Below are 55,999 nucleotides of genomic sequence, written 5' to 3' on the forward strand. Positions count from 1 at the left end.
CTTGCCAGCCCGCTCAGAGATGTGTATAAGAGACAGGGACGAGCGAATCACGCAGAACTGGAACCCGATAGCCGCCGAGTACCGGCGCTACGGCACCTTCACGTCCCTGCTGTACGACCGGCTCGCGCTGATCGACGACGGAGAGGTGGTCCCGTGGCTCGCCGCCGACTGGGAGCGGGTCGGCGGCTCGGAGATCGAGATCTCGCTGCGAGAGGCCGACTGGCACGACGGGGAGCCCGTGACGGCCGAGGACGTCGCGTTCACCTACGAGTTCCTCCGAGACACCGCGATGGGAACGACCGACTCGCCGGTGCCGACGCCGGTGTTCCGCGGCCGCGTCTCGGCCGTCGAGGCGGCGACCGCGGTCGACGGGAACACGGTCCGACTGACGCTCGACGGCGTCAACGACGCGGTCGGCGTGCGCGCCCTCCAAGTGCCGATCCTCCCGAAACACGTCTGGGAGGAGCGGACCGGCATGGCGACGATCGCCGGCCTCGAGTTCGACGCGGAGACGACCGAGGCCGTGGTGACGAACAACGAGGACCCGATCGGGAGCGGGCCGGTGCGGTTCGTCGAGGCCGCCCCCGAGGAGTCGGTCGCCTTCGAGCGCAACCCGGACCACTTCCTCGCGCGCGGGTCGGAGAGCGACGGATCGACCGACGACACGGACGGCGACGAGGCGGACCCGCTCGCGGCGATCCCCGAGCGGTTCCGCGGGAAGCCGGCGTTCGACCGACTGGAGATCGAGGTGATGGGGTCGGACGTGGCGGCGGTGCAGACGGTCGGCGACGGGCGCGCTGACGCGACGGTCTCGAATCTCGGGCCGGACTCCGTCCCGCGGATCGGACGCGAGGCCGACGCGAGACTCGTCACGGGGCGGTCCGGCGGGTTCTACCACGTCGGGTACAACACCCGGCGGGCGCCGCTGTCGAACCCCCGGTTCCGCGGGGTCCTCGCGTCGCTGATCGACAAGCGGACCCTCGTCGACACCGCGTTCGACGGGTACGCCGAGGCCGCCGCCTCGCCGCTCGCCGCCACCCCGGAGTGGGTCCCCTCGGAGCTCCTGTGGGAGGACCGCGAGGCGGACCCCGTCCACCCGTTCGTCGGCGAGTCCGGGTCGCTCGACGCGGAGACGGCGCGCGATCGGCTCCGCGACGCGGGGTACCGGTTCGACGAAGAGGGACAGCTGCTCGCGCCGAACACATGAGCCCGCTCCTGTCCGTCGTGAGTTCACTCGCGTTGTGGGTTGGCTCGGCCCTGCTCGTCGCGAGCGTCGTCATCATCCGTCCGCGACGGCTGTACGCGCTCTGGAACGGCCTCCGCGACCGGCTGTGGGAGATCCGGAGGGCGCTCGCCGGGCTCGTGGTGGTGCTGATCGCGAGCGCGATCGGGCGGGGCTCGCTCCAGACGGTCTCCGAGCTGTTCGGGCTCCAGCTGACGTGGGCCATCTACGCGTTGGAGGGGAACTTCGTCGCGTGGATCCAGGCGACGTTCGGCTCGCCCCAGCTGACGATGTACTTCGCGTCGGTGTACGTGTACGGGTACGTGTTCCTGCTCTCGTTCCCGTTCCTCGCGTACCTGGCCCTCCCGCGGACGACGACGGTGGAACGGCTCGTCGTCGCGTACGCGCTCAACTACGCGATCGGGCTCGCGTTGTACACCGTCGTGTTCGCGTACGGGCCGCGCAACGTCATGCCCGATCTGGTGACGTCGCTGCTGTTCACCCACAATCCGGAGTTCATGGCGCTGACGGGCGAGATAAACGAGCCCACGAACGTCTTCCCCTCGCTGCACACGTCGCTGTCGGTGACCGTGGGGACGTTCGCGGTCCTGACCCGGCGGGAGTACCCGCTCTGGACGCCGATCGCCGCGTGGCTCGCGACGAGCGTGGTGATCGCGACGATGTACCTCGGGATCCACTGGCTCACGGACGTGGTCGCCGGGACCGCGCTCGCGCTCGGCGCCGTGTACCTGTCGTGCCGGCTGGTCGAGGAAGGAGAGACGGCGGGGGAGGTCGAAAACGGCGCCGGCGAGGAGTGAGCCGGCCCGCGGAGGAAAGCGGCTGTTACGCGCCTTCGACGAGCCGTTCGAGCTGTTCCGGCGGCACCGCCCCCCGAGCGGCGTGGCCGTCGTACGCGAACGTCGGGACGCCGGTGACCCCGCGCTCCCGCGCCGCGGTGAACAGGTCGGTGACGCGGTCGCGGAGGTCGTCGTCCCCGAGCGCCTCGTCGACGACGGCGGGGTCGAGCCCGTCCACGCGCTCCGCGATGTCGACGAGCACTTCTCGGTCGCCGATGTCCCGTCCGTCCCGCCACAGCGCGGCGAAGACCGCCTCGTCGAACGCGAGCCACGAGTCGGGCTCGGTCTCTCGGACGTGTACCGAGACGATCTGCGCCGGGAGCGAGTCCACGTCGGTCCGGAGCTCCTGGGCCATCTCGGCGTCGTACTCCTCTTGGAGGCGGCGGACGTTCTCGCGGGCCTGCGCGTAGTACTCCTCGTCTTTCCCGTCGTCGACCTCGTCGTCGATCTCGCCGTCCGGGCCGCGCTTGCCCGCTCGGAGGTCGAACGGGTGCCAGTCGATGTCGAGCGGCTCCTCGCGCGTCTCCTGATACCGCGCGAGCGACTGCCGCCCGAGGTAACAGAACGGGCAGACGTAGTCGGAGTAGACCGTGATCGACTCGGTCGCGTCGGGGGCCGGTGCGTCCGCGGCGTCGGTGTTCGACATACCGGCAGTTCGGCCGCGAGGGGCAAAGGCCGTTCGGCGGCGGCGATCGCCATAATTTAAAATAAGCCAGTGGTACCATTCGAGTATGACACCCGCGCGCGAGCCCGTTTCGCCGCCCGTCGCGCTCTCGATCGCCGGAAGCGACTCCGGGGGTGGGGCGGGGATACAGGCCGATTTAAAAGCGATGACCGCGCACGGCGTCTTCGGCACGTCGGTCGTGACGGCGACGACCGCCCAGAACACGCGGGGGGTCCGCGACGTGCACGCGGTGCCGTCGGGGCACGTCGCGAGCCAGTGCGACGCCGTCTTCGACGACTTCGACGTGAGCGCGGTCAAGACCGGGATGTTGGCCACGGCCGAGACGGTCGAGACGGTGACCGGACTGGTCGCGGCGGTCGAGGCTCCGATCGTCGTCGACCCGGTGATGGTCGCGGCGAGCGGCGACCGCCTGCTGTCGCCCGAGGCGGAGACCGCCTACGAGGGGCTGATCGAGGCGGCGACGCTCGTCACGCCCAACGCCGACGAGGCCGAGGTGCTGGTCGACGCCCCTGTCGAGGCGCCGGCCGACGCCGAGCGCGCCGGGCGAGAGCTGGTCGCGGTCGGCGCCGACGCAGCGCTTATAAAAGGCGGCCACCTCGGCGACGGGGAGCGCGTGACCGACACGCTCGTTGTTGGAGGCGAGGAGGGAGAGGCAACCGCGCTTCGGTTCGAGAACCCGCGCGTCGCGACCGAGGCGACCCACGGCTCCGGCTGCGCGCTGTCGAGCGCGGTCGCCGCCCGGCTGGCGCGCGGCGAGCCCCTCCGCGAGGCGGTCGCCGCCGCGGTCGACGGGATGGGACCCGCGATCCGGCGCGGCTACGACGTGGGCGAGGGACCCGGCGCGGTGAACCCGACGGCGTTCGACGGGGGCGCGTAGGGGCTCGTCTCCGGTCAGACGAAGTTGAGCGGGACCATCAACAGGACGCCGAGCCCGATCCCGCCGGCGAGCACCGGCTTGCCGCCGCCGGGCAGGTCCCTCCCGGTTTCGAGCGCCTCGGGGATGAACTCGGAGAGGACGAGGTAGATCATCGCGCCGGCGGCGAAGCCGAAGCCGTACGGGAGGAACTCGCGGGCGTAGCGGACGAACGCGAACGCGACGACCGCGCCGATCGGCTGGGGCAGGCTGGAGAACACCGACCACCACACCATCTTCCACTTCGAGACGCCCATCGACCGCAGCGGGATGGAGATGGCGGTCCCCTCGGGCACGTTGTGGATCGAGATCGCGAGGGTCATGAACACCGCCAGAAGCGGGACCGTGAACCCGAACAGCTGGGTGCCGCCCTCCAGCCCGAGGTCCGCGAAGGAGACGCCGACCGCGATCCCCTCCGGGAAGCTGTGAACGGTCAGCACGCCGAGGATCAGGACGAGCTTCTTGAAGTCGGCCTCCTCGTACTCCTGCGGGTCGATCTCGGCGTCCATCAGCACGTCGTGCGCGAGGACGACGAGGACCACGCCGGCGAGCATCCCGATCCCGATCTCCGCGGGCGTCCCCTCGGCGAGCCCCTCGTTGACGAGTCCGAACAGCGACGCCGCCACCATGATCCCGGACGCGAACCCCCACAGCGCCACGTTACCGCGGTCGCTGATCGAGTCGAAAAAGAAGAACGGGAGCGCGCCGACGCCGGTCGCGAGGGCCGTGATCAGCCCCGCGACGAAGACGAACGCGAACGCGTCGAGTGCGACCATACGTTCGGCGGTTCGATCGGCCGACACTTAACGATCGTGGAGGGGTCACGCAAGTCCGCGGACGATCCCGAAGATCAGGCGAACAGAAGCAGCGCGGCCGACAGCAGCAGCACCGCCAGTTTCGCCCCGAGCGGAGGGCGACGAGCCCGCGACCGAACCGGAGGCGCCGTCCGAATCGGTTTCGGGCGAAGCGGCTTCGGGCGAAGCGTTCTGGGCTCGGATGCGCCGTCGTCGGCGGTCGGTTCCGCGACCGAGCCGTCGCGATCGAGGACGCCGCTAGCCGGGACCCACGCCGCGAGCGCGCCGAGCAGGAGCGTCGACGCGAGGGCGGGGTCGGTCGAGGCGATGTCGTCGGTTGGGGCGAGGTCGTCGGTTGGGGTGGGGTCATCGTCCGAGTCGCTCGGCGGTTCCTCGGCCGCCGCGGTCACCGCCCCCCGTTCGTCCCGGTCGCGGACGATCGACCAGACCTCCGTGACGGCGAGCAGGCCGAACGGGAGCAGCACCAGCGCGACGAATCCGGCCTGCGTGCCCGCGAACCGGATCACGTACCCGATGTACGGGACCGTCAACGCCACTGCGCCGACGAGGTTCGCCGCGGGGACGAGCCCGGGGTCCGGTCCCTCGTTGGCGTCGCCCCGCGTCTCGAAGGCGAGGCCGCCGCTCTCGTCGACGACGTCGATCACGCGGTGCGTCACCGGCACGTCGCTCGTGCCGCGAGCGAACGTGAGCACTCGCAGGGACGACCGCACACCCGTAGGGTTTTACCCGCCGACGGCGGGAGTACGGGTATATGCCAACGGGGATCGTCGGGGAGTTCCTCGATCTCAAGGCGGAGACCGACGCGGACGTTCTCGCCATGCAGTGCGGCGACTTCTACGAGTTCTTCGCGGACGACGCCGAACTGGTCGCCGACGAGCTGGACCTGACCGTCTCACAGAAGTCCTCGCACGGCTCGTCGTACCCGATGGCGGGCGTGCCCCTCTCCGAGCTGACACCGTACATGAAGGCGCTCGTCGAGCGCGGCTACCGGGTCGCGGTCGCCGACCAGTACGAGACGGACGACGGCCACGCCCGCGAGATCACTCGGGTCGTCACGCCCGGTACCCTCCTCGAAACCGCCGACGACGACGCGCGGTACCTCGCGGCGGTCGTCCGCGAGGGGAACGACCGCGGGCGGTCCGCGGGCGCGTCGGCGACCGACGGCGACGCCGGCGGCCCCTACGGGCTCGCGCTCGCCGACGTGACCACGGGTCGGTTCCTCGTCACCGAAGTCGAGACCGCCGGCGACCTCCGCGCGGAGCTGTACCGCTTCGACCCCGCGGAGGTCCTCCCGGGGCCGCGCGTCCGCAACGACGACGAACTGCTCGGGGCAGTCCGCGAGGACCTGTCGGGGTCCGTCTCCGTCTTCGACGCCGAGTCGTTCGCGCCGGGGCGCGCGACGCACGCGGTCCGCGAGCAGTTCGGCCGAGAGACGGCCGACAGCGTCGGGATCGACTCCGAGCTTGCGATGCGCGCGGCGGGCGCGGTCCTCGGCTACGTCGAGGAGACCGGCGCCGGCGTGCTGGCGTCGATCACCCGGCTCACCGCCTACGGCGACGACGACCACGTCGCCGTCGACGCCACGACCCAGCGCAACCTCGAGCTCACCGAGACGATGCGCGGCGAGAGCGAGGGCTCGCTGTTCGAGACGGTCGACCGCACCGTCACCGCCGCGGGGGGGCGACTCCTTCGAGAGTGGCTCACCCGACCGCGGCGAGACGGCGCGGAGCTGACCCGCCGGCTCGACGCGGTGGAGGCGCTCGCGTCGGCGGCGCTCGCGCGCGACCGCCTGCGCGAGACGCTCGGCGACGCGTACGACCTCGAGCGGCTGGCCGCGCGGGCGACGAGCGGGAGCGCGGGCGCCCGGGAGCTGCTCTCGGTGCGGGACTCGCTCGCGTTAGTGCCCGCGCTCGCCGACGCCGTGTCCGGGACCGCGCTCGCCGACTCCCCGGTCGCGGCGGTCCTCGACCGGATCGACCGCGAGCGCGCCGCGACCCTCCACGACGAGCTCGCGGCCGCGCTCGCGGAGGACCCGCCGAAGGCGAAGACGCAGGGCGGGCTGCTCCGCGAGGGGTACGACGACGAGCTCGACGAGCTGATCGCGAGCCACGAGGAGGCGGCCGAGTGGCTCGACACGCTCGCGGAGCGCGAGAAGCGGCAGTACGGGCTGAGCCACGTCACCGTCGACCGCAACAAGACGGACGGCTACTACATTCAGGTCGGCAAGTCGGTCGCAGACCAGGTGCCCGAACACTACCGCGAGATCAAGACGCTGAAGAACTCGAAGCGGTTCGTCACCGACGAGTTGGAAGAGCGGGAGCGCGAGGTGCTCCGGCTGGAGGAGGCGCGCGGCGAGCTGGAGTACGAGCTGTTCGAGGCGCTCCGCGAGCGGGTCGCCGCCGACGCCGAGCTGCTGCAGGACGTGGGGCGCGCGGTCGCCGAGATCGACGCGCTCGCGTCGCTGGCGACCCACGCCGCCGGCAACGACTGGACGCGTCCCGAGCTCACCGACGAGCGCCGGCTCGACGTGGAGGCCGGGCGCCACCCCGTCGTCGAGCGGACGACCGACTTCGTGCCGAACGACCTCCGGCTCGACGGGGAGCGCGGCTTCCTGATCGTCACCGGGCCGAACATGAGCGGGAAGTCGACGTACATGCGGCAGGCGGCGCTGATCCAACTGCTCGCGCAGGCGGGGTCGTTCGTCCCCGCACGGTCGGCCACCGTCGGGCTCGTCGACGGGATCTACACCCGCGTCGGCGCGCTCGACGAGCTGGCGCAGGGTCGGTCGACGTTCATGGTCGAGATGCAGGAGCTGTCGAACATCCTCCACTCGGCGACCGAGGAGTCGCTCGTCATCCTCGACGAGGTCGGGCGCGGCACCGCCACCTACGACGGGATCTCGATCGCGTGGGCCGCGACGGAATATTTGCATAACGAGGTGCGCGCGCGCACCCTCTTCGCCACCCACTACCACGAGCTGACGACGCTGGCCGACCACCTCCCCCGCGTCGCCAACGTCCACGTCGCCGTCGACGAGCGCGACGGGGAGGTGACGTTCCTCCGGACCGTCCGCGACGGCCCGACGAACCGGTCGTACGGCGTCCACGTCGCAGACCTCGCGGGCGTCCCGGAGCCGGTCGTCTCCCGCGCCGACACGGTCCTTGACCGGCTCCGCGAGGAGAAGGCGATCGAGGCGAAGGGCGGGGGGCGGGACGACGGAGCGGCCGCCGGGAGAGACGCAGCCGACGGCGACACGAGACAGGTCGTCTTCGACCTCTCGTCCGGGTCGTTCGCGGGCGAGGGCCGAAAAGCATCAGAGACCCGGAGCGATGTCGAAACCGCGACGAACGGTGCTCGATCGACGGAGTCCGAGGCGGTCGGAGCGAAGCAGAGTGAGCCGGAGGCGACCGAACCGAGCGGTCTCGATCCGGAGACCGAGGCCGTGCTCGCGGAGCTGGCCGACGTCGACGTCGCGGCGACCGCGCCGGTGGAGTTGCTGTCGCGGGTCCAAGAGTGGCAAGAGCGGCTCGACGGGAACCGCTGACGACCGGCGAGAGGGGGACTACCGACGACGGGCACGACGGAGCGTCTGACGTAAGAACTAATGTCCGACCTCGTCGTTTACTGCGTATGGGTATTATGAGCAAGATCCTCGGCGGCGGCGGAAATCGCTCCGTCGACGACTACGTCGAGCTCGACCTCGACGACTTCGCCGAGGCGCACGCCGACACGGGGATGCAGGTACACATCGCGGAGATCGGCGACCAGGGCGACGTGATCCCGATCAAAGACGCCGTCTACGACGGCGACTTCGTCATCGCGGACATCACCAGGCACTCCACGTCGGACCGCACGGTCGAACACATCATCGACGAGCTGCGACAGGTCGCCCAGGAGGTCGACGGCGACATCGTTCAGAAGGGCGACGACCAGATCGTCATCACGCCGACCGGCGTGGGCATCTCGCGCGAGAAACTGTAGGATATCCGGCCTCCCGCCGAATCGCGACCGAACCGTGGCATATATGCCCGTCTCGCGCCCACGTACGACCGAATGGACGAGCCGGTCTTGCTGACGGGCGCCGGCGGACGGGTGGGGCAGGCCATCCTCCGCGGCATCGGCGACGACTACGAGTGGCGACTCCTCGACAGGGAGCCGCTCCCGGCGGCGAAGGTTCCGAACGGGGTTCCCGACGCCGACCGGTACGTCGCCGACATCACCGACGCGGACGCCGTCCGGGAGGCGATGGCGGGCGTCGGCGCCGTGATCCACCTCGCCGGCGACCCGCGGAAGACGGCGCCGTGGGACTCGGTGATCCGGAACAACATCGACGGGACGCAGGTCGTGATGCGCGCGGCCGTCGACGCGGGCGTCGAGCGGTTCGCGTTCGCCTCATCCAACCACGCCGTCGGCGGCTACGAGACCGAGGACCGCACGCCGGACCTGTACCGCCCCGACGACGGCTACCGCCTCGACGGGACCGAGCTCCCCCGCCCCGGGAACCTCTACGGCGTCTCGAAGGCGACCGGCGAGGCGCTCGGGCGCTTCTACCACGACGAGTTCGACATGAGCGTCGTCTGCGTCCGGATCGGGAACCTCACGAAGGACCACCCGCCGCGGGAGTACGAGCGCGGGCAGGCGATGTGGCTCTCGCACCGCGACTGCGCGCACCTGTTCGACCGGTGTCTGCAGGCCGACTACGGCTACGAGATCGTGTACGGCATCTCGAACAACGACCGACGCTACTACTCGATCGAGCGCGCCCGCGAGGCGCTCGGCTACGACCCCGCCGACAACTCCGCGGAGTACACGTTCGAGGGGAGACCGAAGGGCGACGCCGGCGAGGGAGACGGGGCGGGCGAAGGGAACGGGCCGGGCGAAGGGAACGGGCCCGCCGATGAGGACACTGACGCCGATCCCGACGACGGTCCGGCCGATCCCAACTTCCCGACGGACCCCGACACGCCGACCGACGGCGCCTGACGGGAGCGGAGTTTTCAGAACAAGTCGTCGACGTCTCGCCGCCTCCGTTCCGCCAGTTCGACATGGTCCGCGAGCCGTGCGGCCACCTGCGGCCGGGCGTCGGGCGTGCGGAGGAACGCGAACAGCAGCTCCGCGAACCGCGTCCGGCCGGTGCCGCGCTCCTCTCGCGCGAGCCTCGTCGCGGTCTGGAAGGTCTCCTCGTCGCCGGGCGCGAGCGCGTCGGCCAGCGCGGGCGCCGCGAGCAGCGCCGCCTCTAGGTCGAGGTCGCCGAACCGCGGCGCCGCGTCCCCGATCCGGACCGTCGGCGGAACCGCGCGCTCGATCGTTTCGGGATCGGCCGCGAGCCGGCGGCACCAGTCCCGAACGGGCTCGATGTCGACCCTCCGGGTCGCCGGTCCGACTCCGCCGAGGTACTCGACCGCGTTGCCCGCGCAGCCGGTCGCACCGGACCAGTTGCGTGTACCGGCGTGATGGGTGGCCGCGGCGGCCGCGATCAGCCCGTGGAGCAGGCGCTCGTCGGTCCCCGCCGCGAGCGGGAGCCACGCCGCCTCCCACGGATCGTGCGCCGCGAGGACGTGCCCCTCGTTGAAGAGGGCGGCGCCGGCGCGGAGCGCGGCGGGGACGGAGGGTTCGGCGTCGACGGCGTCGGAGCCGAGGTCGCGATCGGGCATGTCGACCCGTCGGAGACTCCAACGGATAAACCGTGAGGCCGCCCGCGGTGACCGCCGGAAGCGAAAAAAGGGATGAAACAGAGAGAGGACGGAAACAGAGAGGGCGAAGCGTCGGCGAGGGGAAAGGAGAGAGCGAAGCGTCGGCGGGGAGTCGGTGACTCGATGCGGTCAGCCGTCGGCCGCGCCGGCCGGCTCGTCGGCGGGCGCCGAGAGCGCGCGGCCGAAGGCGCGGTCGAACGCGTCCGGGTACCGACGGTGGAGGGCCGCGCCGGCGATCGCGCCGACGAGGGAGGCCGCGGCGAACGCTGACGCGGTCGGGAACGCGGCGACCGCGAGCGTCAGGGCCGGCAGCGCGGCGAACGTCAGTGTCGCACGCCACGAGGGCGCGCGGTCGGACGGGGCCGGACCGGCGTAGAGGTCGGGGTGTCTCGTGCGTCTGGAGGGGGAATCTCGTTGCATCGTGGTGTTGTGGGTTGAGTGGCGCGAGTCCTCGCGCCGCGGTCGGAGTCGGTGCGTCAGTCGGGGACCGCGTGGACCGGGAGCGCCCGGCGGCGTCCGCTACCGGGGACGCGCCTCGTGGACCCCAACGATATCGGTGAGGTCGTCGACCTCGGTGTCCGGCGCGAGCCGGAGCGAGGCGTCGACCTCGACGGTGAGGTCGTTGAGGCGCGGCCGGAGGGCGACGACGTCGACGTGTTCGACGTCGACGCCGTCGCGGCCGGCGAGCTTGGTGCGGACCCCGGCGTGGAGGTCGCCCGCGGCGTCGCGGGAGACCGCCAGCCGGAGCGCGACATCGGTCGCGCGGTGGCAGGAGTGGACTGCCATACGGACCCGGGAGGGAGTCGATTCCTCACCCCGAGGCTCTGCCGCTTGAGCTACCGGGTCCAACTGTCGGAAATGGGGGAGAGAAGGCGGCGCTCGCTCCGACGGGCGAAGCCGGCCGCCCCCGCGTCGGGGTTACGCGGCGATGGCGTCGAAGCGAGCGACGACCGTTCCGCGACCCCGCTTCCCGACGCTCCAGAGGGGGGCGAGCATCGGGATGGTGTCGCGGACGGTCATGGGTGGGGCGCCCGGCGGGGGAGTCCGCTCGGGCGTATTCTCATTGACAGGAGGAACCGAGTTAATAGTTGCCCGTGTGTGCGAATCAATAGCGTGATTCGTTTTCGCGAAAAAATACCCGTGAGTTATTCCTCGCGGGGAACAGAGGATCTCCGGTCCAAGACACCAGTACACTAAGGAGGACGGCGGCCATACGATCGGTAGACGTGTCCAGCCTGTTGCCGGTCATCGCGGCGATCCTCGTGTCGGGACTCGTCGTCCAACTGGTCGCTCACCGCCTGAAAGTACCGAGCGTCATCTTCTACCTCCTCATCGGTGTCGTGTTGGGACCGGAGGTGTTGGGGCTCGTAACGCTCGAAACGTTCGGGAGCGGGCTCGAGATAATCGTCGGGATCAGCGTCGCGATCATCGTCTTCGAGGGGGCGTTCGCCCTGCGGATCGAGCGGATCCGAGGCGCGTCCACGGTGTCCCTCCGGCTGGTGACGATCAGCGCCCTCGTGATGTTCGTCGGAACGTCGGTCGCGGTTCGGTTCCTCGAGGGCGCCAACTGGGAGATCTCGCTGCTCATCGGCGCGCTACTGGTGGCGACCGGACCGACCGTGATCACGCCGATACTCAACGTCGTTCGCGTCAGAGACCACGTCGCGACGGCGCTGGAGACCGAGGGGATCGTCAACGACGTGACCGCCGCGATCGTCGCCGTGGTGATCTTCGAGACGCTGCTGCTCGACGACCTCGGGGTTCCGGCGACCGTCTTCTCGTTCGTCGAGCGGCTCGGGGTCGGGGTGCTCGCGGGGGTGCTCGCGACGGTAGTGATCTACTACCTGTTGAACAGCGACCTGGTCCCCGAACGCGACGTGCAGGCGTCGCAGTTCCTCGTGTTGGCGGCCGCGGTCGGGGCGTTCGCGGCCGCCGAGGCCGTCGCCGCCGAAGCGGGCATCGCGGCGGCCGCGACGAGCGGGATGCTTCTCGGGAACCTCGACATCACCAACAGAGAGGAGATCGAGGAGTTCGTGGGGAACACGACGCTCGTCGTCCTCTCGTTCGTGTTCATCTCGCTGGCCGCGCTGATCAACGTCGAGGCGATCGCGGCGCTCGGCCTCGGTGCGGTCGGCCTCGTGCTCGTGATCATGCTCGTGCTCCGGCCGCTCGGGGCGCTGATCGCCACCGCGGGCGTCGAGCGGTTCACGTGGCCGGAGCGACTGTTCCTCGCGGGCGTGGGCCCGCGTGGGATCATCCCGGCGAGCGTGGCCACGCTGTTCGCGATCGAACTGGAGCTCGCGGGGAACGTGGCGGCCGGCGAGCTGCTGGTCGGGACGGTGTTCGCCGTCATCTTCGCGACGGTCGCGGTCGAGGCCGGACTCGCGCGACAGATCGGCGACGTTCTCGGAGTGTCACCAATGCGCACAATAATCATCGGCGGCGGTCGGGTCGGCCGGGCGCTCGCCACACGACTGGAGCGGCGGGGCGAGTACGTCGTCATCGTCGAGATCGACGACGAAGAGATCGAGCGGGCGCGCTCGGAAGGGTTCACCGTGTACGACGGCGACGGCAGCGACGCGGAGACGCTGCGCGGCGCGGGCATCGGCGACGCCAAGCGGCTGATCACGGTGACCGGCGACGACGACATCAACCTCCTCGCGTGCCAGCTCGCGATCACGAAGTTCGACGTCAAAACGGTGTACTCGCGCGTGAACGAGCCCGACAACGTCGACGCCTTCGACAGCATCGGCGTGAAGGCGATCGACTCGCCGACGGCCACCGCCGTCGCCATCGACGACGAGATCGAACGGCCGGCGATCACCCACTGGATGAACGAGCTGGGCGACAGCCACGACGTCCAGGAGGTCGAGGTGACCGCGGAGAATCTCGCCGGAAAAAGCATCCGCGACCTCAACGCGCAGATCCCCGACGGCACCTTCGTCGCCGTCGTCAGCCGCGACGGCGAGAACCACGTGCCGTCGGCCGACAGCGTGCTGGAGTACGGCGACCACGTCACCTTCATCGGCGACTCCGACGCGGTCAGGCAGGCGATGGACCGGTTCCATCCGCACGATTAAGACGCCGACCGGGAGGCTCCGTCCGTCCGCGGATCGAGGGCGATGAGCGTCAGACCGGCGCCCGGTTGTGTATCAGCAGTTTCCAGCGGGAGATCGTTCCTCGCCCTCTTCCCCACGTATAAATGGTCGGCGTCGGTACGGTGAAGAGCTCCGAAGCCCGGACCGCTCGACACCGCCAGAAGACGCTCGCCTCGCTTCGTGGCCGGTCTTCGCCCAACTGCCTGCGAAACCGACGGTCTCGCAACGCTCAGCGCTGCGACTCCCGTGCGCCCGCTCGCTACGCTCGCGGGACCGCACCTCGCGCCTCCCCAACCTCGTCGGAGCGGTGCTTATAAATGCCGGCGACCGCGCGCGCTCCTCGTGGCCGCTGCTGGCGGCCACTCGAAGGCACACACCACCGCAATAGCATTTATAAATCGAAAACGAATACAGCGTACAGCGCAGAGTGCACGCACGGCTCGCTGTGCTCGCCGTTCAGTGTGTCGGGAAACGTCCTGACGGAGTCCTGCGCGAGTGAAACGAGCGCAGGGCACGTCAGGACCGAACGCCGCGGCTGCCGAACGAAGTGAGGCAGCCGCAAAGTGAGCGTCCTGACGGAGATTTGAACTCCGGTCCCTGGCTCCGCAAGCCAAGAGGATAGTCCACTACCCTACCAGGACTCAAATGAACGTACCGCGCTAGTACTTAAGACGGTTACGGTCCGTAGAGCGCGTGGCGAACGATCGCACACGGCGCGGTCCGGCCGACGTGATCGCGCCGGGATTGCACACCTTTTGTATCGACGGGACCGATGAACCGGTATGACGACGCCCCGACCCGCGACGGCGACGCCGCGGACACCGCGAAACGAACGCGCCGATGCGACCGCGAAACCCCCGCAAGGACAACGCTTATGCGCGGACTCGATAACCGAGGAGGTACGCGTATGGGAGTGATAGAGGACGTCTACGAGGATCTCGACACCGACGTCGAGTTCGAGAAGTTCGAGGCGGCCGTCGAGGACAAGGTCGAGCAGATGGGCGGGCTCGCCGACGAGGAGACCGCCGCGATGCTCATCGCCCACGAGCTGCGCGACGAGGAGGCCGACACGATCGCCGACATCGAGCCCGGCATGAACGACGTGAAGTTCCTCGGGAAGGTGACCTCCATCGGCGAGATCAAGACGTTCGAGCGCGACGAGGAGGACGCCGAGGAGGGGCGCGTCTGCAACGTCGACGTGGCGGACGCCTCCGGCTCCGTCCGCGTCGCGCTGTGGGACGAGATGGCCGCGGCCGCCGAAGAGCAGCTGGAGGTCGGGCAGGTGCTCCGGGTCAAAGGGCGTCCGAAGGAGGGGTACAGCGGGCTCGAAGTGAGCGCGGACAAGGTCGAACGGGACGAGGACGCCGAGGTCGACGTGCAGGTGCTCGACACCTACCGGGTCGAGGACCTCTCGCTCGGCGCGTCCGACGTCGACCTCGTCGGGCAGGTGCTCGACACGGACTCGATCCGCACGTTCGACCGCGACGACGGCTCCGAGGGACGGGTCGCCAACCTCACCGTCGGCGACGAGACCGGTCGCGTGCGCGTGACGCTGTGGGACGACAAGGCCGACCTCGCCGACGAGTTCGAGCCCGCCGAGGTCGTCGAGGTCGGCGACGGCTACGTCCGCGAGCGCGACGGCGACTTGGAGCTCCACGTCGGCGACCGCGGCACCGTCGAGCGCGTCGAGGAGGACGTGGAGTACGTCCCGGAGACGACCGACATCGCCGAGTTGGAGATCGGCGAGACCGTCGATATCGGCGGCGGCGTGATCGAGACGGACCCGGTGCGCACGTTCGACCGCGACGACGGCTCCGAGGGACAGGTCCGAAACGTCCGCGTCAAAGACGACACCGGCGAGATCCGCGTCGCGCTGTGGGGGGACAAGGCCGACCGCGAGATCGAGCTGGCCGACCGCGTCGTCTTCACCGACGTGGAGATCCAGGACGGCTGGCAGGACGACCTGGAGGCGTCCGCGAACTGGCGCTCGACAGTCACCGTCCTCGACGAGCGAAGCGACGCGGCCGGCGGGGCGGCGGACGGCGCGTCCGGACCCGGCGCCGGCACCGCGGGCGACGACCGCGGCGCGAGCGAAACCGGGCTCGGTGCCTTCGCCGAGGACGGACAGAAGGCGGCCGCCGAGGCCGTCGCGGGCGAGACCACGGGAGACGACGGGAGCGACGCGGACAGCGGCGGGAACGCCGGATCCGGTGGCGCAACGGCCGCGACGGCGGAGCGGTCGGCCGAGGACATCGAGTTCACCGGGACGGTCGTCCAGACCGGCGATCCCGTGGTGTTGGACGACGGCCAGCGGACGAAGAGCGTCGAGACCGACGCGAGCCTGCGACTCGGCGAGGAGGTCACGGTGCGCGGGACGGAGCGCGGCGGGACGATCGACGCCGACGACGTGTTCTGATCGGGCAGGGACGGCAACGGGACCGCCGGTCGACGACGCGAGCACCGGCGAGGACGGGATCGACGACGCGAGTAGCGGCGACGCAGCCGCTCGGCGGCGGAGAGCGGGTAACGGAAACGTTTTACGGTGCACGGACGCGACTGTGTGTATGAGTGTCGAGTTGCCGTTCGCGCCGGTCGACGGGATCATCCGGCGGAACGCCGGGGACCTCCGCGTGAGCGCGGACGCCGCCGAGGAGTTGGCTCGCCGGATCCAAGCGCACGGCGCGGAGCTGGCGATCGACGCGGCCGAACGGGCAACCGAGGACGGACGGAAGACGCTGATGGCGTCCGATTTCGGCGTCGAACAGGTGATCGCCCGCGAGGATCTCGCCCTTCCCGTCGCGCCCATCGACCGCATCGCCCGGCTCCGGATCGACGACCGATACCGGGTTGGCGTCGACGCGCGCATCGCGTTGGCCGACATCCTGGAGGACTACGCCGACAACGTCGCGAGCGCGGCCGCGACGCTCGCGCGACACGCCGACAGACGGACCGTACAGGCCGAGGACATCGAGACGTACTTCGCGTTGTTCGAGTAGATGCACTTCGGCTACAGCGAGCGGTGTCTCGAACACGACACCGGCGAACGACACCCGGAAAACCCGGACCGACTGCGCGCGATCCGCCGCGGGCTGGCGAAGCGGCACGGCGTCGAGTACGTGGAGGCCGACCCCGCGACGCGCGAGGAGGTCGTCGCGGTCCACGACGCGGAGTACGTCGACGAGCTGGAAGCGTTCGTCGCCGACGGCGGCGGGAGCTGGGACCCAGACACCGTCGCGAGCGACGGGACGTGGGACGCCGCGCTCGCCTCGGCCGGCCTCTCGCAGTGGGCGGCTCGGTCCGCGCTCGACGGCGCCGACGGCCGGGACACTCCCTTCGCGCTCGGGCGGCCGCCGGGCCACCACGCGGTCCCCGACGACGCCATGGGCTTCTGCTTCTTCAATAACGCCGCCGTCGCGGCCCAGACCGTCCTCGACGACGGGGCCGCCGATCGAGTCGCGATCTTCGACTGGGACGTACACCACGGGAACGGCACCCAAGACGTGTTCTACGAGCGCGGCGACGTGTTCTACGCGTCGATACACGAGGAGGGACTCTACCCGGACACCGGCGCGCTCGACGAGACCGGTCGCGACGAGGGCGAGGGGACGACGGTGAATCTCCCGCTCTCTGCCGGTGCGGGCGACGCCGACTACCTCTACGCCATCGACGAGGCGGTCGCCCCCGCGCTCGAGCGGTTCGACCCCGACCTCGTGATCGTCTCGGCCGGGTTCGACGCCCACCGGCACGACCCCATCTCGCGGATGCGCGTCTCCTCGGAGGGGTACGCGCTGATGACTGATCAGATTCGATCGGTCACCGACGATATCGGGGCCGCGACCGCCTACGTCCTCGAAGGCGGGTACGGCCTCGACACGCTGGCCGACGGCGTCTCGATGGTCCACGAGACGTTCGACGAGCGCACGCCGGTCGGCAACGACGACGATCCCGACGAGAAGACGGAGTCGCTGGTGGCCGAGCTTCGGGAGCTGCTCGAGTTGTAGCGGGACGGGCCAGTCGTCGTTCGCGGAGCCGATTTTCGAAAGGTGTTCGTTGACGTCGATGACGAGTCGCTCCGCTCGCCGATCGGCGGCGACAGAATACGCCCGGAGCGGGATTTGAACCTGAATCAGACGTGCTCGCTCCCGTCGGTCGCTGCGCGCGACTGATAGGGTTCAAATCCCCACGAAACGATTCGTCGCCGCCGGTATCGACTCGCTTCGCTCGTCGATTGGCGGCGACAGAATACGCCCGGAGCGGGATTTGAACCCGCGTCACGACCGTGACAGGGTCGTATGATGGGCCACTACACCATCCGGGCAAACAGCGACAGACCCCGAAGCGTGGGGACGCCCGGAGCGGGATTTGAACCCGCGTCACGACCGTGACAGGGTCGTATGATGGGCCACTACACCATCCGGGCTTGTCGCAGTCATTCGTACCCTTGTCTGGCAAATAAGGCTTGTCATCGCCGACGACGGTGGGGACGGGTGACAGGGGGAACGACGACTCGCGGCGCCGGCGATCGCGGCGGTACCCTTTTGTGTGATACCCGCATGAGTAGGAGTATCGCACGCCCCCGTCGTCGTGAGCCGCGCACGGCGGAGGCGGTTGACAAGTCTTATGCCGCTGGCCCATATAGCGATCTGTAGTATCTCGTGATAGCTTCTTTCAATAACCACCACCCATGGTAGACGTAAGCCAACACGAACTCGTCCCGGACCACGTTCTCCTCGAGCCCGAGGAAGTCGACGAGGTTCTGGCGGAGTACGACGTGAAACGGACGAACCTACCGAAGATCAAACGCACTGATCCCGCGCTCCCCGACGAGGCCGAGGTCGGCGACGTGGTGAAGATCGTTCGAAACTCCCGCACGACCGAGGAAGCTGTCGTGTACCGATTAGTCGTCTCATGAACAGGCAAGATCGACGCGTAGTCTCACGCGAGTACTTCTCGGACGAACGGCTCGCCGAACATCACTTCCGCTCGTTCAACAACTTCCTGGACCGCGGCATGCAGGAGGTCGTCGACGAGAAGGAGACGATCGAGACCGACATCGGCGACAAGGAGGGCCAAGAGCCCGTCTACGTCGAGCTCGGCGACGTGCGGATGGTCACCCCGCGCGTCCGCGAGGCCGACGGCTCCGAGGAGCTGCTGTACCCCCAGGAGGCCCGCCTCCGAAACATCACCTACTCGGCGCCCGTGTTCATGGAGATGTCCATCGTGCGCGGCGGCGAGGAAGAGCCCGAGCAGGTCGTCGACACGACCGAGACCAAGGTCGGCCGGATGCCGATCATGGTCGGCTCGGACAAGTGTAACATGGCCGGCTTCTCCGACGAGGAGCTCATCGACATCGGCGAGGACCCCGTCGACCCCGGCGGCTACTTCATCGTCAACGGCTCCGAGCGCGTGCTGATGACCTCGGAGGACCTCGCGCCGAACAAGATTCTCGCCGAGTACGACTCGAAGTACGGCGACGAGATCCAGGTGGCGAAGACGTTCTCCCAGCGCCGCGGCTACCGCGCGCTGGTGCTCTGTGAGCGCAACCGCGAGGGGCTGCTCGAAGTGTCGTTCCCGTCCGTCTCGGGCTCGATCGACTTCGTGACCCTCGTCCGCGCGCTCGGACTGGAGTCGGACGAAGAGATCGTTCACCGGGTCTCCGACGACCCGGAGATCGTGAAGTTCATGCTGGAGAACTTGGAGGAGGCGTCGGTGCAGACGACCGAGGAGGCCATCGAGACCCTCGGCGAGCGCGTCGCCTCCGGCCAGGGGAAGAACTACCAGCTCAAGCGGGCGAACTACGTCATCGACCGCTACCTCCTCCCCCACCTCCACGAGGAGGGCGTCGAGGAGGAAGACGTGCGGATCAACAAGGCGTACTACCTCTGTCGGATGGCCGAGGCGTGTTTCGAGCTCGCTCTGGACCGCCGCGAGGCCGACGACAAGGACCACTACGCGAACAAGCGCCTGAAGGTCTCCGGCGACCTGATGCGCGACCTGTTCCGGACCGCGCTGAACAAGCTGGCTCGAGACGTGAAGTACCAACTCGAGCGCGCGAACATGCGGAACCGCGATCTCACCGTCAACACGGTCGTCCGCTCCGACGTGCTGACCGAGCGGCTCGAACACCCGATCGCGACGGGCAACTGGGTGGGCGGCCGTTCCGGCGTCTCCCAGCTCGTCGACCGGACCGACTACATGGGCGTGCTCTCGCACCTCCGGCGCCTGCGCTCGCCGCTGTCGCGGTCGCAGCCGCACTTCAAGGCGCGGGACCTCCACGCGACCCAGTGGGGTCGCATCTGTCCCTCCGAGACGCCGGAGGGGCCGAACTGCGGGCTCGTGAAGAACTTCGCGCAGGCGATGGAGCTCTCACAGACCGTGGACGACGAACAGGGGCTGAAACGAGAACTGGCGTCGATGGGTGTCGAGGGGATCCCCGGCATCGAGGGCGTCGAACGACAGACGGCGGACGACTAATATGGCTCAGGCAGAACGCGAAGCGAAGGTGTACGTCAACGGGAGCCTCGTCGGGACCCACCCGGACCCCGAGGCCCTCGCCGAACAGATCCGCGAGGCCCGCCGACGCGGCGACGTCTCGGAGATGGTGAACGTCTCGGTCAAGGACCGGACCCAGGAAGTGATCGTCAACGCGGACGCGGGACGCGCCCGTCGCCCGCTGATCGTCGTCGAGAACGGCGAGCCCCTGCTGGGCGACGAGGAGGTCGAGGCCGTCGAACGTGGCGAGGTCGAGTTCGAGGATCTCGTCGAGCGCGGCTACGTCGAGTTCATCGACGCCGAGGAGGAGGAGGACATCCTCGTCGCCGTCGACGAGGAGGATGTGACCGACGACCACACGCACCTCGAGATCGACCCGCAGCTCGTGTTCGGTATCGGCGCGGGGATGATCCCGTACCCCGAGCACAACGCAAGCCCCCGGATCACGATGGGCGCGGGGATGATGAAGCAGTCGCTCGGACTCCCCTCCGCAAACTATCGGATCCGGCCGGACACGCGGCAGCACCTGCTGCACTACCCACAGCTGGCGATGGTGAAGACGCAGACGTCCGACCAGATCAGCTTCGACAAGCGGCCGGCGGCGCAGAACTTCGTCGTCGCCGTGATGTCCTACGAGGGATTCAACATCGAGGACGCGCTGGTGATGAATCAGGGCTCCGTCGACCGCGCGCTCACCCGCTCGCACTTCTTCCGGACCTACGAGGGCGAGGAGCGCCGGTATCCCGGCGGCCAGGAGGACCGCTTCGAGATTCCCGACCAGGACGTGCGCGGTGCGCGCGGCGAGGACGCGTACACCCATCTCGACGAGGACGGCCTCGTCAACCCCGAGACGAAGGTGGACGAGTCCTCGGTGCTGCTCGGCAAGACCAGCCCGCCGCGCTTCCTCGAGGAGCCCGACGACATGGGCGGGCTCTCCCCGCAGAAGCGCCGGGAGACGAGCGTGACGATGCGCTCGGGCGAGTCCGGCGTCGTCGACACCGTGACCCTGATGGAGGGCGAGGACGGCTCCAAGCTCTCGAAGGTGAAGGTGCGCGACCAGCGGGTCCCCGAACTGGGCGACAAGTTCGCGTCCCGACACGGCCAGAAGGGCGTCGTGGGCCACCTCGCCCCCCAGGAGGACATGCCCTTTACCGAGGAGGGGGTCGTCCCCGACCTCGTGATGAACCCGCACGCGCTCCCGTCCCGGATGACGGTCGGCCACGTGCTGGAGATGCTCGGCGGCAAGGTCGGCTCGCTGCGCGGCTCGCGGGTCGACGGCACGCCGTTCCAGGGCGAAGACGAGGAGGAGCTCCGCGGCGGGCTGGAGGAACACGGCTTCAAGTCCTCCGGCAAGGAGGTCATGTACTCCGGCGTCACCGGCGAGAAGATCGAGGCGGAGATCTTCGTCGGGACGATCTTCTACCACAAGCTGTACCACATGGTGTCGAACAAGCTCCACGCTCGCTCGCGCGGTCCGGTGCAGGTGCTCACGCGCCAACCGACCGAGGGGCGCGCCCGCGAGGGCGGCCTGCGCGTCGGGGAGATGGAGCGCGACACGATCATCGGCCACGGCGCGTCGATGGTGCTCAACGAGCGGCTCTTGGAGTCCTCCGACGCCGAGACCGTACACGTCTCCGCGGAGACGGGGCTCGTCGCCGTCGAGGACCGCGAGCAGCGCCGCGTGTACGACCCGGTCACGGGCGACGAGGACGACATCCACGAGCTCGAGGTCAGCTACGCGTTCAAGCTGCTGCTCGACGAGATGATCGCCCTCGGCATCCGACCGAAACTCGAACTGGAGGACGCTATTTAAATGTCAATGCAAACACCGAAAGTGCTCGGCGGCATCGACTTCGGCCTCATGGACCCGGAGACGTACCGGGACATGTCGGCGACGAAGGTGATCACGGCCGACACGTACGACGACGACGGCTACCCGATCGACATGGGGCTGATGGACCCGCGACTCGGCGTCATCGACCCCGGCCTGGAGTGCCGGACCTGCGGCTCCCACTCCGGCTCCTGTAACGGCCACTTCGGCCACATCGAGCTCGCCGCGCCCGTCATCCACGTGGGCTTCACGAAGCTCATCCGGCGGCTGCTCCGCTCGACGTGCCGCGAGTGCGGCAAGCTGGCCTTAGACGAGGCACAGCGCGACGAGTTCCGCGACCGCTACGAGCGGGCGAAGGAGCTCGGCGACGACGAGCACGACGTGTTGAAGGCCGCCGTTCGGCAGGCCCGAAAGGCGTCGACGTGCCCGTTCTGCGGCGAGCCGCAGGCGGACATCAAACACGAGAAGCCGACCACCTACTACGAGGTCCAGGACGTGCTCTCGGGCGACTACTCCGAGCGCATCGCGGCCGCGATGCAGCCCGACGAGGAGGAGGACGACCCCGGCACCTCGCCGCAGGAGCTCGCCGAGAAGACCGACATCGCCTTAGAGCGGATCAACGACATCATGGCCGGCGAGTTCCGCCCGCGAAAGGAGGACCGCCGCGCCATCGAGAAGGCGCTCGACGTCGACCTCACCGAGGAGGACATGAACAAGCTGATGCCCTCGGACATCCGCGACTGGTTCGAGGACATCCCGAACGAGGACCTCGAGGTGCTCGGTATCGACTCCGAGCACTCCCGACCGGAGTGGATGATCCTGACGGTCCTCCCGGTCCCGCCGGTCACCACGCGTCCCTCCATCACGCTCGACAACGGCCAGCGCTCCGAGGACGACCTCACGCACAAGCTGGTCGACATCATCCGGATCAACCAGCGGTTCATGGAGAACCGCGAAGCGGGCGCCCCCCAGCTGATCATCGAGGACCTCTGGGAGCTGCTTCAGTACCACGTCACGACGTTCGTCGACAACGAGATCAGCGGGACGCCGCCGGCTCGACACCGCTCCGGACGCCCCCTCAAGACCCTCAGCCAGCGGCTGAAGGGGAAAGAGGGCCGCTTCCGCGGCTCGCTGTCCGGGAAGCGCGTCAACTTCTCCGCGCGGACCGTCATCTCGCCGGACCCGACCCTCTCGCTGAACGAGGTCGGCGTCCCGGACCGGGTCGCCAAGGAGATGACCCAGACGCTCAACGTCACCGAGCGCAACGTCGAGGAGGCGCGCCAGTACGTCCGGAACGGGCCCGAGGCCCACCCCGGCGCGAACTACGTGCGTCGCCCCGACGGTCGCCGGCTGAAGGTGACCGAGAAGAACTGCGAGGAGCTCGCCGAGAAGGTCGATCCCGACTGGGAGGTCAACCGCCACCTCGTCGACGGCGACATCGTGATCTTCAACCGGCAGCCCTCGCTGCACCGGATGTCCATCATGGCCCACGAGGTCGTGGTGATGCCGTACAAGACGTTCCGGCTCAACACCGTCGTCTGTCCGCCGTACAACGCCGACTTCGACGGCGACGAGATGAACATGCACGCGCTGCAGAACGAGGAGGCCCGCGCCGAGGCGCGCGTCCTCATGCGCGTCCAAGAGCAGATCCTGAGCCCCCGTTTCGGCGGGAACATCATCGGCGCGATCCAGGACCACATCTCCGGGACGTACCTGCTCACGCACTCGAACCCCGAGTTCACGGAGACGCAGGCGCTGGACCTGCTGCGTGCGACCCGCGTCGACGAGCTGCCCGAGGCCGACGGCGTCGACGACGAGGGACGCGAGTACTGGACCGGCCGGACACTGTTCTCTGAGCTGCTCCCCGACGACCTCTCACTGGAGTTCACCTCTTCGACGGGCGACAGCGTGCTCATCGAGAACGGCCAGCTGGTCGAGGGGACGATCGACGAGGACGCCGTCGGCGCGTTCGGCGGCGAGGTCGTCGACACCCTCACCAAGGAGTACGGCGAGACGCGCTCGCGCGTGTTCATCAACGAGATCGCGTCGCTGGCGATGCGCGCGATCATGCATTTCGGATTCTCCATCGGGATCGACGACGAGTCGATCCCGCCGGAGGCCGAAGAGCAGGTCGACGACGCCATCGGGAGCGCCTACGACCGCGTCCAGGAACTAATCTCGACGTACGAGGCCGGCGAGCTGGAGTCGCTGCCGGGTCGCGGCGTCGACGAGACGCTGGAGATGAAGATCATGCAGACGCTCGGGAAGGCGCGCGACTCGGCCGGTGAGATCGCCGACCAGCACTTCGGCGACGACAACCCGGCGGTCGTGATGGCCCGCTCTGGCGCGCGTGGCTCGATGCTGAACCTCACGCAGATGGCCGGCTCCGTCGGCCAACAGGCGGTCCGAGGCGAGCGGATCAACCGCGGCTACGAGGACCGGACGCTCTCCCACTACAAGGAGAACGACCTGTCCGCGGAGGCGCACGGCTTCGTGGAGAACTCCTACCGCGGCGGGCTGACACCCGAGGAGTTCTTCTTCCACGCGATGGGCGGCCGCGAGGGGCTGGTCGACACGGCGGTCCGGACCTCCAAGTCCGGCTACCTCCAGCGCCGGCTCATCAACGCGCTCTCCGAGTTGGAGGCGCAGTACGACGGCACGGTCCGAGACACCTCGGGCCGGATCGTCCAGTTCGAGTTCGGCGAGGACGGCACCTCGCCGGTGAAGGTCTCCTCCGGCGAGGGCGACGGCATCGACGTCGACGACATCGTCGACCGTGTCGTCGACGCCGAGTTCGAGTCCGACGACGAGAAGGATCGGTTCCTCGGCGAGCGCACCCCGCCGACGAACCTCTCGGAGCATTCCGGACCGGGCCTGAACAAGGCCTCGGGGGTGGAGTCTGATGACTGAGTACGACCACGTCACCGACGACATGGAGGCGGTCGTGGAGGCGACCGAGCTCCCCAGCCGCCTCAAAGACGAGGTGTACGAGGCGCTCGACCGGAAGGCGGAGGAGAGCGGCGAGATCACGATCGAACAGGCCACCGAGGTCGCGACCGGCGTCGAGAACCGCTACATCGAGACGCGGGTCGACCCGCTCGACCCCGTCGGCACCGTCTCCGCGCAGTCGATCGGCGAGCCCGGGACGCAGATGACGATGAACACGTTCCACTACGCCGGCGTCGCGGAGATCGACGTCACGCAGGGGCTCCCCCGGCTCATCGAGCTGGTTGACGCCCGGAAGACGCCGGACACGCCGATGATGACGGTCCACCTCGAAGGCGAGTACGCCACGGACCGCCAGAAGGCCCACGAGGTCGTCTGGTCCATCGAGGCGACCCGCATCCTCGCGCTCGGCGACGTGTCGACGAACGTCGCGGACATGCTGGTGCGGATCGACCTGAACGACGACACCCTCCTCGAGCGGTGGCCGACCCACTCGGACCCGTCTGAGGTCGCCGCGATCATCGCCGAGACGATCGAGGACTCGCTCGGCGTCGACACTCGGCAGTCGGGGACCGTCGTGGAGTTCGGCCCGAACGAGCCGAGCTACCGCGAGCTGCTCCAGCTCGTCGAGCGGCTCCGGGAGATCGTGTTCAAGGGGATCGAGGAGATCGAACGCGTCGTCATCCGGAAAGAGGAGATCGACGGCGAAGAGGAGTTCGTCCTCTACACCGAGGGGTCGGCGTTCGGCGACACCCTCGACATCGAGGGCGTCGACGCCTCGCGCACGACGTGTAACAACATCCACGAGATCTACCGCAACCTCGGGGTCGAGGCGGCCCGCGAGACGATCATCGACGAGACGAAGAACACGCTCGAAGAGCAGGGGCTCGACGACGTGAACGTCCGCCACCTCATGCTCGTGGCCGACATCATGACGAACAACGGCGAGATCGAGTCGATCGGTCGCCACGGCATCTCGGGCTCGAAGGACTCGGTGCTCGCGCGCGCCGCGTTCGAGGTGACGGTCAACCACCTGCTCGACGCCGCGATCCACGGGGAGTACGACGAGCTCGACGGCGTCATCGAGAACGTCATCGCCGGCAAGCCGATCTCGCTCGGCACCGGCGACGTCGACCTCCGGATGGGGTCGCGCGTCGTGGGCGACGACTGATGCGCGTCGAGCTCTCCGACGAGGCGCGGCGCTACATCGGTCGCTTCGACGAGCTGACCGGGGTCGCGCCGAAGGACTGCCTCGTGGAGGGCGACCGGCTCGTGTTCCTCGTGCCGGCCGGCGAGATGGCGGCCGCGATCGGACAGGCCGGCGAGACCGTCGAGGAGGCGGAGCGCCGGCTCGCCAAGTCCGTCGAACTGGTCGAGGACGCCGACACGCCGGAGGCGTTCGTCGCGAGCGCGCTCTCGCCCGCGGCGGTCAACGCCGTGACGATCTCGGAGCAGAACGACCGCGTGGCGTACGTCGAGGTGCCGGAGCCGGACCGCGGCGTCGCCATCGGCGCCGACGGCGCCAACATCGAGACGGCGCGGACGCTGGCGAAGCGGCACTACGACATCGACGACATCCAGTTGACCTGAGACGGAACCCCACGCCCTTTTGCCGACGCGCTCGTTTGTCGCCGCATGGACCGCAGACGCTTCCTCACTGGGGTCGGGACCGGGGTCGCCGTCGGAATCGCGGGCTGTCTCGACGGGGACGGCGGCGACGACGGGCCGGACCGACCGTTCCCCGACGCGGAGTGGCGAGACGAGGACGGGCTCGACGTGGCGGCCCTCTCCGAGAGCCACGTCGAGTCGCTCGTCGACGCCGGGGGCGTCACGCTGTTCTCGACGGCGGAGACGACTCACGACGGGGACGCGGAGCCGACGCCGTGGCTCCCCTCCCAGGAGTACGAGTCCGTGTACGACCTCGAAAACGGACGCCAGTACGTGCGACAGGAGCTGACGGAGGCCGAATCGACCGACGTGGCGGAGCTGTACGTCGCCGACGGCGAGGCGCTGGTCCGTCAGCGGATCGGCGACGAGACGCAGTACGGCCGTCAGCCGGTGGACCGGCCGGCCGACTACCTCGAAGAGGCGATGCGCGCGGAGGTCGTGACGGGTATCCGCGTCGAGGGGGAGACGACGAGCGGCGAGGCGGAGTACGAGGGGCTGAACCTGTGGAACCCGACGAGCGACGGCGAGGGCGAGGTTCGCGGCGAACCGACCGCGCGGTTCACCGCCGACGCGTTCGAGGGCGACCGGAGCGTCCCGGAGACGGTCGAGACGGCGTCGGCGACGGTCCACGTGTACGAGTCCGGCGTGGTGCCGCGCCTCGAGCAGTCGTGGGCGGGCGAACACGACGGCCGAGAGGCGACCGTCGACGTCGACATCGACTACCGCGATCCGGGCGCGACGGTGTCGGAGCCGGACTGGGTCGAAGCGGCGCGCGAGGAGACGAGCGCCTGACTCTCGGGCGCGTTTCCGGGTGCGTCACGGGTTCCCCCCACGTACAGAAACGACGGGCGCTCTCGTCGGCTTACCGGCTCAACGGGAGCGAGCGTCCGTCGTTTTCGTTTCGTCGGTCCGCAAAACACTCTCAGAACGGACGAGAGGTACCGTTCGAGCGATCTGAGGGCGTTTCTCCGTGTCGAAAGACGACGCTTAAGTAGCTCCGTTCGGAAGTGGATGTACGATGGCGAACGGCAAATACGCGGCCCGTAAGCTCAAACAGGACCGGCAGAAGCGCCGCTGGTCCGACTCCGAGTACGCTCGGCGAGAGCGCGGGCTCAAGAAGAAGTCCGACCCCCTCGAGGGCGCCCCGCAGGCTCGCGGGATCGTGCTGGAGAAGGTCGGGATCGAGGCAAAGCAGCCGAACTCGGCGATTCGAAAGTGCGTCCGCGTCCAGCTCATCAAGAACGGGAAGCAGGTCACCGCGTTCTGTCCCGGTGACGGCGCCATCTCGTTCATCGACGAGCACGACGAGGTCACGATCGCCGGGATCGGCGGGGCGAAGGGTCGCGCGATGGGCGACCTCTCCGGCGTCAACTACAAGGTCGAGAAGGTCAACGGCGTCTCCATGATCGAACTGGTTCGCGGAAACGCGGAGAAGCCCGTCAGATGAGCGGAGAGGAGACCGAGGCGCCGTCCGACGAGGACGTCGCCGCCGACGAGCCGGAGCCGGACGCGCCCGCGTCCAGCGAGGCCGCCAACGAGAACGCCAAGCTGTTCGGCGTGTGGGACGTCACCGAGATCGCCTACGAGGACCCCTCGACGAAGCGGTACATGACCGTGACGCCGATCGCGCACACCATGGGCCGTCACGCGTCTAAGCAGTTCAAGAAGTCCGAGATCTCCTTAGTCGAGCGGCTGATCAACCGCCTGATGCAGACCGACGAGAACACGGGCAAGAAGCAGCAGGCGACGCGGATCGTCCGCGACGCCTTCGACATCATTCACGAGCGGACCGAGGAGAATCCGGTCCAGATCCTCGTGACGGCCGTCGAGAACGCCGCGCCCCGCGAGGAGACCGTCCGCCTGAAGTACGGCGGCATCTCCGTCCCGAAGGCGGTCGACGTGGCGCCCCAGCGCCGCGTCGACCAGGCGCTGCTGTTCATCTCCGACGGCGTCGCCAGCGCGACGTACAAGTCGACGACCTCCGCCGCCGAGGCGCTCGCAAACGAGCTCGTCACGGCCGCGGACTACGACGCTGAGCGCTCCTACTCCATCTCACAGAAGGAGGAGCGCGAGCGCGTCGCCGCCGCGGCCCGCTGACGCGACGACGTCAGCCGGCCGACCGACGCCGATCGGATTTCTCTCTTTCCACGCCTCCGAGTCGCGACCCCGTCCGGGCCCGACCAACAAAATCGCCGACTCCCGTCCATCCGCGTCAGCGTTCGCGGCAGACGTACAGAGACGGCGATATTTATTTGTAGGTCCTCCAGAGACACGTTCGCTGTATGGCAAACACTGTCATGCGGTCCTGGCGACGGTATCGGGCGGTGCCGATCGTGTATCGCATCGGAGTGGCGTTCGTGCTCGGCTCGGTGTTCGGGCTCGTCGTTGGGCAGCCGGCGACGGCGCTCCAGCCGCTCGGCGACCTGTTCGTGAACCTCCTGAGCATGCTCATCGTGCCGATCGTCGTGTTCACGCTGTTGATGGGGGCCCGGCGGCTCTCACCGAGCAACCTCGGGAAGATCGGCGGGCAGGTTGTCGCGCTGTACGCCCTCACCTCGGCCGCGGCGGTCGGCTTCGGACTGCTGGTTGCGAATCTCATCGATCCGGGAGTGAACCTCGAACTGGGTGACGCGGAAGCGCAGACCGCCGAGGCGCCCGATATCGTCGAGGTGATCTTGGGAATCGTCCCATCAAACCCGATCGGCGCGATGGCGTCCGGGGACATCCTCCCGACCATCTTCTTCGTCATCGTGTTCGGGCTCGCGCTGGCGCTCGTCGAGCAGTCCACCGACTCGTCCGACATCCGCGACGGCGTCAAGTCCTTCTACGACCTCGCGGAGGCCGGCGCCGAGGCGATGTTCAAGGTCGTCTGGGGCGTCATGGAGTACGGCGTGATCGGGGTGTTCGCGCTGATGGCGGCGGTGTTCGGCGAGGCCGGCGTCGACGCGATCGTGCCGTTCGCCCTGCTGATCGCCGCGCTGGCGATCGCCGTCGTCGCGCACATCGCGGTCGTTCACCTCGGAATCATCGTCCGGCTGCTCGCCGGACAGTCGCCGGTGGCCTTCCTCGTCGGCGGACGCGACGCGCTGATCACCGCGCTGTCGATCCGCTCGTCGAGCGGCACGCTCCCGGTGACGATGGCCAACGCGGACAACAACTTCCACATCGACGAGGGCGTCTACAGCTTCTCGCTGCCGCTCGGCGCGACCATCAACATGGACGGTACCGCCCTGTATCAGGGCGTCGCGGCCGTCTTCGCCGCGAACCTCGTCGGCGTCCAGCTGTCTCTCGCAGAGCAGCTGACGGTCGTCCTCGTCGCCGTGCTGGCGAGCGTCGGCGCGGCGGGCGTCCCGGGGACCGGGCTCATCATGCTGACGCTCGTGTTAACCCAGCTCGGACTCCCGCTCGAGGTCGTCGGGTTCGTCGCGGGCGTCGACCCGATCTTGGACCGCATGCGGACGATGACAAACATCAGCGGCGACCTGGCGGTCACCACGATCGTCGCGAAGTGGAACGACGCCGTCGACTTCACGCAGGGCGCGTGGGTCGGCGAGAGCGGCGAGCCCGGCGTCGCCGCTGGGGACGATTGAAAAAGGGAGAAAATCGGACCGACCGAGCGGTCGGCGTCGGCAGTCGCCTCAGTCGTCGGCCGGCGCCGCGCCGGAGCCGTCGTCGGCGTGCTGCTGTTTGACCCACGAGAGCTTGCCGCCGGCCGCGAGGATGTCGCGCTCGCGCTCGGAGGCGTCGAGGTCGGCGGTGAACTCCCACTCGCCGTTGACGCTCACGGTGAACTCCTCCTGCCCGGAGGCGACGCCCGCGGGCACGTCGTCGACGATCTGGAGGTCGTCGCCCTGGTCGATCTTCTCGTACGTCTCCGCGTCGATCGCGAGCGGGACGATACCGAAATTGAACAGGTTCGCCTTGTGGATGCGGGCGAAGCTCTGCGCGAAGACCGCCTCGATGCCGAGGTACATCGGGCAGAGAGCGGCGTGCTCACGCGAGGAGCCCTGGCCGTAGTTCTCGCCGGCAACGAGGACGCCGCCGTCGGCGTCGAGCGAGCGCTGCGCGAAGGTGTCGTCGACGCGCGAGAGCGTGAACTCGGAGAGCTTCTCGATGTTCGAGCGGAACTTCAGGATATCCGCGGTCGCCGGGATGATGTGGTCGGTGGTGATGTTGTCCTCCATCTTGAGGAGGGCCTCGCCGCCGTCCACGTCGATCCCGTCTTTGAGCGGCACGTCGCCGATGTTCGGGCCCTTGACGAGGCCGTCGTCGATCGCCTCGTCGGGCGAGATGATGTCGGAGTCGGACTCACCCATGCCGGGGCCGTACTTCGTCCCCATCTCGAGGCCGGGCGCCTCGAGGTCGCCGAGGTCGTCGGCGAGGTCGCGCGGGTCGACGATCTTTCCGGTGATGGCCGCCGCGGTGGCGACCTCGGGCGAGCAGAGGAAGACGGAGTCGTCTTCGATGCCGGAGCGACCCTCGAAGTTGCGGTTGAAGGTGCGCAGCGAGACGGAGTCGGAGGCGGGCACGTGACCGATGCCGATACACGCGCCGCACGTCGCCTCGGAGAAGTTGACGCCGGCCGCCATCATCTCCGCGGTCCAGCCCTCGCGGGCCAGCATCTCGGAGGCCTGCTTGGAGCCGGGCGCGACGATCATCTCGGTGCCCTTGGAGACCTCGCGGCCCTCCAGCATCTTCGCGCTGGGGAGGATGTCCTCGTAGGCGCCGTTCGTACAGGAACCGACGATGACCTGCTCGACGTCGGTGCCCTCGTACTCGCTGACGGGGGCGACGTTGTCGGGCATCGACGGCGCGGCCACGAGCGGCTCGAGCTCGCCGAGGTCGACTTCGATGGTCTCCGCGTACTCCGCGTCGTCGTCGGGCTGAAGGTCGACGTACTCCTCCTCGCGGTCCTGGCGCGCGAGCCAGTCCTTCGTCTTCTCGTCGGTCGCGAAGATCGAGGAGGTGGCGCCGAGCTCGGTGCCGAGGTTCGTGATCGTGGTCCGCTCGGGGATCGTGAGCTTCTCGGCGCCGGGGCCGGTGTACTCGAAGATCTTGCCGACGCCGCCCTTGACGGTCAGCTCGCCGAGCAGGTGGAGCGCCACGTCCTTGGCGGTCGCCCACTCGGGGAGCTCGCCCTCCAGGTGGACGTTGACGACTTCCGGCATCTCGACGTAGTAGGGGCCGCCGCCCATCGCGACGGCGATGTCGAGCCCGCCCGCGCCGATCGCGAGCTGGCCGAGTCCGCCGGGCGTCGGCGTGTGCGAGTCGGAGCCGAGCAGCGTCTTGCCGGGCGCCGCGAAGTTCTCCTTGTGGACCTGGTGGCAGATGCCGTTGCCGGGCCGGGAGAAGTACGCGCCGTACGTGCCGGCCGCGGAGCGGAGGAAGCGGTGGTCGTCGGTGTTCTTGAAGTCGAACTGGTACGTCTGGTGGTCGCAGTACTGCGCGGCCAGCTCCGTCTGGACCTCGTCCAGATCGAGCGCCTCGAACTGGAGCCACACCATCGTCCCCGTGGTGTCCTGCGTCAGCACTTGGTCGATCTCGATACCGATCTCCTCGCCGGGCGTCAGCTCGCCCTCGACGAGATGGTCATCGAGGATTTTCTCAGTAATCGTCTGTCCCATATCACGCAAAGATGGCTCTCCCGTGGATATAAAACCCGCGAGTTTTTTGCAAGATCGACCGTGTTAGATCGGGAGAAGCGGCATTTATTACTGAATGATCGGCGTGGTATCACTACCCATGAGAGAAATAGGCGTAACGAGTGTATAAGGCCAATAAAGGCCCATACCTCCCGAAATCAGTGGTTTGAGCGAGACCGCGATCGGGGCGATCGGCGTCGCGGTCGCGGGCGACACCGTTTAGTCTCGCCCGCGGGTCCGGTCGAGCATGTTCGACTCGGGAGCGACGGTCGCGGCGGCGCTCGACGCGGGCGGCGCCGACCTCAGCGAGGCACAGCGACAGCCGAACGGTGTCGACCTCACCGTCGGCGCGGTGTTCGAGCAGACGGAACCGGGCGCGATCCGCCGCGACGGGAAGCGGGTCGGCGAGCGCGAAGAGCTGGAGCCGGAGGACGGGGCGTACCGGCTGGACCCGGGCACGTACGTGGTCCGGTACGGCGAGCCGGTGCGGATCCCCGACGAGCGGATCGGGTTCGTGCTCCCGCGGTCGACGCTGCTGCGCAACTCCTGTACCCTCGACACCGCGGTCTGGGACGCGGGCTACGAGGGCGTCGGCGAGGGGCGCCTCGACGTGGGTCACGCGATCGAAATCGAGCCGGGGGCGCGGATCGCCCAGCTCGTGCTCGCGACCGCCGACCACGACGGGACCTACGACGGGGAGTATCAGGGGGAGCGGCTGTAGGTCGATCGGCGACGGCGCTCGCGGCGATCGCTGCCGCTGGCGGTGACGCGAGACCGCGTATCGGACGCTGAGAGTCGCCGGCGCGAACTGGACGCTGAGAGTCGCCGGCGCATACCGGTCGCTCTCGGGTGGTAAAGGAACGAACGGCACGCCCGTGCCGGAAAAAGTGGCACGGGCGTGCCGTTCAGTAGGTCCCCGCTGACGCTTCGGCCCTCCAAGCGAAGCGTCACCTGAAATAACCGGTGGAATCCACTTAAACGTGCCGGGGGCGGCAGAGCTGTCGTATTAGGAACCGGCGAGATCTTCACAACACCGGGTCGGACGGGGTCCGGTCACTGCTTCGCCGGGTGGTCGTCGCGGAGCCGCGACTGGCCCGGACCGAGAAGCCGTTCGCGGAGGGTCCCGTCGCCGCGCGGCGACGCTCCCGCGTCGTCCGGGTCGGGGACGAGTCCGCGCTCGCGGAGTTCGGGGACGACGAGATCGACGAAGTCGGTCAGCGAGTCGGGGCGGACGACCTCCTTCACGTTGAAGCCGTGGACGCCGACCGACTCGTGCCAGTGCTCCAGCTCGTCGGCGACCTGCTCCGGGGTTCCGACGATCGTCGGTGAGGTGGTGCCGAGCCCGCAGAACTCGGCGACCTCGCGGACGGTCCACTCGCGGTCCGGCTGGGCCTTCGTGAACGCGTTCATCGTCCCCTGTATCGCGTCGGTCTCGATGTGTTCGACCTTCTGGTCGGGGTCGAGCTCCGACAGGTCCATGTCGAGGAACCCCGACAGGAGCGCGAGCGTCGCCTCCACGTCGACGTGGTCGGTGTACGCCTCGTACTTCGCCTCGGCGGCCGCCTCCGTCTCGCCGACGACGGGCACGACCCCGATGAAGAACTTGAGGCTCCCGGGGTCGCGCCCGTGCTCGGCCGCGCGCGATTTCACGTCCGACACGTACTCGCGGACGCCCTCCTCGGTCGGCTGGCTGGCGAAGACCGCCTCGGCGTTCGCGGCCGCGAACTCCCGCCCGCGGTCCGACGAGCCCGCCTGGTAGATCACGGGCGTGCGCTGCGGCGAGGGCTCGCAGCCGTGGGGGCCGGGCACCGAGAAGTGCTCGCCCTCGTGGTCGATCGCCGAGACCTTCTCCGGGTCCGTGTACCGGCCCGCCTCGCGGTCGACCTCGACGGCGTCGTCGTCCCACGACTCCTCCCAGAGCTTGTAACAGACGTCGAGGAACTCGTCGGCCCGGTCGTAGCGCGTCCGCTTGTCCATCCGCTCCGACAGTCCGAGGTTCTCGGCGGCCGACTGGAGGTAGGAGGTGACGACGTTGATCGCGACCCGGCCGTCGGTGAGGTGATCGAGCGTGGAGAACTCCCGCGCGAGCTGATAGGGATGGGTGTAGGTGGTCGAGCGCGTGATCGCGAAGCCGAGGTCGTCGGTCACCTCCGCCATCGCGGGGACGACGAGTTGCGGGTCGCTCGCGGGCGTCTGGACAGCCTTCTCGACGGCCGTCTCGCGGGCGTCGCCGTACACGTCGTAGATCCCGCGCACGTCGGCGAAAAAGACCGCGTCGAAGCCGCCGCGCTCGGCGGTGCGCGCCACCTCGGTCCAGTAGCCGCGGTCGGCGTACTCCGGCGACCGGTCGCCGGGGTAGGTCCACGACCCGGGCGAGACGTGCTCGACCGACGCCATGGTGAAGAGGTTGAGAGACAGGTGGTCTGACATGGACCGCAGTACGCGATCGGCGGGTAATACCCCACAGAAAGGGGCGGCACTTGTCGGCGTCGGAGACGCGTCGGCCGAGAGCGGCGAGAGAGGGGGATCCGGGCTACGGCGACGGCGCCTCCGGCGAGGAGACGTACGCGGCGAAGTCGGAGGTGGTGATGATCCCGATCGGTTCGTCGCCGTCGACGACGGGGACGTGGTGGAACCCGTGTTCGACCATCGTCGCGGCCACCGCCGAGACGGAGTCCTGCGCGCCGGCCGTGATCGGGTCCCGAGTCATGTACCGCTCGACGGTCGTCTCGGCCTTCGGCTGGCTCTTCGCGACGATGTCGACGAAGTCGGTCGTGGTGAGGATACCGACTAAGGCGCCGTCGTCGACGACGAGCGCCGAGCTGATGTCGTTGTCGAGCAGCACGGCCGCCGCGTCCTCGACCAGCGTGTCCGGCGTCACCGTGTGAATCTCGCTCGTCATCAGCCGTGCGACGAACACGTCTTCGATGTCGTCCATACGTAGGGGTCCGTCCGTCGGCGTATAAAGCGTTGCCACGCGGAACGGCGACGGCGCTCACAGGAACCGCGAGAGCCCGGACTGGCGGCGCGGGCCGTCGCCGTCGGGGGCCGCGACCCACGCGGTCCGCTCGTCGCGGAGGCGGTCCCGGTCGGTCGCCGGGGGATCCGCCGGCACGTACTCGTCACAGGGCGCGCCGCAGTCGCGGCCGGGATCGACCACCCGGTCGAACCGCTCGCAGTACGGGCGCCCGTCGGCGGTCGTCGTCGCGCGGGCGCAGGCCGGCGGGTCCGGGCGCCATCCCTTCCCGTAGGCGCGCTCGGCGATCCGGCGCCGTTTCCGCGCCTTCGCAGCGGGATCGACGAGCGTCACGTCGGTCCGGAGCGCGCGCTCCTCGCGGATCTCGACGCCGGGCGCGGCGGGGTCGAGCGGGGTCGGCTCTCGGACGACTTCGCGTTCCCCCGTCTCGGGGTCGAACCGCCAGACGCCGATCGCCTCGGGGATCCGGTTGAGGTGCGCGCGGGTGACGTAGGAGGCGGTCGCGAGCACGACCTCGTCGAACAGCCCGAGCGCGGCGTCGTATCGGAGTTGGGCCGCCAGATCGCCGGGCGTCCCGAGGTCGGGCTTGTTCTCGATCGCGGTCAGCGAGCCGACCCAGTCGTCGGGGTAGCGGGCGGTCGCGCGCACGACCGGCCGCCCGTCGCGGCGCTCGCGCTCGAGGTAGCCGATCTCGGCCGCGCGCTCGGCGGCCGCCTCGGCGCGGTCCGGCGGGAGGTCGAACGCCCGCGTGAGGGGGACCGCTTCCCCGGGCCCGACCGCCGCCTCGATCGCGGGGTCCGGGATCCGGTCGGGCGTGATCGCCGCGCGCCGGTCGAAGTTCGGGCCGGGCGTCAGCACGCAGACGTCGACGATCCGGCCGCCGGGGTTCTCGATCCCGGCCCCGAGCTGACGGGCGACGACGCGGGTCGGGGATTCGAGCGCGGCGCACAGCGCCAGCTCGAACCGGAACTCCATGGGAGCGGAAGGGGCGCGGACGGGTAAAGCGCGTCGGCGCCGGCGGGGGAGGGGACGACCGGAGGGCGGACCCCTCCGCGGTCGAAACCGGTATTCCCCGCCGGCGCCAACGGCGACCATGCGCCGGGTCACCCGGAACCTCCTCGTCGCCATCGCCCTGATCGCCGTCGCCCTGCTCGCGCTGGGGGCGCTCCCGAGTTACCTCGGGAGCGGCGACCCCTACTACCTCACCGCCGAACCGATCGAGACGAACGAGACTGCGGCCGACGTGAACAACGTTTCCGACCGGCGGTACCCGTACCTCACGGGCGCGATCGCGAGCGACGACGGGCGCTCCGAGGGGTATCAGACCGGTCCGTACGGCGTGAAGGAGTGGTTCACCCACACCCCGTTCGACGAGGTCGACGCGCTCACTCAACAGGTACCGGAGGCGGCGACCGACGACGGGGTCCGCGTCCGCCGCGACGGGCGGGTCTACCACGTGGAGGTGGTACAGCCGTGAGCGACGACCTCCGCGACTGCGGCGACCTCGCCGACCTACCGGCCTTCGACGACGGGCGGACCCACTCGCTGCCCGGCGAGCCGGAGTGGCCGGTCCGGGAGGTCGCCGTCGAGTACGACCCGGGGTGGTTCGTCGGCGGGTACGACCGCGTCGAGCAGCCCGACGGAACGGAGAAGAAGTACTACTGGGCGGAGCTGTCGCCCGCGACGGTCGTGATCGCGGTCGCCGACGACCGGGTGCTGTTCGTCGAGCAGTACCGCCCGACCGTGCGGAACACCCAGTTGGAGCTCCCCGCGGGGATCGTCGAGCCCGGCGAGTCGTACACCGCCGCTGGCGCGCGCGAACTCGCCGAGGAGACCGGCTTCGCGCCGTCCTCGACCGCGCTGCTCCAAGAGGTGTGGTGTTCGACCGGAGTGCTCCGGCACAAGCGCGGCTACGTGTTCGCCGAGGGGTTGGACCCGGTCGACGTCGACCACGACAGCAACGAGTTCCTCGTCCCGCGGACGGTCCCGGTCGACGAGGCGCTGGAAGTCGCCCGGGAGCCGCCGACGAACGACGCGACGCTGGAGGGGTTGCTGTTGGCCGAACACGAGGGGCTCCTGTAGAACTCGACGCGCGTCCAGTTCCCCGCGCCGACGGGGAGGTATTAGTCGTCTCGGTCCCAGACTCAGCCCATGAGCCGGACCTCGGACCAGTCGGTGTTGCTGTCGGACGACCCCCCGCTCGACCTCCGCCTCTCGGACGCGGAGCTGGAGAACGCCCGCGGTCGCATCGTCTCCTTCATCGCGGATCTCGTCGACGACGCGGGCGCAGAGGGCGCCGTTCTCGGCCTCTCCGGCGGGATCGACTCGACGCTGACCGCCCACCTCGCCGTCGAGGCGCTCGGCGAGGACGGCCTCCACGGGATCACCATGCCCGCCGAGGTGAACGATCCGGACGTGATGAGCGACGCCGAACGCGTCGCTCACGACCTCGGGATCGAGTACGACGTGGTCGAGATCCAGCCGATCGCGGAGTCCGTCTTCGACGCGGTCCCCGAGGCCGCCGACGACCGCATGGCGACGGGCAACGTCTACGTCCGGACCCGCGCGGTGGTGAACTACTTCGTCGCCAACGCCGAGAACCGGGTCGTGCTGGGGACCGGGAACCGCGCGGAGGCGATGACGGGCTACTTCACGAAGTACGGCGACCAGGCGGTCGACTGCAACCCCATCGGGAACCTGTACAAACAGCAGGTGCGCCAGCTGGCCGCCCACGTCGGCGTCCCCCGCGATCTGGTGATGCAGGAGCCGACGGCCGGCATGTGGGAGGGCCAGACCGACGCCGAGGAGATGGGGCTCGACTACGACACCGTCGACGCGATCCTGGCGGTCCACGTCGACGGCGGGCTCTCGCGGGCGGCGACGGTACGGGAGCTCGACGTGCCCGAGGAGGCCGTCGACCGCGTGGTCGAGCTCTCCGAGCGCAGCGCTCACAAGCGCTCGATGCCGCCCGCCCCCGAACGCTAGGCGTCGGTTGCGCGGGAAACGGGGGAGACGGCGTGAACCGGAAAAGTCGATCGGTGGTTTCAGGCGTTCTGTGCCCGTTCTTTCGCGACTTCGGCGATCCCGGCGTTCGCCGAGCAGTTCGGACACGCGTGTATCCGGCCGCGGGCGTCGGAGAACACCCGGGCGAATCGTTCGGAGACGTGCGCCTCGCAGTGCTCACACGTCGGCATAGTGGGGAGCGGTATCGTGGATCATGTTCGGTACGTATTCACTTGGTGCTACGGCCTCAAGACGCCTTTCCGAATTCTTTCCCAAATTCGACCCAAATCGGGAGCAGAGAGCGACGAACGCCGGGTGAGCGGCGATCCCGAAAGAGAGCGAGAGGAGAGACCGACGGGGACCGAAAATCGACGAGCGGACGCGTCGACTGCGGTCAGAAGTCGCGGAGCGCTTCGAGAACGTCGTGTGCGGAGCCGTCGTCGATGACCTCGCGGGCCGCCTCGAGGCCGTCCTCGATCGAGTCGGCGTCTCGGCGGGCGTAGATCCGGAGCGCGGCGTTGACCGCGACCGCGTCGGCGAAGGGACCGTCGCGCTCGCCGGTCAGCACGTCCTCGGTGATCTCGGCCGATTCGACCGCGACGTCGTCGACCGCGAGGTCCGCCTCTTCGAGGTCCATCCCGTACTCTGCGGTCTCGATCTCGAAGTCGTCGAAGGAGGCGCCCTCGCTGCCGGCGTCTCCACCTTCGGCTTCCTCTCCGCCCGCGGCGTCCCACTCGGCGACCTTGGTGTAGCCGGGGCGCACGTCGTCGTACCCCTCCATCCCCTGGAACATGAGGACGCGGTCGAGGTCGTGGAACTCGCTTTCGACGAACGTGTCGACCACCTTCTTCGCGAACGCGAGGTGGTAGAAGGAACCGAGGTGGACCGACGCCCCGGACGGGTTCGCCAGCGTCTCGATCGTGTTGACGAACGTGCGGACGCCCATCTGGTCGCGGCGGTCGAACAGGTCGTCGATCGCGGGGTTGAACGCGGGCTGGTAGTAGAAGCCGAAGCCGGTCTCGTCGACCATGTCGGCGGAGTCGCCGGGCGTCAGCTCGGTGTGGACGCCCAGTTCGTCCAAGACGTGTTTGTAGGCGTCCTGCTTCTGCGTCGGGACGCGGTCGCCGGAGTGGACGACGACGGGGGTGCCCGCGGCGGCCGCGACGACGCCGGCGGCGACGCCCAGGATCGCGGAGCGTCCCTTGCCGTCGTAGTTGGCGCCGCAGTCGACGGGGTCGGCGTCGGGCTCGGCGTACTCGACGCGCTCGCACATCACGTCGACGTACGCGCCCAGCTCCTCGGGCGTGTTCCGCTTCCAGCGGTTCGCGAGCCAGAACGCCCCGAGCGTCGTCGGGTCGGGCTCGTCCGCGAGGATGCGCTCGAACGCCTCGGTCGCCTGCGCGCGCGTGAGGTCGTCGGCCGACTTGTGACCGGAGCCGCAGACCTCGGTCATCAGCCGTTTGAGGGGCCAGTCGCCGAACTCCTGAGTCGCCTGAGCCATACGCCTCGTTCGGGACCTCGGGCGAAAAGTCCCTCGCTCGGCTCCCGAGCGCTGGGAACGGAGCGACCGGGACAGGTTCGCAGACGAGTTCGCGGATGAGTTCGCGGACGGGACATCAGACGACTGTCGCGCGACGCGACGGCGACGCGCGCGAGCGACGACCGGGGCGAACCGGCCGTCTCGCACCGGCTCCGTGGTACTCGATCACACATTATAAATAGACGATCGTAGCCTTTCGAGATCTAATAAGCCCGATATAGTGTATTCTGACGCCATTAGGTTCTGTAACTAGCCTCAAAAGGCGTTAGAGTTATATGTTCGTCCACCTAGTGAACAGTTGTTCCCGATGACGTCCAAATCCGTCGCCACCGCGCTCACGCTGTATCGCGCCCGCACACTGACGCTCGAACAGGCCGCCACGGTCGGCGGCTGCTCGACGGCACAGCTCGAAGAGAGCGCCCGGGCGTTCGCGCCGACGCCGGGTGAGTCTCCCGCTGACGACTGACGGTTCCGCCAACGACGACAAGTCCGACCGTCCGTCCCCGCTGACGACCGATCGGTCCGGGTGCTCGGCCCTACCGAGCCGTCTCCACCCTACCGAGCCCCTCCGAAACCCGTAGGTAGGCGCGGCCCCTAATCGGCGTAATGAGTCTGGACGCCGACTGGCGGACCGATCTCGACGCGGTCGACGCGGCCCTCATCGACGACTACCAGAGCGGCTTCCCCGTCGAGTCGCGCCCGTTCGAGCGGGTCGCCCGCGAGGTCGCGGCGGAGACGGGCGTCGACGTCGACGCCGACGCCGTCCTCGACCGCGTCCGCGACCTCCGAGAACGGGGCGTGTTCCGGCGGTTCGGGGCGGTTCTCAACCCGCCGGTCATCGGCTCGTCGACGCTCGCGGCGGTGCGCGCCCCCGAGGACCGGTTCGACGAGGTCGCCGAGGTCATCAACGGCTATCGGCAGGTGAACCACAACTACCGGCGCGACCACGAGTGGAACCAGTGGTTCGTCGTCACCGCCGGTTCGCGGGAGGCGCGCGACGCGATCCTCGCCGAGATCGAGGAGCGGACCGGCTGCGAGGTGCTGGTCCTCCCGATGCTCACCGACTACTACATCGACTTGGAGTTTCCCGTCGTCAACGGCGACCGATTCGCGCGCGAATCACTGGAATCGACCGACGTCTCCGCCACCCGCATCTCCGAGAACGCCCGCGGCGATCTCACGTCCCTCGACGGCGACCTCCTCCTGGCGATTCAGGACGGCCTCCCGCTGTCTTCGACACCCTACGCCGACGTGGCGAGCGAGCTCGACGCCCCCCTCGACGAGGTGCTCGCGGCGGTCGATCGCCTGCTCGCCGACGGCTGTATCAAGCGGATCGGCTGCGTCGTCAACCACGTCGTCACCGGCTTTACGAACAACTGCATGGTGGTCTGGGACGTGCCCGACGACGAGTTGGACCGGCGGGGCGAGGCGGTCGGCAGCCTCCCGTACGTCACGCTGTGTTACCACCGGCCGCGCCGGAGCGAACAGGACTGGGAGTACAACCTGTTCACCATGATCCACGGCCGCGAGGCCGAGGCGGTCGACGCGAAGATCGACGAGCTGGCGGCCGATCACCTCCCGTTCCCGCACGAGCGGCTCTACTCGACGGCGACGCTGAAACAGACCGGCGCGCGCTACGAGGACCTCGTCGCGGACGGGGAATAAGGAAGAATCGGAGAGAGGAACCGGAGCGCGGCTCAGTCGTCGCCGAGGACGGTCGTCTGGTCCTCCGCCGTCGGATCCGCGGCGACGAACTCGTCTTCACCGCCCAGCCCGCTACCGGCGCCGAGGCGGTCGAGCGCGTCCGCGCCCATGACCGCGACGACGACGAAGCCGACCTTCGAGACGACGTCGAGGTAGACGAACACGAGCATCTCCGTCGCGGGCGTCAACAGCCCGAGCCCGGTGGGCGCGAGCAGCCACACGACCGGGTACAGCGTCCACAGCACCACCGTGATGTTCCGGAGCGTGCCGAAGACGGCGCGGACCCGGTCGCCCTCCGCCGAGGCCGACCGCGGGAGGGAGACGAGGAGCCCGTAGACGAGCCCGAGGTACGCGACCCCCGCGACCCCGAAGGCGACCCACGAGACCGTTCCGGTCGTCGCGGCGGCGGCGATCCCGCCGGCGATGATCACCACGTCGACCCCGATCAGCCCGGCGAGCACGCGCCTGGACGGACGGGCGAGCAGCCCGAGGTACAAGAGCAGGAGCGGCGTCGTCAGGAGCCAGTCGACGTACCGAGCGATATCGAGCTCCCCGGTCGACAGCGAGACGCTGCCGAACCCGAGCGCCATCAGGAGGTACGCGAGCGCCGCGATACCGGTGACCCCGGCGAGCGTGGCGTAGTAGACCGCGTGCGACTCGCCCGTCTCCGAGGACCGAGAGAGCCACGCCCACAGCGGGGGGACCGTGCCGGCGCCCATCGCGAGGACGCCGATCCACGCCCAGACGGCGGTGTCGGCGAGCATCTCAGTTCACCCCCTCCCCGCCGGCGTCGACGGAACCGTCTCCGCCCTCGTGCGGGAAGTCGAAGGAGCCGTCGTCGCCTCCTCCGTCGACGCCACCGTCAGAGACCGCGGCGGCGCCGTCGCGGTCGGTTCCGCCGATCGCGGCGTCGCCCGCGGCGCCGCGTCCGGCGCCGAGACCGTTGCCGTCCGCGAACTCGAAGTCCTCGACCGCGTCGCGTAGCGCGATCGCGCGGTCGGAGAGCGACTCGGCGGCGGTCTCGACCGCGCCGAGGGTCTGTTCCTGTTCGTCGACCGCGCCGGTCACGTCGCCGGCCGCGCTCGCGGTCTGTGCGCTGATCGCGGAGACGTCCTCGACGTGCCCGACCACCGCGTCGACGGAGTCGGCCTGCGTCTCGGTCGCTCGGGTGATCTCGGTCATGCTCGTGTCGGTCCGCTCGGAGGCCTCCGCGAGGCGTTCGAGGGCGTCGATCGAGGTCTCGACCGTGTCGACGCCGGCGGAGATCCGCTTCTCGGTTCGCTCCATCGCGTCGGCGCCCGTCTCCGCGCGCTCCTGGACGGAGTGGATCCGGGCCTCGATCTCGCTGGCCGACTCCTGCGTCTCCTCGGCCAGCGCCTTCACCTCCTCGGCGACGACCGCGAAGCCGGCGCCGTCCGCGCCGGAGCGGGCCGCCTCGATCGAGGCGTTCAGCGCGAGCAGGTTCGTCTGCTCGGCGATCTCCGAGATGGTGTCGACCACCTCGCCGATCTCCTCGACCTCCTCCGCGAGCGCCTCGACCTCCGCGGTCGTCTCGGCGGTCGTCTCCTCGACCGCGTCCATCTCCGCGAGCGCCTCCTCTGCGGCCTCGCGGCCCTCCTCGCCGACCGCGGCGGCGTGCTCGGCGGTCTCGGCCACGTCGGTGACGGTGGAGGCGACCTCCTCGGCCGAGGACGCGAGGTTCTCGGCCTCGTCGGTCGCCGCCCGCAGATCGTCGCGCTGGGTGCGCGCGCCCTCGGCGATCTCCCCGACCGCCTCGCTCACGGTCCCGGTCGTCGCTCGCAGGCTCTCCGTGCGGTCGTCGACGGTCCCGGCCACGTCGGCGGTGTCCTCGGCGACGGTCGCGACGGAGGCGACCGTCCCCTCCAGCTCGTCGGCCATCTCGTTGAACGCGGCGCCGACCCGCGCCATCGCCTCGTTGTCGATGTCGGAGTCGACCCGCTGGGTCAGGTCGCCGTCGGCGAGCGCGCGCATCGCCGACTCGTACTCGGTCGCCTTGCGCTCGACCGTCTCGGCGCGCTGCGTCGCCTCGCGTCGGGCCCGCTCCGCCTCCTCGCGGGCGTCCTCGGCGTCGTCGATCTCGGACCGGAGCGAGCCGCGCATGGCGTCGAACGCCCGGAACAGCCGCCCGATCTCGTCGGTCCGTCCCGTCTCCAGCCGCACGTCGAGGTCCCCCTCGGCCATCCGCTCGGCCTTGGCCGTGAGCTGCCGCAGGGAGATTACCGTGTTCGATCCGACGGTGACGCCGATGAGCGCGAGCCCGATCACCGTCAACAGCGTCATCCCGACGAGCCCGGAGCGCACCCCTGCGCCCGCGGCCCCGGCCTCCTCCGCGCGGAGGTAGACGATGACCCCGTATGAAACTGAGACCCCCATGACCCCGATCAGCGACAGCGCGAGCTTCGCGCCGTAACTGGACCGGATGCCGGAGGACGATCCCTCTTGCATAGTGTATTGATTTGCAGGGATCGTATTGACATAATAACTGCCACCCGAATATTAGGCGTGATAACGGTGTTCACCGCCGCCTCTCGGTGAGCGCGGGAGGGTCCGGCATGTCGCCGAATGCGGCGGCCGGGCGGAACGCGCCGGGGAGGTACGCGAGCGCGGACGCGAAGTCGCGGTCGACGGGGCGACCCGACCGGGACCAGTACGTTGAGGGCGTCGCCGTCCGCGTGGAGAGACATGGCGAACGCCTTCGACAGACTCGGGTACGGGACGTACAAGCTGGCCGACGGCGAGGAGTGCGTCTCCGGCGTCGCGCACGCGATCGAAACGGGGTACCGACATATCGACACCGCGCAGGGGTACGACAACGAGGCGTCGGTGTCGGCGGGGATCGACCGCACCGACGCCGACCGCGACGACCTGTTCGTCGCGACGAAGCTCTCGACGGACAACCTCTCGTACGACGACGCGACCGCGACGGCGCGGGTGAGCCGCGACCGGCTCGGCGTCGACTCGATCGACCTGCTGTACGTCCACTGGCCGATCGACACCTACGACCCGGAGGAGACGCTGCCCGCGCTCGACGACCTCGTCGACGAGGGGGTCGTCGACCGGATCGGGCTCTCGAACTTCCGGCCCGACCAGCTCGACGAGGCGATCGACCGCCTCGCGAACGACGTGTTCGCCCATCAGGTGGAGTGCCATCCGCTCCTCCAGCAGGAGGAGCTGCGCGAGCGCGCGGCCGAACACGACCACTGGCTCGTCGCCTACTCGCCGATCGCGCGCAACCGCGTCGCCGACGTGGACGTGTTAAAAGAGATCGGCGCGGCCCACGACGCCAGCCCGGCGCGGGTGAGCCTCGCGTGGCTGCTCTCGAAGGAGCGCGTCGCCCCGATCCCGAAGGCGGCCGACTTCGGTCACGTCGAGGCCAACTGGACCGCCCGCGAGATCGACCTGACCGCCGGCGAGATCGCTCGGATCGACGCGCTCGACCGCGGCGAGCGAGTCGTCGACTTCGAGGAGGCGCCGTGGAATCGGGTGTGATCCCCTCCGCGGAGCCGAGAGTGACCCGGCACCGATCCCGGAGTGCTATATATCCGAATAGACCCGTATCACCGGCTATACGCCACTCATAGTCGGTTTTACGTGAATCGCGACCGATCCCGTGAACGTGACCGACACCGAACCCAAGCGCCCCGGACGGCCCGCGCTGCTGGTCGCGACGCCGAGCGCCGACCGGGTGGGACGGTGGCTCCGGACGCTGGCGCTTTTGGCCGGCGTGCTCGGCCTGCTGGTCGGGCTGTTCGCGTTGGAACTCGTCGTCCGGTTGTGATCGACCCCGGTCCCGGCTCCGGGGTCCCGTCCACCGCGTCTCGTCCGGAGCGGAACTGAACGGCCGGCCGCACCGAACCGGACCGCAGACGCCGCGTCGCCTCGGGTTTCACTTTCGCTTTCGGGCGCGTTTTTAAAAGGCGTCGGCACGACGAGTCGGGTATGGCCCAGTCCACGTTCGACGACGACGACCTGTTCGGCGAGGCCGCCGAGGAGACCCGTGCCGAGGTCCGAGAGCACCTGCAGGCCGCGCGCGCGGAGCTTCCCGACCCGGACGACGTGTGGGAGACGGACGCGGACAACGTGCTCGGCGCGCTCAACGCGCTGAAGTCGGCGCTCGACGTCGGCGACGCGGTCGACAGCGTCCGCTCGGCGAAGAAGGCGTACGTGCTCGGCGAGCGCGCCGACGCCTTCGAGGACGCCGACGATTTAAAAGCGGAGATCGAGGAGCTGGAGTCGCTCGTCGGCGATATCGAGGGCGCCGCCGAGGAGGTCGGCTCGCTCACCGGCACCGTCCCCGCGATCCGCGGCGCGCTGCAGGACGCGGCTGAGGCGGGCGAGGACGGGGGAGACGGCGAGAGCGAGGAAGACGAGGAGTAGCCGCGTCCGGTCCCTTTTAAATCGACGCTCGGTCGACGACCGCCGTCGCCAGCTCGGCGAGCGCGTCGCTCGCGAGGTCGAGCAGGACCTCGCCGCGGTCGGCGTCGCCCGCGCTCGGGTCGCCCACCACGCCGTTGTCGGTGAACTCGTCCGAGTCGTGCGCGAGGTTCACGCCCGAGACCCACTCGCCCCACCGGTCGGCGGCGCCCTCGCGGGCCGCCTCGATCCGGTCCTCACGCACGAGACGGGGGTTCGTCGCGCGCAGCAGCGCCGTCTCCAGCGGGCCGGCGTGGCCCATGTCACCAGTGTGCTCGCCGACCGCCTCGAACCAGGTGAACGCGACCGCGTAGCCGTCGTGGGCTTCGTCGCGCGAGAACCGGCGGGCGACCTCGGCGAGCGCCTCCACGTTGCCGCCGTGCCCGTTGACGAACACCACCCGGTCGATCCCGTGGTGCGGCAGCGACTCGGCCGCCTCGCGGACGTACGCCCGGAACGCCTCCGGCGAGACCCACATCGTCCCGTCGAACGCGCGGTGCTCCTCGGCGACGCCGACGGGGATCGGCGGAGCGACGGCGACTTCGCCCGCGGCGGCGGCGGACCGTTCGCCCGCCGCCTCGTAGGCCGCCGCGCCCGCCTCCGCGACCGCGACCGCGTCGAGGGTGTCGGTCCCGAGCGGGGCGTGGGGGCCGTGCTGTTCGGTGCTGCCGACGGGCACGAACGCGACGTCGACGTCGGCGTCGCGCACGTCGGTCCAGGTTGCGTCCGCGAGTCGCATACCGGGTCGTCGGTGGGACGCGCCGTATAGGCGACGGTCCGCGGTCGGGCCGGGAGACGGGGCGAACGACGCGGGCCAGGCGGGAGTATTAATCCGACGGGCGGTGAGAGACCAGTCATGAGCAGCGACAACAGGGACCAAGCGCGGGCGTACGGGGTCACGTTCGGGCCGTTGAAACGGGCGCTACGCGAGCACCGGTATCCGGTGTCGGTGGGCGAGCTGATCGAGCAGTACGGCGGGTTCGAGCTGGAGACCGCGGCCGGCGATCGGCGGCTGGAGTCGGCGCTCCAGCGGTGCGAGGCGACGACGTTCGCCGAGCCGTGGGAGGTCCGGGACGCGATCCTCGCCGGGCTCGACGACGAGGCAGTGATCGGGTATCACGGCGAGCCGGCGACGGGTTATGACGGCGGTGAGGGTGACGACGACGCGCCGGAGATCGACCGGGCCGGCGACTGGAGCCGGTTGTCCGAGTAGCCCGCCGCCCTCGGCGCCTCAGTCGTCGTCGCTCTCGGCGTCCTCGACCAGCTGCGCGGTGCGCTCCTGTGCGCGATCGATGAACTCCTGCGGCAGCTCGTCTATCTCGCCGGCCTGCACGCCCCAGAGGTGCGCGTACAGCCCGCCGTTGTCCAACAGCTCGTCGTGGGTGCCGCGCTCGACGACCTCGCCGCCCTCTAACACGAGGATGGTGTCGGCGTCCTTGATCGTCGAGAGGCGGTGCGCGATCGCGAACGTGGTGCGGTCGGCCGTGAGCCGGTCGAGCGAGCGCTGGATCAGCATCTCCGTCTCGGTGTCCACGTCCGAGGTCGCCTCGTCGAGGATGAGGATGTCGGGGTCTTTCAGCACCGCTCGCGCGATGGTGACGCGCTGGCGCTGACCGCCCGAGAGCTTCACGCCGCGCTCGCCGACCATGGTGTCGTAGCCGTCGGGGAGGTTCTCGATGAACTCGTGCGCCTCGGCGGCCCGCGCGGCCTCGCGGACCTCCTCGTCGGTCGCCTCGAAGGTGCCGTAGGTGATGTTCTCGCGGACGGTCCCGTAGAACAGGTACGACGACTGGCCGACGTAGCCGATCGAGCGGCGGAGCGATTTGAGCGTCACGTCGCGCACGTCCTGCCCGTCGATCCGGATGGCGCCCTCGTCCACGTCGTACATCCGGAGCAGCAGCTTGAGCACCGTCGACTTCCCGGCGCCGGTCGGCCCTACCAGGGCCAGGGTCTCGCCGCCCTCGACCTCGAAGTCGATGTCGGAGACGATGGTCTCCTCGTCGTACCCGAAGCTCACGTCGTCGTAGACCACGTCGCCGTCGCCGACGGTCAAGTCCTCGGCGTTCGGGTCCTCGGCGAGCCGCGAGGGCTCGTCCATCAGCCCGAATATCCGGGCGGAGGAGGCGCGGGCGCGCTGGTACATGTTGATTATCTGTCCGAACTGCGCCATCGGCCAGATGAACCGCTGGGTGTAGAGGATGAAGACGACGAACATCCCGACCGAGAGCTCGCCGGTGAACGGCCCCGGCGGGGTGTCCTGGAACACCCACAGCCCGCCGACGATGAACGTGAGCACGAAGCCGATGCCGGCGAGCACGCGGAGCCCGGGGAAGAACTTGATCCGAGTGCGGATCGCGTCCCAGTTGGCGTCGAAGTAGTCCATCGACACGTCGTCGACGCGGTCGGACTCGTACGGCTCGGTGTTCGACGACTTGATCACCTGGATGCCGCCGAGGTTGTTCTCGAGCCGGGAGTTCATCTTCCCGACCGACGAGCGCACCTCGGCGTACTTCGGCTGGATGATCTTGATGAACAGGTAGGTGAACCCGCCGATGACCGGGACCGGGAGGAGCGCGACCAGCGCGAGCTGCCAGTTGATCCAAAAGAGGAGCACGCCGATCCCGACGACCATCACGGACAACCGAAACAGGGAGTTCATGCCGTCGTTTAAGAATCGCTCAAGCCGGTTCACGTCGTTCGAGAGGATGGACATCATCTCCCCGGTCTGCTTATCCGAGAAGAACTCCATGTTGAGCCGCTGCATCTTGTCGTAGGTGTCGGTCCGCACGTCATGTTGGATGTTCTGCGCGAAGGCGTTGAAGCCCCAGTTGCGGATCCAGTGGAAGCCGGCCCCGATACCGAACGCGGCCCCGATGACGGCGATGGTGAACCAGAACTGCTCGGTCTGGCCCGTGGGGAGCCACGCGTCAGGGAGGACCACGAGCGGGATCTGCTCGCTGAACAGCGCGTCCTCGTAGAACACGGCGTCGATAGCGATTCCGAGCATCAGCGGCGGGAGGAGGTCGAGGAGCCGCGCGAAGACGCTGGCGAAGATGCCGACCGTCACCTGCGGGAGGTAGTCGCGACCGTACGCGAGGAACAGCCGTTTCATCGGGTTCTCGATCTTGTCCCGCTGTTCCTCGAAGGGGTCGTCTTCCTCCCAGTCGGCGCTACTCATTACCGTCTCCTATCGTATCGCGCGGCAAATAGGTTTCCTTCGAACCGAAATGCATCGGCGGAAATCTCCGGTAAAGAGCGTCAACGCGCGTGATCGAGAGCACGGAGGAGGTGAGGAGAGCGGAGACGACGCCGGAATCTGGCGCGCGATCAGAGTTCGCGACGCTCCACGTCGGGGTCCACGCCGGCGGCGTCGAGGTCCTCGCGGATGCGCCGCCGGAGGGGGTCCGGGATCCGGTCGCGGGGAACCGGAGCGGCCGTCGCGGCACCCGCGTCCGATTCGGCGGCTCCGTCCGATCCAGAGGCGGGAACCGTCCAGTAGAGGACGCGCTCGGCGGTGGCGTAGAACTCCACGGCGAAGCGGTCGCCCCCGCCGTCGTAGTGGACGCGCGCCGCGTCGCCCTCGGCGCGCCACCCCTCCCGTTCGACCAGCGCGGCGATCGAGTCGTGCACGGTCGTAGTCGGGGCGGCGGACACATGTCGGTGTCGCCGTCGAACCGTGGCACCCGAGAGGATCGTTACTCGCGACTCCGCTCCGTCGTTTCGCCGCTGAGTTCGTCGTCGAGGTCGTCGAAATCGTCGCCGAGAAGGTCCGTGTTCGACAGCTCGTCCCCGCGGCCCCGTTCGATCCGTCGGCGCGCGTCCTCGGGGACCTCGGTCTCCAAGAGCACCTCCAGTTTCGCTTCGAACTCCTCGTCGTCGAGCTCTCCGCGTGCGTACCGGTCCCGGAGGGTGTCGAGCGCGTCGGTCACCGACTCGTCGGCGTCGTCATCGGCCGATCCCGTGGTCCCGTCCGCGTCGGCGTCCGCCTCGACGCCGTCGGGCCAGAGCACGTCGATCACTATCGCGCCCGCGATGCCGAGCGCGAAGGCGGCACCCGCGACGTTCCACCAACCGAGTGCGCCGAACACGATCGACGCCGCGAAACAGACGCCGAACACCGCGTCTTCCGGGTCTCGGCGGACGCCCTCGGGCAGTCGAACCATACGCCTTCGTTGCGGACCGATCTGATAAAACCCGGCGTGCGTCCGTTCCGCCGTCATCGATACCGGTTTACAAATGCCGCTCCGATGAGCGGGCATGTCCCTTCGCGTCACCTTCCTCGGGACGGGCGGCGCCGTCCCGACCACCGAGCGCGCGCCGAGCGCACTGTTCGTCAACCGCGAGGGCGACCGCCTCCTCTTCGACTGCGGCGAGGGGACCCAGCGCGGCATGATGCGACACGGCACCGGGTTCGGGATCACTCACGTCTTCGTCTCGCACCTCCACGGCGACCACGTCCTCGGAATTCCGGGGCTGGTCCAGACGCTCGGGTTCAACGACCGGGAAGAGCCACTGACGATCCACTGCCCGCCGGGGACCGCGGACGACCTCCGCGACCTCGTGCACGCGGTCGGCCACGACCCGGCGTTCCGGATCCGGATCGACGAAGTCTCGCCCGGCGAGGTCGCGCTCGACGCCGACGGCTACGAGGTCCGCGCGTTCGAGACGACGCACCGGACGAAATCCCAGGGGTACGTCCTCGACGAGGACGACCGCCCCGGGCGGTTCGACCGCCCGAAGGCCGAGGCGCTGGGCGTCCCCGTCGGCCCGAAGTTCGGGCGGCTCCACGCGGGCGAGTCGGTCGAGGCCGACGACGGCTCGGTCGTCGATCCGGGGCAGGTCGTCGGGCCGCCGCGGCCGGGGAGGAAGTTCGTCTACACCGCCGACACCCGCCCGCGAGAGGGGACCGTCGCGGCGGCGGCGGACGCCGACCTGCTCGTCCACGACGCCACCTTCGCCGATGACATGGAAGACCGCGCCCGCGACACGGCCCACTCGACCGGCAGAGAGGCCGGGTCGGTCGCCGAGCGCGCGAACGCGAAGCGGCTCGCGCTGGTACATATCTCCTCGCGGTACGCCGCGGACGCGTCCCCGATCCTCCGGGAGGCGCGGGAGGCGTTCGACGGCGAGTGCATCCTCCCCGACGACGGCGACCTGATCGAGGTACCGTTCCCCGACGCCGACGAGTAGGAGGGTCACCGCGCCCCGCGGCCGACATCCCCGTCGCGCTCCGGGAAACCTTGATGGGTCGCGCCGCCGACTGCTCGCGTATGTCCGCAGACTGCGTCTTCTGTTCGATCGTCGACGGCGACATCCCGGCCCGAACCGTCCACGAGACCGACAGCGTGCTGGCGTTCCTCGACGCCAACCCGCTCGCGCGCGGTCACACGCTCGTGATCCCCAAATCGCACGCGCAGCACGTCGGCGACCTCGACGACGACCTCGCGAGCGAGCTGTTCGCGGTCGTGACCGAGCTCACCCCGCGCATCGAGTCGACCGTCGGCGCCGACGGCGCGAACGTCGGGATCAACGACGGCGAGGCGGCGGGACAGGAGGTCCCGCACGTCCACGTGCACGTCATCCCGCGGTTCGAGGACGACGGCGGCGCGCCCCTCCACGCGGTCGGCGGTGAGCGACCGGACCTGTCCGACGACGAACTGGACGCGGTCGCCGAAGCGATCTCCGGGTGAGCGGTCGCCGAGTGAGCGGTCGCGCTCGGCGCATCTCCCCCGTACCGGGCGGCCGACCGGCGACCGGCGTGCGACAGGGTTAACAGCGAAACCCCGAGTAGGCGAGCGCATGCAGGCGACGACGCTCGCGCTCGTCGGGGCGACCGGCGGCGCGGGGACGACGCGAACCGCGGTCGAACTGGCGGCGATCGGCGCGCGCGACGGTCGCGACGTGGCGGTCGTCGACGCCGCGTTCACGACGCAGGGCCTCTCCGAGTACGTGTCCGGCCGGATCGGGACCGATCTCACGACGCTCGTCACCGACGAGACCGGCGCGTCGCTGGCGGCGGCGACGTACCCGATCGAACTGGGAGACGGGCATACCGGGAGCGGCGGCACCGGCGACGGCGACGCCCCAAGCCTCCCCGGACGCGCCGACGCGATCCCCTCCCGCGCGCCCTTCGAGCGCGTCGCGCGGGCGAAGACGGCGGAGGCGGCCCGGAAGCTGGAGCGACGGATCGACGAGGCGGCGACGAGCCACGACGCGGTGATCGTGGACGCCGCGCCCGTCGGCTCCAACGAGGCGGTCGCGGGGGTCACGGCCGCCGACCGAACGGCGGCGGTGTTCCCGGCGACGGCGCACGGGCGCGACGCCCTCCAGCGGCTCCGCGGTCGGATCGCCGACGTGGGCGCCGGCCTAGACCGGTCGATCGCGGTCGCGCGGGGCGTCGACGGAGAGGACGCCGCCGAAGCGGAGGGCGAGACCGACGCCGACGTTCGCCTCCCGTCGACCGACCCCGCGATCGCGAGCGCGCCGACGACGGCGACGGGAAGCGGGGCGTACGCGCGCGCCGTCGCGGCGGCGTTCGAGGACGCCTTCGACGCCACGGTCGGGATCGAGTTCGAGGAACCGGGAGTGATCGATCGGCTGCGACCCTGAACCGCGAAGCGAGAGAGCGAGAGAGGAGGGGGACCGAGAGGAGTAGCGACCGCGTCCTTCAGCGGAGCCCGTCGGGCGACCCGAGCGCGCCGCCGAGTACGTCGTCGTCGCTTCCGGCGGACCCGGCGGACCCAGTTCCGAGCGGAGCGGAGCCGGCGACGTGGGCGTCGACCGCCTCGACGATTTCCGACGGCGGGTCGTGGGTCTCGACGTACGTCGCCAGCGCGAAGTCCGCCTCGTCGCCGCCGGTGAGCGCGACCGCCTCGCTGCGGGCGAGCCGGCCGTCCAGCCAGTCGCGGACCACGTCTCGGCGGCTCGGGGCGAGCGGGCAGACCCCCTCGACGCCGCAGCGGTGGAGGGCCTTCGCGCCCGTCATCGGCGTCACGCCGGCCTCGCGGGCGGCGTCGCCGACGCTCCGCCCGGCGGTGTAGGCGTCGACGAGTGTCGCCGTCGCCGCCGGCGTACACGGGAGGTCGCCCGCGTGCTCCGCGAGCCGATCGACGAGCGGCGTCTCCGTGTCGTCCGCGACGGCGACACCCCGGTCGCGCTGGCTCGCGGTCACTTCGAGCCCGTCCGCGATCTCCGACAGCGTCATGCGAACCGATGGCTCGCTCGAAGAGTTAAAACCACCGTACTGCGGCGGGGCAAGGGCGCCAAACACCGACCGATTACCGGTCGGTTCGAGCGCGCCGATCCCGACGATCGACCCGCGATCAGCCCGGGTTTAAGTAAGGGATCGGGCCCGAGTTCGACGTGTGATGAGTGAGGCACGCCCGACCCAGACCCGTTCGCCCCGCACCGAGACCGACGACGCCGCGACCGCGAACCGCGCCGCGACCGCCGACCGCACCGCGGCCACGGAACAGACCGAGACCGCGGACGCCGACGCGCCCGCCGCTCGCGAGACGTGTCCGGAGTGCGGCGGCCGGACGCGCGTCGATTCGGCCGAGCGCGTCTGCGCCGACTGCGGGCTCGTCGTCGAGGCCGACCGGATCGACCACGGCCCAGAGTGGCGGTCGTTCGACGACGACGACGCGAACCCCAAGCGCACCGGCGCGCCGCTGACGCGCTCGCGCCACGACCGCGGGCTCTCGACCGAGATCGGGCGGTCGACGAGGGTCAAGGGTCGCAAACGGCGGCGACTCGCCCGGATGCGGACGCAGCACAACCGCGCGCAGATCTCGACGAAGCGCGACCGTAACAAGGTGTACGCGTACACCGAGATCCGCCGGCTGACCGGTGTCTTGGAGCTCCCCGACAGCGTCCGCGACACGGCCTGCACGCTGTTCGACTCCGCGCAGGACGAGAGCCTGCTCCGCGGGCGGTCGCTGGAGGGGTTCGCGGCCGCGTGCGTCTACGTCGCCTGTCGCACCGCCGACGTGGCCCGCACCGTCGAGGAGATCTGCGGCGAGGCGAAGGCGACGGTAGACGAGCATCAGGCGGCCTTCGACGCGATGAATCGGGAGCTCGGACTGCCGATCGCGCCGACCGGTCCCGCCGAGTACCTCCCCCGGTTCGCGAGCGACCTCGACTGCGACGCCGGCGTGGAGCGCCGCGCCGGCGAACTAGCCGAGCGCGCCGTCGAGGAGGGGATCGCGAACGGCCGCAACCCGGTCGGCGTCGCGGCCGCCTGCCTGTACACAGCGGCCCGCGAACTGGACGCGGAGTGCACGCAACAGGAGGCCGCGGACGCCGCCGGCGTGACCCCCGTGACCGTCCGCCGGACGTACGTCGACCTGACCGAAGAGTGAGGCAGCGGACAGGCGAGAACGGCCCGAAACGACCTCGCTTCTGTGTCGGTTGAAACGAAAGATAATAGCTGTGACGCCGGCGTTCGAGGGGTCCTCCGAGCGCAGGGCGAAAAGGCGACGGCGAGGCCGTCGTTTCGTGACGGTCCGCGCGGGGCGGCCGCGGCGGCGTCAGCGGGACCCGCCGCCGGTGGGGAAACCGGCGGCGGGGGGCCGGCGGCGACCGACCGCGAGGGGGATCGGCGGCGGACGGAGGCCGACAGCGACTGAGGGGGCGGAGGGCAGGGAGGGGGCTGCGACCGCCCGGCGGGCGTCACGCATCTGAATCGAGGGGCGGGTTCCGTTTCTACGTTAGCCGTGGATGGTCCGGATCAAGCGTATAGTCCGTATCAGTCGGACGACCCGCGGCGTGTGCACCGCGCTCACGCCCCGCCGAGCTTGTGCTTGAACGCGAAGAAGACGCGGCGGCCGGTCTCCGTGAGCCGGACGGTGTCGGAGCGCCCCACGTCCTCCAACTCGACGTAGCCGCGGTCGCGGAGCGGCGAGAGCACGTGCGTCTCCAACGCGCGGTACTTCGCCGTCCGGCTCGCGCCCGCCTCGCGGAGGAACGAGAGGTCGCGGTCGCGGGCCCACTCGATCAGGTTCCACTTATCCGTCGTCACGTTGTCGTCGGTGCGTTCGAGGAGTCGACCGAGCACCGCGACCTGATCGGTCGTCGGCGCGTCCATCGGGTACAGGGGGAGGTCGACGGTGCGCTCGACGCCCTCGGTGAGCGGCTCCTCGCGCACGTCGTGGCGGTGACGCTCGGGCTCGACGCTGTAGGGGCGGGCGCCGACGATCATACACGCCATCGCGACGCCGACCGCGGCGATCCGCGGGCCGGTCGAGACGTTGGCGAACAGGCGGTCGCCGTCGTCCTCGCCGGCGCCGTGGCGGGCGGCGACCGTCGTCGTCACGCCGAGCACGTCGTACACGTCGGCGAGTTCGACGGGGAGGGCGCGGACCGACGCGAACTCGGCGGCCGCGGCCCACGCGTCGCGCTGGTAGCCCGTGAGTCGATCGAGGTCGACACCGGTGTCCGCCGGGTCTTCGGCCCCGGCGGTCTCGAAGTCGACCGCGCCGCGGGGGGCGTCGCGGTCCGGGGCGTCCGCGAGCAGGTACACCACGTCCGCGCCGTGGCGGCGGAGGGGCTCGACGATCCGGTCGCGCTCGTGGCCGAGCGGCGCGACGTGAACGCGCCGTTCGGCGACGCTGGGGACCGATGTGTCCATACACTCGCTCCCTCCGGCGATCGCTTAAAAGGTCCGTCGAGGGGTCAACGATCGAGGCCGTCGGGAGACCGTGTCGGCGCTCGGGAGCGGTCCCGACGGCTCCCGTCTGCTCTCGTCTGCTCTCGTCTGCTCCCGAGCGTTCGAGACCGATCGCGTGACGTGGGGACCCATAGCACGAAAACCGTTAAGCCCGGCTGTCGCCTACGAGCGGGTATGAGCGCTGACCGGTCCGCCCTCCGGCGGGCCATCGAGCGCGGCGAACGGGACGGCGGCGAAATCGAGTTCAAGGAGCGGCTGACCCGCGAGGTCCACTTGGCGGAGGGCCGGATGGAGTCGCTCGTGGCCCAGCTCCGCCACCGCGTGCTCTCCGGCGACGGCGAGGCCACCTACGTCCTCGGCGTCACCGACGACGGCGGACTGGCCGGCGTCGCCCCCGACGCCTTCTCCGAGACGATGGACGTGCTCTCGCTTCTGGCCGACGAGGCGGACGCCCACATCGCCGACGTGGAGACGTGGAGCGCCGGCTCCGCGGGCAACGGGAGCGTGGAGGGCCTCGTCGGCCTCGCCACCCTCCGCGACGGCGGGATGTTCGAGACAGACGACGACCACCTCGTGATCGGCACGGCCGGCCACGTCGACCACGGGAAGTCGACGCTCGTCGGCACCCTCGTCACCGGCCGAGCCGACGACGGACAGGGCGGCACGCGCGGCTTCCTCGACGTCCAGCCGCACGAGGTCGAGCGCGGGCTCTCCGCCGACCTGTCGTACGCGGTCTACGGCTTCGAGGACGGCGGCGACGAGCCGGTCCGGATGGACAACCCGCACCGCAAGTCCGACCGCGCCCGGATCGT

General features: G+C 69.6%; 54 protein-coding genes, 3 tRNA genes and 1 pseudogene (1 of these 58 cut by a window edge). 35 read left to right on the top strand and 23 right to left on the bottom strand.

Annotation, left to right across the window (positions count from 1 at the left end):
• The coding region (locus C469_RS07930; protein WP_147587269.1) for an ABC transporter substrate-binding protein at positions 1-1,207 on the top strand (1,207 nt) is incomplete at its 5' end.
• Positions 1,204-2,040 carry a phosphatase PAP2 family protein gene (locus tag C469_RS07935; RefSeq protein WP_008005447.1) on the top strand — a complete coding sequence of 279 codons (837 nt, stop codon included), beginning with the start codon at positions 1,204-1,206 and terminating at the stop codon, positions 2,038-2,040. The genes C469_RS07930 and C469_RS07935, both read left to right, overlap by 4 nt.
• 25 nt (positions 2,041-2,065) lie before the next feature.
• Here C469_RS07935 and C469_RS07940 read toward each other — a convergent pair whose 3' ends face one another.
• Positions 2,066-2,725 (bottom strand): DsbA family oxidoreductase, encoded by a 660-nt coding sequence (locus C469_RS07940; protein WP_008005448.1) that lies wholly within the window; start codon positions 2,723-2,725, stop codon positions 2,066-2,068.
• Between the two features lie 85 nt (positions 2,726-2,810).
• Between C469_RS07940 and thiD the strand changes: the two genes are divergently transcribed.
• Positions 2,811-3,641, top strand: a complete 831-nt coding sequence (gene thiD, locus C469_RS07945) for a bifunctional hydroxymethylpyrimidine kinase/phosphomethylpyrimidine kinase (RefSeq protein ID WP_008005449.1) — start codon at positions 2,811-2,813, stop codon at positions 3,639-3,641.
• A 14-nt stretch (positions 3,642-3,655) separates the two neighbouring features.
• Here thiD and C469_RS07950 read toward each other — a convergent pair whose 3' ends face one another.
• Both C469_RS07950 and C469_RS07955 read right to left on the bottom strand, forming a co-directional pair.
• The gene (locus C469_RS07950; RefSeq protein WP_008005450.1) at positions 3,656-4,453 is read right to left on the bottom strand and encodes a ZIP family metal transporter; all 798 of its coding nucleotides are present in this window, start codon (positions 4,451-4,453) and stop codon (positions 3,656-3,658) included.
• Positions 4,454-4,671: 218 nt separating this feature from the next.
• A pseudogene (locus tag C469_RS07955) lies at positions 4,672-5,184 on the bottom strand (signal peptidase I); the annotation flags it as partial.
• Positions 5,185-5,243: 59 nt separating this feature from the next.
• On the opposite strand from C469_RS07955, the gene mutS reads away from it, so the two are divergent.
• The 3 genes from mutS (at position 5,244) to azf (ending at position 9,475) form a co-directional block, all read left to right on the top strand.
• Positions 5,244-8,036: a DNA mismatch repair protein MutS gene (gene mutS, locus C469_RS07960; protein WP_008005454.1), complete on the top strand. Its 2,793-nt coding sequence runs from the start codon at positions 5,244-5,246 to the stop codon at positions 8,034-8,036.
• An 86-nt stretch (positions 8,037-8,122) separates the two neighbouring features.
• Positions 8,123-8,473, top strand: a complete 351-nt coding sequence (locus C469_RS07965) for a cell division protein SepF (protein ID WP_008005456.1) — start codon at positions 8,123-8,125, stop codon at positions 8,471-8,473.
• Between the two features lie 72 nt (positions 8,474-8,545).
• Complete coding sequence (gene azf, locus C469_RS07970) at positions 8,546-9,475, top strand: NAD-dependent glucose-6-phosphate dehydrogenase Azf (protein WP_008005457.1); 930 nt, start codon at positions 8,546-8,548, stop codon at positions 9,473-9,475.
• Positions 9,476-9,489: 14 nt separating this feature from the next.
• Here the strand turns inward: azf and C469_RS07975 are convergent, their stop codons facing one another.
• From C469_RS07975 to C469_RS07985, 3 genes are all read right to left on the bottom strand, one after another.
• Positions 9,490-10,146, bottom strand: coding sequence for a DUF309 domain-containing protein (locus C469_RS07975; RefSeq protein ID WP_008005459.1), 657 nt, complete (start codon positions 10,144-10,146; stop codon positions 9,490-9,492).
• 168 nt (positions 10,147-10,314) lie between these two features.
• Positions 10,315-10,605 (bottom strand): hypothetical protein, encoded by a 291-nt coding sequence (locus C469_RS07980; protein ID WP_008005460.1) that lies wholly within the window; start codon positions 10,603-10,605, stop codon positions 10,315-10,317.
• 99 nt (positions 10,606-10,704) lie between these two features.
• Entirely contained in the window at positions 10,705-10,971 is a 267-nt protein-coding gene (locus tag C469_RS07985) for a hypothetical protein (protein WP_008005462.1), read from the bottom strand.
• 452 nt (positions 10,972-11,423) lie between these two features.
• Here C469_RS07985 and C469_RS07990 point away from each other — a divergent pair, with 452 nt between their 5' ends.
• Entirely contained in the window at positions 11,424-13,265 is a 1,842-nt protein-coding gene (locus tag C469_RS07990) for a cation:proton antiporter domain-containing protein (protein ID WP_008005465.1), read from the top strand.
• 586 nt (positions 13,266-13,851) lie between these two features.
• On the opposite strand, the gene C469_RS07995 is transcribed toward C469_RS07990, so the two are convergent.
• Positions 13,852-13,924 (bottom strand) — tRNA-Arg (locus C469_RS07995).
• A gap of 266 nt (positions 13,925-14,190) precedes the next feature.
• On the opposite strand from C469_RS07995, the gene C469_RS08000 reads away from it, so the two are divergent.
• The 3 genes from C469_RS08000 (at position 14,191) to C469_RS08010 (ending at position 17,284) form a co-directional block, all read left to right on the top strand.
• Positions 14,191-15,699 (top strand): single-stranded DNA binding protein, encoded by a 1,509-nt coding sequence (locus C469_RS08000; RefSeq protein WP_008005467.1) that lies wholly within the window; start codon positions 14,191-14,193, stop codon positions 15,697-15,699.
• Positions 15,700-15,847: 148 nt separating this feature from the next.
• Positions 15,848-16,279, top strand: a complete 432-nt coding sequence (locus tag C469_RS08005) for a histone (RefSeq protein ID WP_008005469.1) — start codon at positions 15,848-15,850, stop codon at positions 16,277-16,279.
• Entirely contained in the window at positions 16,280-17,284 is a 1,005-nt protein-coding gene (locus C469_RS08010; protein WP_008005471.1) for a histone deacetylase family protein, read from the top strand.
• Positions 17,285-17,528: 244 nt separating this feature from the next.
• On the opposite strand, the gene C469_RS08015 is transcribed toward C469_RS08010, so the two are convergent.
• Both C469_RS08015 and C469_RS08020 read right to left on the bottom strand, forming a co-directional pair.
• Positions 17,529-17,601 (bottom strand) — tRNA-Asp (locus tag C469_RS08015).
• A gap of 29 nt (positions 17,602-17,630) precedes the next feature.
• Positions 17,631-17,703, bottom strand: a tRNA-Asp gene (locus C469_RS08020).
• A 264-nt stretch (positions 17,704-17,967) separates the two neighbouring features.
• On the opposite strand from C469_RS08020, the gene C469_RS08025 reads away from it, so the two are divergent.
• The 10 genes from C469_RS08025 to C469_RS08070 all read left to right on the top strand — a co-directional run bounded on the left by C469_RS08025 (position 17,968) and on the right by C469_RS08070 (position 29,810).
• On the top strand, positions 17,968-18,195 hold the full coding sequence (locus C469_RS08025) for a DNA-directed RNA polymerase subunit H (RefSeq protein ID WP_004048733.1): 228 nt from the start codon (positions 17,968-17,970) through the stop codon (positions 18,193-18,195).
• On the top strand, positions 18,192-19,757 hold the full coding sequence (locus tag C469_RS08030; protein WP_008005474.1) for a DNA-directed RNA polymerase subunit B'': 1,566 nt from the start codon (positions 18,192-18,194) through the stop codon (positions 19,755-19,757). Before C469_RS08025 ends, C469_RS08030 begins: the two co-directional genes overlap by 4 nt.
• Before the next feature lies 1 nt (position 19,758).
• Complete coding sequence (gene rpoB / locus C469_RS08035) at positions 19,759-21,588, top strand: DNA-directed RNA polymerase subunit B (protein WP_008005477.1); 1,830 nt, start codon at positions 19,759-19,761, stop codon at positions 21,586-21,588.
• A gap of 6 nt (positions 21,589-21,594) precedes the next feature.
• Positions 21,595-24,516, top strand: a complete 2,922-nt coding sequence (locus C469_RS08040; protein ID WP_049911156.1) for a DNA-directed RNA polymerase subunit A' — start codon at positions 21,595-21,597, stop codon at positions 24,514-24,516.
• A complete protein-coding gene (gene rpoA2 / locus C469_RS08045) occupies positions 24,509-25,723 on the top strand; it encodes a DNA-directed RNA polymerase subunit A'' (protein WP_008005481.1) in 1,215 nt (404 codons plus the stop codon). Before C469_RS08040 ends, rpoA2 begins: the two co-directional genes overlap by 8 nt.
• The gene (locus C469_RS08050) at positions 25,723-26,142 is read left to right on the top strand and encodes a NusA-like transcription termination signal-binding factor (RefSeq protein WP_008005483.1); all 420 of its coding nucleotides are present in this window, start codon (positions 25,723-25,725) and stop codon (positions 26,140-26,142) included. The genes rpoA2 and C469_RS08050 overlap by 1 nt, the downstream gene beginning before the upstream one ends.
• Positions 26,143-26,187: 45 nt before the next feature.
• Complete coding sequence (locus C469_RS08055) at positions 26,188-27,012, top strand: DUF7537 family lipoprotein (RefSeq protein ID WP_008005484.1); 825 nt, start codon at positions 26,188-26,190, stop codon at positions 27,010-27,012.
• A 226-nt stretch (positions 27,013-27,238) separates the two neighbouring features.
• Positions 27,239-27,667, top strand: a complete 429-nt coding sequence (locus C469_RS08060; RefSeq protein WP_004048726.1) for a 30S ribosomal protein S12 — start codon at positions 27,239-27,241, stop codon at positions 27,665-27,667.
• Positions 27,664-28,317 carry a 30S ribosomal protein S7 gene (locus tag C469_RS08065; protein WP_008005486.1) on the top strand — a complete coding sequence of 218 codons (654 nt, stop codon included), beginning with the start codon at positions 27,664-27,666 and terminating at the stop codon, positions 28,315-28,317. The genes C469_RS08060 and C469_RS08065 overlap by 4 nt, the downstream gene beginning before the upstream one ends.
• A 185-nt stretch (positions 28,318-28,502) precedes the next feature.
• A complete protein-coding gene (locus C469_RS08070) occupies positions 28,503-29,810 on the top strand; it encodes a dicarboxylate/amino acid:cation symporter (protein ID WP_049911158.1) in 1,308 nt (435 codons plus the stop codon).
• A 48-nt stretch (positions 29,811-29,858) separates the two neighbouring features.
• Here the strand turns inward: C469_RS08070 and C469_RS08075 are convergent, their stop codons facing one another.
• Positions 29,859-31,844, bottom strand: coding sequence for an aconitate hydratase (locus C469_RS08075; protein ID WP_008005490.1), 1,986 nt, complete (start codon positions 31,842-31,844; stop codon positions 29,859-29,861).
• Between the two features lie 265 nt (positions 31,845-32,109).
• On the opposite strand from C469_RS08075, the gene C469_RS08080 reads away from it, so the two are divergent.
• On the top strand, positions 32,110-32,583 hold the full coding sequence (locus C469_RS08080; RefSeq protein WP_008005493.1) for a deoxyuridine 5'-triphosphate nucleotidohydrolase: 474 nt from the start codon (positions 32,110-32,112) through the stop codon (positions 32,581-32,583).
• A gap of 332 nt (positions 32,584-32,915) precedes the next feature.
• On the opposite strand, the gene C469_RS08085 is transcribed toward C469_RS08080, so the two are convergent.
• From C469_RS08085 to C469_RS08095, 3 genes are all read right to left on the bottom strand, one after another.
• On the bottom strand, positions 32,916-34,292 hold the full coding sequence (locus tag C469_RS08085) for an NtaA/DmoA family FMN-dependent monooxygenase (protein ID WP_008005494.1): 1,377 nt from the start codon (positions 34,290-34,292) through the stop codon (positions 32,916-32,918).
• Between the two features lie 103 nt (positions 34,293-34,395).
• Positions 34,396-34,800 (bottom strand): CBS domain-containing protein, encoded by a 405-nt coding sequence (locus C469_RS08090; protein WP_008005495.1) that lies wholly within the window; start codon positions 34,798-34,800, stop codon positions 34,396-34,398.
• Positions 34,801-34,857: 57 nt separating this feature from the next.
• A complete protein-coding gene (locus tag C469_RS08095; RefSeq protein WP_008005497.1) occupies positions 34,858-35,814 on the bottom strand; it encodes a DUF5787 family protein in 957 nt (318 codons plus the stop codon).
• A gap of 118 nt (positions 35,815-35,932) precedes the next feature.
• Between C469_RS08095 and C469_RS08100 the strand changes: the two genes are divergently transcribed.
• The 3 genes from C469_RS08100 to C469_RS08110 all read left to right on the top strand — a co-directional run bounded on the left by C469_RS08100 (position 35,933) and on the right by C469_RS08110 (position 37,824).
• Positions 35,933-36,316 carry a hypothetical protein gene (locus tag C469_RS08100; protein WP_008005499.1) on the top strand — a complete coding sequence of 128 codons (384 nt, stop codon included), beginning with the start codon at positions 35,933-35,935 and terminating at the stop codon, positions 36,314-36,316.
• Positions 36,313-36,921 carry an NUDIX hydrolase gene (locus C469_RS08105; protein ID WP_008005501.1) on the top strand — a complete coding sequence of 203 codons (609 nt, stop codon included), beginning with the start codon at positions 36,313-36,315 and terminating at the stop codon, positions 36,919-36,921. The genes C469_RS08100 and C469_RS08105 overlap by 4 nt, the downstream gene beginning before the upstream one ends.
• A gap of 69 nt (positions 36,922-36,990) precedes the next feature.
• A complete protein-coding gene (locus C469_RS08110; RefSeq protein WP_008005504.1) occupies positions 36,991-37,824 on the top strand; it encodes an NAD+ synthase in 834 nt (277 codons plus the stop codon).
• Positions 37,825-37,883: 59 nt separating this feature from the next.
• Here the strand turns inward: C469_RS08110 and C469_RS17190 are convergent, their stop codons facing one another.
• A complete protein-coding gene (locus tag C469_RS17190; RefSeq protein ID WP_008005507.1) occupies positions 37,884-38,033 on the bottom strand; it encodes a DUF7563 family protein in 150 nt (49 codons plus the stop codon).
• Between the two features lie 203 nt (positions 38,034-38,236).
• Positions 38,237-39,343, bottom strand: coding sequence for an anthranilate phosphoribosyltransferase (locus C469_RS08115; RefSeq protein WP_008005509.1), 1,107 nt, complete (start codon positions 39,341-39,343; stop codon positions 38,237-38,239).
• 346 nt (positions 39,344-39,689) lie between these two features.
• On the opposite strand from C469_RS08115, the gene C469_RS17195 reads away from it, so the two are divergent.
• Positions 39,690-39,848: a DUF7317 family protein gene (locus C469_RS17195; protein ID WP_169330832.1), complete on the top strand. Its 159-nt coding sequence runs from the start codon at positions 39,690-39,692 to the stop codon at positions 39,846-39,848.
• Between the two features lie 140 nt (positions 39,849-39,988).
• Positions 39,989-41,047: a siroheme decarboxylase subunit beta gene (gene ahbB / locus C469_RS08120; protein ID WP_008005516.1), complete on the top strand. Its 1,059-nt coding sequence runs from the start codon at positions 39,989-39,991 to the stop codon at positions 41,045-41,047.
• 32 nt (positions 41,048-41,079) lie between these two features.
• Here the strand turns inward: ahbB and C469_RS08125 are convergent, their stop codons facing one another.
• Both C469_RS08125 and C469_RS08130 read right to left on the bottom strand, forming a co-directional pair.
• Positions 41,080-41,850 (bottom strand): bacteriorhodopsin, encoded by a 771-nt coding sequence (locus C469_RS08125; protein ID WP_008005519.1) that lies wholly within the window; start codon positions 41,848-41,850, stop codon positions 41,080-41,082.
• Position 41,851: 1 nt separating this feature from the next.
• Positions 41,852-43,552: a methyl-accepting chemotaxis protein gene (locus C469_RS08130; RefSeq protein ID WP_008005521.1), complete on the bottom strand. Its 1,701-nt coding sequence runs from the start codon at positions 43,550-43,552 to the stop codon at positions 41,852-41,854.
• A gap of 237 nt (positions 43,553-43,789) precedes the next feature.
• Between C469_RS08130 and C469_RS08135 the strand changes: the two genes are divergently transcribed.
• The 3 genes from C469_RS08135 (at position 43,790) to C469_RS08140 (ending at position 45,484) form a co-directional block, all read left to right on the top strand.
• Positions 43,790-44,596 (top strand): aldo/keto reductase, encoded by an 807-nt coding sequence (locus tag C469_RS08135; RefSeq protein WP_008005522.1) that lies wholly within the window; start codon positions 43,790-43,792, stop codon positions 44,594-44,596.
• Positions 44,597-44,723: 127 nt separating this feature from the next.
• A complete protein-coding gene (locus C469_RS17035; protein WP_160163064.1) occupies positions 44,724-44,885 on the top strand; it encodes a hypothetical protein in 162 nt (53 codons plus the stop codon).
• 161 nt (positions 44,886-45,046) lie between these two features.
• Positions 45,047-45,484, top strand: coding sequence for a DUF5790 family protein (locus C469_RS08140; protein WP_008005524.1), 438 nt, complete (start codon positions 45,047-45,049; stop codon positions 45,482-45,484).
• A gap of 16 nt (positions 45,485-45,500) precedes the next feature.
• Here C469_RS08140 and C469_RS08145 read toward each other — a convergent pair whose 3' ends face one another.
• Complete coding sequence (locus C469_RS08145) at positions 45,501-46,259, bottom strand: creatininase family protein (protein WP_008005526.1); 759 nt, start codon at positions 46,257-46,259, stop codon at positions 45,501-45,503.
• 117 nt (positions 46,260-46,376) lie between these two features.
• Between C469_RS08145 and C469_RS08150 the strand changes: the two genes are divergently transcribed.
• Complete coding sequence (locus C469_RS08150) at positions 46,377-46,733, top strand: DUF5789 family protein (protein ID WP_008005528.1); 357 nt, start codon at positions 46,377-46,379, stop codon at positions 46,731-46,733.
• An 18-nt stretch (positions 46,734-46,751) separates the two neighbouring features.
• On the opposite strand, the gene C469_RS08155 is transcribed toward C469_RS08150, so the two are convergent.
• The 3 genes from C469_RS08155 to C469_RS17385 all read right to left on the bottom strand — a co-directional run bounded on the left by C469_RS08155 (position 46,752) and on the right by C469_RS17385 (position 49,683).
• Positions 46,752-48,698 (bottom strand): ABC transporter ATP-binding protein, encoded by a 1,947-nt coding sequence (locus C469_RS08155; protein WP_008005530.1) that lies wholly within the window; start codon positions 48,696-48,698, stop codon positions 46,752-46,754.
• Positions 48,699-48,847: 149 nt separating this feature from the next.
• Entirely contained in the window at positions 48,848-49,150 is a 303-nt protein-coding gene (locus C469_RS08160) for a DUF7538 family protein (protein WP_008005533.1), read from the bottom strand.
• 65 nt (positions 49,151-49,215) lie between these two features.
• A complete protein-coding gene (locus C469_RS17385; protein WP_008005534.1) occupies positions 49,216-49,683 on the bottom strand; it encodes an SHOCT domain-containing protein in 468 nt (155 codons plus the stop codon).
• Between the two features lie 94 nt (positions 49,684-49,777).
• On the opposite strand from C469_RS17385, the gene rnz reads away from it, so the two are divergent.
• The 3 genes from rnz (at position 49,778) to C469_RS08180 (ending at position 52,129) form a co-directional block, all read left to right on the top strand.
• Positions 49,778-50,710 (top strand): ribonuclease Z, encoded by a 933-nt coding sequence (gene rnz / locus C469_RS08170; protein ID WP_008005536.1) that lies wholly within the window; start codon positions 49,778-49,780, stop codon positions 50,708-50,710.
• A gap of 80 nt (positions 50,711-50,790) precedes the next feature.
• Entirely contained in the window at positions 50,791-51,210 is a 420-nt protein-coding gene (locus C469_RS08175; RefSeq protein WP_008005538.1) for an HIT family protein, read from the top strand.
• Between the two features lie 109 nt (positions 51,211-51,319).
• Entirely contained in the window at positions 51,320-52,129 is an 810-nt protein-coding gene (locus C469_RS08180; protein ID WP_008005540.1) for a cell division inhibitor, read from the top strand.
• Positions 52,130-52,187: 58 nt separating this feature from the next.
• Here C469_RS08180 and C469_RS08185 read toward each other — a convergent pair whose 3' ends face one another.
• Entirely contained in the window at positions 52,188-52,724 is a 537-nt protein-coding gene (locus tag C469_RS08185) for a DUF7858 family protein (RefSeq protein ID WP_008005542.1), read from the bottom strand.
• A gap of 163 nt (positions 52,725-52,887) precedes the next feature.
• Here C469_RS08185 and C469_RS08190 point away from each other — a divergent pair, with 163 nt between their 5' ends.
• A complete protein-coding gene (locus C469_RS08190) occupies positions 52,888-53,880 on the top strand; it encodes a transcription initiation factor IIB (RefSeq protein ID WP_008005544.1) in 993 nt (330 codons plus the stop codon).
• 419 nt (positions 53,881-54,299) lie between these two features.
• Here the strand turns inward: C469_RS08190 and C469_RS08195 are convergent, their stop codons facing one another.
• A complete protein-coding gene (locus tag C469_RS08195) occupies positions 54,300-55,148 on the bottom strand; it encodes an HFX_2341 family transcriptional regulator domain-containing protein (protein WP_008005546.1) in 849 nt (282 codons plus the stop codon).
• Positions 55,149-55,361: 213 nt separating this feature from the next.
• On the opposite strand from C469_RS08195, the gene C469_RS08200 reads away from it, so the two are divergent.
• On the top strand, positions 55,362-55,999 hold the 5' portion of the coding sequence (locus tag C469_RS08200) for a GTPBP1 family GTP-binding protein (RefSeq protein ID WP_008005548.1). 1,018 nt of this gene lie beyond the right edge of the window; only the first 638 of its 1,656 coding nucleotides appear in the window; its start codon is at positions 55,362-55,364; its stop codon lies beyond the right edge, outside the window.

Origin of the sequence: Halorubrum lipolyticum DSM 21995 (assembly GCF_000337375.1) — an archaeon.
GTDB lineage: Archaea > Halobacteriota > Halobacteria > Halobacteriales > Haloferacaceae > Halorubrum > Halorubrum lipolyticum.

Coding starts and splice junctions, on each gene's coding strand:
- C469_RS07935 (WP_008005447.1), top strand. CDS start 1,204: ATGAGCCCGCTCCTGTCCGTCGTGAGTTCACTCGCGTTGTGGGTTGGC.
- C469_RS07940 (WP_008005448.1), bottom strand. CDS start 2,725: ATGTCGAACACCGACGCCGCGGACGCACCGGCCCCCGACGCGACCGAG.
- thiD (WP_008005449.1), top strand. CDS start 2,811: ATGACACCCGCGCGCGAGCCCGTTTCGCCGCCCGTCGCGCTCTCGATC.
- C469_RS07950 (WP_008005450.1), bottom strand. CDS start 4,453: ATGGTCGCACTCGACGCGTTCGCGTTCGTCTTCGTCGCGGGGCTGATC.
- mutS (WP_008005454.1), top strand. CDS start 5,244: ATGCCAACGGGGATCGTCGGGGAGTTCCTCGATCTCAAGGCGGAGACC.
- C469_RS07965 (WP_008005456.1), top strand. CDS start 8,123: ATGGGTATTATGAGCAAGATCCTCGGCGGCGGCGGAAATCGCTCCGTC.
- azf (WP_008005457.1), top strand. CDS start 8,546: ATGGACGAGCCGGTCTTGCTGACGGGCGCCGGCGGACGGGTGGGGCAG.
- C469_RS07975 (WP_008005459.1), bottom strand. CDS start 10,146: ATGCCCGATCGCGACCTCGGCTCCGACGCCGTCGACGCCGAACCCTCC.
- C469_RS07980 (WP_008005460.1), bottom strand. CDS start 10,605: ATGCAACGAGATTCCCCCTCCAGACGCACGAGACACCCCGACCTCTAC.
- C469_RS07985 (WP_008005462.1), bottom strand. CDS start 10,971: ATGGCAGTCCACTCCTGCCACCGCGCGACCGATGTCGCGCTCCGGCTG.
- C469_RS08000 (WP_008005467.1), top strand. CDS start 14,191: ATGGGAGTGATAGAGGACGTCTACGAGGATCTCGACACCGACGTCGAG.
- C469_RS08005 (WP_008005469.1), top strand. CDS start 15,848: ATGAGTGTCGAGTTGCCGTTCGCGCCGGTCGACGGGATCATCCGGCGG.
- C469_RS08010 (WP_008005471.1), top strand. CDS start 16,280: ATGCACTTCGGCTACAGCGAGCGGTGTCTCGAACACGACACCGGCGAA.
- C469_RS08025 (WP_004048733.1), top strand. CDS start 17,968: ATGGTAGACGTAAGCCAACACGAACTCGTCCCGGACCACGTTCTCCTC.
- C469_RS08030 (WP_008005474.1), top strand. CDS start 18,192: ATGAACAGGCAAGATCGACGCGTAGTCTCACGCGAGTACTTCTCGGAC.
- rpoB (WP_008005477.1), top strand. CDS start 19,759: ATGGCTCAGGCAGAACGCGAAGCGAAGGTGTACGTCAACGGGAGCCTC.
- C469_RS08040 (WP_049911156.1), top strand. CDS start 21,595: ATGCAAACACCGAAAGTGCTCGGCGGCATCGACTTCGGCCTCATGGAC.
- rpoA2 (WP_008005481.1), top strand. CDS start 24,509: ATGACTGAGTACGACCACGTCACCGACGACATGGAGGCGGTCGTGGAG.
- C469_RS08050 (WP_008005483.1), top strand. CDS start 25,723: ATGCGCGTCGAGCTCTCCGACGAGGCGCGGCGCTACATCGGTCGCTTC.
- C469_RS08055 (WP_008005484.1), top strand. CDS start 26,188: ATGGACCGCAGACGCTTCCTCACTGGGGTCGGGACCGGGGTCGCCGTC.
- C469_RS08060 (WP_004048726.1), top strand. CDS start 27,239: ATGGCGAACGGCAAATACGCGGCCCGTAAGCTCAAACAGGACCGGCAG.
- C469_RS08065 (WP_008005486.1), top strand. CDS start 27,664: ATGAGCGGAGAGGAGACCGAGGCGCCGTCCGACGAGGACGTCGCCGCC.
- C469_RS08070 (WP_049911158.1), top strand. CDS start 28,503: ATGGCAAACACTGTCATGCGGTCCTGGCGACGGTATCGGGCGGTGCCG.
- C469_RS08075 (WP_008005490.1), bottom strand. CDS start 31,844: ATGGGACAGACGATTACTGAGAAAATCCTCGATGACCATCTCGTCGAG.
- C469_RS08080 (WP_008005493.1), top strand. CDS start 32,110: ATGTTCGACTCGGGAGCGACGGTCGCGGCGGCGCTCGACGCGGGCGGC.
- C469_RS08085 (WP_008005494.1), bottom strand. CDS start 34,292: ATGTCAGACCACCTGTCTCTCAACCTCTTCACCATGGCGTCGGTCGAG.
- C469_RS08090 (WP_008005495.1), bottom strand. CDS start 34,800: ATGGACGACATCGAAGACGTGTTCGTCGCACGGCTGATGACGAGCGAG.
- C469_RS08095 (WP_008005497.1), bottom strand. CDS start 35,814: ATGGAGTTCCGGTTCGAGCTGGCGCTGTGCGCCGCGCTCGAATCCCCG.
- C469_RS08100 (WP_008005499.1), top strand. CDS start 35,933: ATGCGCCGGGTCACCCGGAACCTCCTCGTCGCCATCGCCCTGATCGCC.
- C469_RS08110 (WP_008005504.1), top strand. CDS start 36,991: ATGAGCCGGACCTCGGACCAGTCGGTGTTGCTGTCGGACGACCCCCCG.
- C469_RS17190 (WP_008005507.1), bottom strand. CDS start 38,033: ATGCCGACGTGTGAGCACTGCGAGGCGCACGTCTCCGAACGATTCGCC.
- C469_RS08115 (WP_008005509.1), bottom strand. CDS start 39,343: ATGGCTCAGGCGACTCAGGAGTTCGGCGACTGGCCCCTCAAACGGCTG.
- C469_RS17195 (WP_169330832.1), top strand. CDS start 39,690: ATGACGTCCAAATCCGTCGCCACCGCGCTCACGCTGTATCGCGCCCGC.
- ahbB (WP_008005516.1), top strand. CDS start 39,989: ATGAGTCTGGACGCCGACTGGCGGACCGATCTCGACGCGGTCGACGCG.
- C469_RS08125 (WP_008005519.1), bottom strand. CDS start 41,850: ATGCTCGCCGACACCGCCGTCTGGGCGTGGATCGGCGTCCTCGCGATG.
- C469_RS08130 (WP_008005521.1), bottom strand. CDS start 43,552: ATGCAAGAGGGATCGTCCTCCGGCATCCGGTCCAGTTACGGCGCGAAG.
- C469_RS08135 (WP_008005522.1), top strand. CDS start 43,790: ATGGCGAACGCCTTCGACAGACTCGGGTACGGGACGTACAAGCTGGCC.
- C469_RS08140 (WP_008005524.1), top strand. CDS start 45,047: ATGGCCCAGTCCACGTTCGACGACGACGACCTGTTCGGCGAGGCCGCC.
- C469_RS08145 (WP_008005526.1), bottom strand. CDS start 46,259: ATGCGACTCGCGGACGCAACCTGGACCGACGTGCGCGACGCCGACGTC.
- C469_RS08150 (WP_008005528.1), top strand. CDS start 46,377: ATGAGCAGCGACAACAGGGACCAAGCGCGGGCGTACGGGGTCACGTTC.
- C469_RS08155 (WP_008005530.1), bottom strand. CDS start 48,698: ATGAGTAGCGCCGACTGGGAGGAAGACGACCCCTTCGAGGAACAGCGG.
- C469_RS17385 (WP_008005534.1), bottom strand. CDS start 49,683: ATGGTTCGACTGCCCGAGGGCGTCCGCCGAGACCCGGAAGACGCGGTG.
- rnz (WP_008005536.1), top strand. CDS start 49,778: ATGTCCCTTCGCGTCACCTTCCTCGGGACGGGCGGCGCCGTCCCGACC.
- C469_RS08175 (WP_008005538.1), top strand. CDS start 50,791: ATGTCCGCAGACTGCGTCTTCTGTTCGATCGTCGACGGCGACATCCCG.
- C469_RS08180 (WP_008005540.1), top strand. CDS start 51,320: ATGCAGGCGACGACGCTCGCGCTCGTCGGGGCGACCGGCGGCGCGGGG.
- C469_RS08185 (WP_008005542.1), bottom strand. CDS start 52,724: ATGACGCTGTCGGAGATCGCGGACGGGCTCGAAGTGACCGCGAGCCAG.
- C469_RS08190 (WP_008005544.1), top strand. CDS start 52,888: ATGAGTGAGGCACGCCCGACCCAGACCCGTTCGCCCCGCACCGAGACC.
- C469_RS08195 (WP_008005546.1), bottom strand. CDS start 55,148: ATGGACACATCGGTCCCCAGCGTCGCCGAACGGCGCGTTCACGTCGCG.